Source organism: Pantoea sp. X-Soil-MYKO-1289 (assembly GCF_059730625.1).
Window position 1 is genome coordinate 3,215,309 of the sequence record NZ_AP036004.1, and the last position, 57,671, is coordinate 3,272,979.

Annotated in this window: 50 protein-coding genes, 1 pseudogene and 2 CRISPR repeat arrays (2 of these 53 running past the window's edge); of the genes and pseudogenes, 27 read left to right on the plus strand and 24 right to left on the minus strand. The window is 58.8% G+C overall.

The window, feature by feature from the left end; genetic code table 11:
• A protein-coding gene (gene degP, locus AC6I7Z_RS15410; protein WP_497814849.1) for a serine endoprotease DegP crosses the window boundary here: on the minus strand, positions 1-451 show its 5' end (the start). It extends 977 nt beyond the left edge of the window; the window shows 451 of its 1,428 coding nt (coding positions 1-451); the start codon lies at positions 449-451; the stop codon falls past the left edge of the window.
• Between the two features lie 135 nt (positions 452-586).
• Positions 587-2,077, minus strand: a complete 1,491-nt coding sequence (gene dgt / locus AC6I7Z_RS15415) for a dGTPase (RefSeq protein ID WP_497814850.1) — start codon at positions 2,075-2,077, stop codon at positions 587-589.
• Positions 2,078-2,168: 91 nt separating this feature from the next.
• Between dgt and mtnN the strand changes: the two genes are divergently transcribed.
• The 3 genes from mtnN to AC6I7Z_RS15430 all read left to right on the plus strand — a co-directional run bounded on the left by mtnN (position 2,169) and on the right by AC6I7Z_RS15430 (position 4,029).
• Positions 2,169-2,867, plus strand: coding sequence for a 5'-methylthioadenosine/S-adenosylhomocysteine nucleosidase (mtnN, locus tag AC6I7Z_RS15420; RefSeq protein WP_033749569.1), 699 nt, complete (start codon positions 2,169-2,171; stop codon positions 2,865-2,867).
• A complete protein-coding gene (btuF, locus tag AC6I7Z_RS15425; RefSeq protein WP_497814851.1) occupies positions 2,860-3,654 on the plus strand; it encodes a vitamin B12 ABC transporter substrate-binding protein BtuF in 795 nt (264 codons plus the stop codon). Before mtnN ends, btuF begins: the two co-directional genes overlap by 8 nt.
• Before the next feature lie 123 nt (positions 3,655-3,777).
• Positions 3,778-4,029 (plus strand): hypothetical protein, encoded by a 252-nt coding sequence (locus AC6I7Z_RS15430; RefSeq protein WP_497814852.1) that lies wholly within the window; start codon positions 3,778-3,780, stop codon positions 4,027-4,029.
• Between the two features lie 32 nt (positions 4,030-4,061).
• On the opposite strand, the gene erpA is transcribed toward AC6I7Z_RS15430, so the two are convergent.
• Positions 4,062-4,409, minus strand: coding sequence for an iron-sulfur cluster insertion protein ErpA (gene erpA / locus AC6I7Z_RS15435; protein WP_033749565.1), 348 nt, complete (start codon positions 4,407-4,409; stop codon positions 4,062-4,064).
• Positions 4,410-4,620: 211 nt separating this feature from the next.
• Between erpA and hemL the strand changes: the two genes are divergently transcribed.
• Positions 4,621-5,901 (plus strand): glutamate-1-semialdehyde 2,1-aminomutase, encoded by a 1,281-nt coding sequence (hemL, locus tag AC6I7Z_RS15440; RefSeq protein ID WP_497814853.1) that lies wholly within the window; start codon positions 4,621-4,623, stop codon positions 5,899-5,901.
• Positions 5,902-6,090: 189 nt separating this feature from the next.
• Here hemL and fhuB read toward each other — a convergent pair whose 3' ends face one another.
• The 6 genes from fhuB to hrpB form a co-directional block, all read right to left on the minus strand.
• Positions 6,091-8,070 carry a Fe(3+)-hydroxamate ABC transporter permease FhuB gene (gene fhuB / locus AC6I7Z_RS15445; RefSeq protein WP_497814854.1) on the minus strand — a complete coding sequence of 660 codons (1,980 nt, stop codon included), beginning with the start codon at positions 8,068-8,070 and terminating at the stop codon, positions 6,091-6,093.
• Positions 8,070-8,945, minus strand: coding sequence for a Fe(3+)-hydroxamate ABC transporter substrate-binding protein FhuD (gene fhuD, locus AC6I7Z_RS15450; protein WP_497814855.1), 876 nt, complete (start codon positions 8,943-8,945; stop codon positions 8,070-8,072). Before fhuD ends, fhuB begins: the two co-directional genes overlap by 1 nt.
• A 10-nt stretch (positions 8,946-8,955) precedes the next feature.
• Positions 8,956-9,753 (minus strand): Fe3+-hydroxamate ABC transporter ATP-binding protein FhuC, encoded by a 798-nt coding sequence (gene fhuC, locus AC6I7Z_RS15455; protein ID WP_497814856.1) that lies wholly within the window; start codon positions 9,751-9,753, stop codon positions 8,956-8,958.
• A gap of 35 nt (positions 9,754-9,788) precedes the next feature.
• Entirely contained in the window at positions 9,789-11,987 is a 2,199-nt protein-coding gene (gene fhuA, locus AC6I7Z_RS15460; protein ID WP_497814857.1) for a ferrichrome porin FhuA, read from the minus strand.
• Positions 11,988-12,180: 193 nt separating this feature from the next.
• Positions 12,181-14,730: a bifunctional glycosyl transferase/transpeptidase gene (gene mrcB / locus AC6I7Z_RS15465; RefSeq protein WP_497814858.1), complete on the minus strand. Its 2,550-nt coding sequence runs from the start codon at positions 14,728-14,730 to the stop codon at positions 12,181-12,183.
• 97 nt (positions 14,731-14,827) lie between these two features.
• On the minus strand, positions 14,828-17,311 hold the full coding sequence (hrpB, locus tag AC6I7Z_RS15470; protein WP_497814859.1) for an ATP-dependent helicase HrpB: 2,484 nt from the start codon (positions 17,309-17,311) through the stop codon (positions 14,828-14,830).
• Between the two features lie 36 nt (positions 17,312-17,347).
• On the opposite strand from hrpB, the gene thpR reads away from it, so the two are divergent.
• From thpR to panD, 9 genes are all read left to right on the plus strand, one after another.
• Positions 17,348-17,872: an RNA 2',3'-cyclic phosphodiesterase gene (gene thpR, locus AC6I7Z_RS15475; protein WP_497814860.1), complete on the plus strand. Its 525-nt coding sequence runs from the start codon at positions 17,348-17,350 to the stop codon at positions 17,870-17,872.
• Between the two features lie 12 nt (positions 17,873-17,884).
• On the plus strand, positions 17,885-18,589 hold the full coding sequence (gene sfsA, locus AC6I7Z_RS15480; protein WP_497814861.1) for a DNA/RNA nuclease SfsA: 705 nt from the start codon (positions 17,885-17,887) through the stop codon (positions 18,587-18,589).
• A 286-nt stretch (positions 18,590-18,875) separates the two neighbouring features.
• Entirely contained in the window at positions 18,876-19,331 is a 456-nt protein-coding gene (gene dksA, locus AC6I7Z_RS15485) for an RNA polymerase-binding protein DksA (protein WP_033749555.1), read from the plus strand.
• Between the two features lie 70 nt (positions 19,332-19,401).
• Positions 19,402-20,331 (plus strand): tRNA glutamyl-Q(34) synthetase GluQRS, encoded by a 930-nt coding sequence (gene gluQRS, locus AC6I7Z_RS15490; protein ID WP_497814862.1) that lies wholly within the window; start codon positions 19,402-19,404, stop codon positions 20,329-20,331.
• 39 nt (positions 20,332-20,370) lie between these two features.
• Entirely contained in the window at positions 20,371-21,792 is a 1,422-nt protein-coding gene (gene pcnB / locus AC6I7Z_RS15495; protein ID WP_497815459.1) for a polynucleotide adenylyltransferase PcnB, read from the plus strand.
• Complete coding sequence (folK, locus tag AC6I7Z_RS15500; protein WP_497814863.1) at positions 21,789-22,274, plus strand: 2-amino-4-hydroxy-6-hydroxymethyldihydropteridine diphosphokinase; 486 nt, start codon at positions 21,789-21,791, stop codon at positions 22,272-22,274. Before pcnB ends, folK begins: the two co-directional genes overlap by 4 nt.
• 88 nt (positions 22,275-22,362) lie before the next feature.
• Positions 22,363-23,157: a 3-methyl-2-oxobutanoate hydroxymethyltransferase gene (gene panB, locus AC6I7Z_RS15505; protein ID WP_497814864.1), complete on the plus strand. Its 795-nt coding sequence runs from the start codon at positions 22,363-22,365 to the stop codon at positions 23,155-23,157.
• A 15-nt stretch (positions 23,158-23,172) separates the two neighbouring features.
• The gene (panC, locus tag AC6I7Z_RS15510; RefSeq protein ID WP_497814865.1) at positions 23,173-24,027 is read left to right on the plus strand and encodes a pantoate--beta-alanine ligase; all 855 of its coding nucleotides are present in this window, start codon (positions 23,173-23,175) and stop codon (positions 24,025-24,027) included.
• Between the two features lie 40 nt (positions 24,028-24,067).
• Positions 24,068-24,448 (plus strand): aspartate 1-decarboxylase, encoded by a 381-nt coding sequence (panD, locus tag AC6I7Z_RS15515; RefSeq protein WP_033793535.1) that lies wholly within the window; start codon positions 24,068-24,070, stop codon positions 24,446-24,448.
• Positions 24,449-24,649: 201 nt separating this feature from the next.
• Here the strand turns inward: panD and AC6I7Z_RS15520 are convergent, their stop codons facing one another.
• The 3 genes from AC6I7Z_RS15520 to hpt form a co-directional block, all read right to left on the minus strand.
• On the minus strand, positions 24,650-25,420 hold the full coding sequence (locus tag AC6I7Z_RS15520; protein ID WP_033749545.1) for an ABC transporter permease: 771 nt from the start codon (positions 25,418-25,420) through the stop codon (positions 24,650-24,652).
• Positions 25,417-26,340, minus strand: a complete 924-nt coding sequence (locus AC6I7Z_RS15525) for an ABC transporter ATP-binding protein (protein WP_033749543.1) — start codon at positions 26,338-26,340, stop codon at positions 25,417-25,419. Before AC6I7Z_RS15525 ends, AC6I7Z_RS15520 begins: the two co-directional genes overlap by 4 nt.
• A 223-nt stretch (positions 26,341-26,563) precedes the next feature.
• Positions 26,564-27,100 carry a hypoxanthine phosphoribosyltransferase gene (gene hpt / locus AC6I7Z_RS15530; protein WP_316556159.1) on the minus strand — a complete coding sequence of 179 codons (537 nt, stop codon included), beginning with the start codon at positions 27,098-27,100 and terminating at the stop codon, positions 26,564-26,566.
• Positions 27,101-27,371: 271 nt separating this feature from the next.
• On the opposite strand from hpt, the gene AC6I7Z_RS15535 reads away from it, so the two are divergent.
• Positions 27,372-28,655, plus strand: coding sequence for a cystathionine gamma-synthase family protein (locus AC6I7Z_RS15535; protein ID WP_286871600.1), 1,284 nt, complete (start codon positions 27,372-27,374; stop codon positions 28,653-28,655).
• On the opposite strand, the gene cueO is transcribed toward AC6I7Z_RS15535, so the two are convergent.
• Entirely contained in the window at positions 28,656-30,239 is a 1,584-nt protein-coding gene (gene cueO / locus AC6I7Z_RS15540) for a multicopper oxidase CueO (RefSeq protein ID WP_497814866.1), read from the minus strand.
• A gap of 181 nt (positions 30,240-30,420) precedes the next feature.
• Here cueO and AC6I7Z_RS15545 point away from each other — a divergent pair, with 181 nt between their 5' ends.
• The 5 genes from AC6I7Z_RS15545 (at position 30,421) to AC6I7Z_RS15565 (ending at position 33,885) form a co-directional block, all read left to right on the plus strand.
• A complete protein-coding gene (locus tag AC6I7Z_RS15545; protein ID WP_033749537.1) occupies positions 30,421-30,768 on the plus strand; it encodes a YacC family pilotin-like protein in 348 nt (115 codons plus the stop codon).
• Between the two features lie 107 nt (positions 30,769-30,875).
• Entirely contained in the window at positions 30,876-31,757 is an 882-nt protein-coding gene (speE, locus tag AC6I7Z_RS15550; protein WP_033749535.1) for a polyamine aminopropyltransferase, read from the plus strand.
• Positions 31,744-32,553: an adenosylmethionine decarboxylase gene (gene speD / locus AC6I7Z_RS15555; protein WP_497814867.1), complete on the plus strand. Its 810-nt coding sequence runs from the start codon at positions 31,744-31,746 to the stop codon at positions 32,551-32,553. Before speE ends, speD begins: the two co-directional genes overlap by 14 nt.
• A 128-nt stretch (positions 32,554-32,681) precedes the next feature.
• A CRISPR array of direct repeats spans positions 32,682-33,009; the repeat unit is 28 nt; unit sequence TTTCTAAGCTGCCTGTACGGCAGTGAAC.
• A gap of 411 nt (positions 33,010-33,420) precedes the next feature.
• On the plus strand, positions 33,421-33,651 hold the full coding sequence (locus AC6I7Z_RS15560; protein ID WP_497815460.1) for a type II toxin-antitoxin system RelE/ParE family toxin: 231 nt from the start codon (positions 33,421-33,423) through the stop codon (positions 33,649-33,651).
• A 6-nt stretch (positions 33,652-33,657) separates the two neighbouring features.
• Positions 33,658-33,885 (plus strand): hypothetical protein, encoded by a 228-nt coding sequence (locus tag AC6I7Z_RS15565; protein ID WP_497814868.1) that lies wholly within the window; start codon positions 33,658-33,660, stop codon positions 33,883-33,885.
• Positions 33,886-34,100: 215 nt separating this feature from the next.
• Here the strand turns inward: AC6I7Z_RS15565 and cas6f are convergent, their stop codons facing one another.
• The 5 genes and pseudogenes from cas6f to AC6I7Z_RS15590 all read right to left on the minus strand — a co-directional run bounded on the left by cas6f (position 34,101) and on the right by AC6I7Z_RS15590 (position 38,592).
• A complete protein-coding gene (gene cas6f, locus AC6I7Z_RS15570; protein WP_497814869.1) occupies positions 34,101-34,655 on the minus strand; it encodes a type I-F CRISPR-associated endoribonuclease Cas6/Csy4 in 555 nt (184 codons plus the stop codon).
• A gap of 9 nt (positions 34,656-34,664) precedes the next feature.
• The gene (gene csy3, locus AC6I7Z_RS15575) at positions 34,665-35,669 is read right to left on the minus strand and encodes a type I-F CRISPR-associated protein Csy3 (RefSeq protein ID WP_497814870.1); all 1,005 of its coding nucleotides are present in this window, start codon (positions 35,667-35,669) and stop codon (positions 34,665-34,667) included.
• A gap of 18 nt (positions 35,670-35,687) precedes the next feature.
• Positions 35,688-36,644 carry a type I-F CRISPR-associated protein Csy2 gene (gene csy2, locus AC6I7Z_RS15580; protein WP_497814871.1) on the minus strand — a complete coding sequence of 319 codons (957 nt, stop codon included), beginning with the start codon at positions 36,642-36,644 and terminating at the stop codon, positions 35,688-35,690.
• Positions 36,635-38,018: pseudogene (gene csy1, locus AC6I7Z_RS15585) on the minus strand (type I-F CRISPR-associated protein Csy1). Before csy1 ends, csy2 begins: the two are co-directional and overlap by 10 nt.
• A 331-nt stretch (positions 38,019-38,349) precedes the next feature.
• The gene (locus tag AC6I7Z_RS15590) at positions 38,350-38,592 is read right to left on the minus strand and encodes a type II toxin-antitoxin system RelB/DinJ family antitoxin (protein ID WP_497815461.1); all 243 of its coding nucleotides are present in this window, start codon (positions 38,590-38,592) and stop codon (positions 38,350-38,352) included.
• A 211-nt stretch (positions 38,593-38,803) separates the two neighbouring features.
• Here AC6I7Z_RS15590 and cas1f point away from each other — a divergent pair, with 211 nt between their 5' ends.
• Together cas1f and cas3f are read left to right on the plus strand one after the other, a co-directional pair.
• Positions 38,804-39,781, plus strand: a complete 978-nt coding sequence (cas1f, locus tag AC6I7Z_RS15595; protein ID WP_497814872.1) for a type I-F CRISPR-associated endonuclease Cas1f — start codon at positions 38,804-38,806, stop codon at positions 39,779-39,781.
• Entirely contained in the window at positions 39,778-43,044 is a 3,267-nt protein-coding gene (cas3f, locus tag AC6I7Z_RS15600) for a type I-F CRISPR-associated helicase Cas3f (protein ID WP_497814873.1), read from the plus strand. The genes cas1f and cas3f overlap by 4 nt, the downstream gene beginning before the upstream one ends.
• Positions 43,045-43,093: 49 nt before the next feature.
• Positions 43,094-45,582: a CRISPR direct-repeat array (repeat unit 28 nt; unit sequence TTTCTAAGCTGCCTGTACGGCAGTGAAC).
• 317 nt (positions 45,583-45,899) lie between these two features.
• Here the strand turns inward: cas3f and AC6I7Z_RS15605 are convergent.
• From AC6I7Z_RS15605 to dtnK, 3 genes are read right to left on the minus strand one after another with little or no spacing between them, the layout of a single operon-like run.
• Complete coding sequence (locus tag AC6I7Z_RS15605) at positions 45,900-46,661, minus strand: DeoR/GlpR family DNA-binding transcription regulator (RefSeq protein WP_497814874.1); 762 nt, start codon at positions 46,659-46,661, stop codon at positions 45,900-45,902.
• A 6-nt stretch (positions 46,662-46,667) separates the two neighbouring features.
• On the minus strand, positions 46,668-47,648 hold the full coding sequence (locus AC6I7Z_RS15610) for a D-threonate 4-phosphate dehydrogenase (protein WP_497814875.1): 981 nt from the start codon (positions 47,646-47,648) through the stop codon (positions 46,668-46,670).
• A complete protein-coding gene (dtnK, locus tag AC6I7Z_RS15615) occupies positions 47,641-48,900 on the minus strand; it encodes a D-threonate kinase (RefSeq protein WP_497814876.1) in 1,260 nt (419 codons plus the stop codon). Before dtnK ends, AC6I7Z_RS15610 begins: the two co-directional genes overlap by 8 nt.
• A 189-nt stretch (positions 48,901-49,089) precedes the next feature.
• Here dtnK and AC6I7Z_RS15620 point away from each other — a divergent pair, with 189 nt between their 5' ends.
• The 4 genes from AC6I7Z_RS15620 to AC6I7Z_RS15635 are packed head-to-tail and all read left to right on the plus strand — an operon-like array spanning position 49,090 to position 53,508.
• On the plus strand, positions 49,090-50,238 hold the full coding sequence (locus tag AC6I7Z_RS15620) for an iron-containing alcohol dehydrogenase (RefSeq protein ID WP_497814877.1): 1,149 nt from the start codon (positions 49,090-49,092) through the stop codon (positions 50,236-50,238).
• Positions 50,239-50,248: 10 nt separating this feature from the next.
• A complete protein-coding gene (locus tag AC6I7Z_RS15625; protein WP_497814878.1) occupies positions 50,249-51,133 on the plus strand; it encodes a dihydrodipicolinate synthase family protein in 885 nt (294 codons plus the stop codon).
• 59 nt (positions 51,134-51,192) lie between these two features.
• On the plus strand, positions 51,193-52,146 hold the full coding sequence (locus AC6I7Z_RS15630; protein ID WP_497814879.1) for a phosphoglycerate dehydrogenase: 954 nt from the start codon (positions 51,193-51,195) through the stop codon (positions 52,144-52,146).
• A 42-nt stretch (positions 52,147-52,188) separates the two neighbouring features.
• On the plus strand, positions 52,189-53,508 hold the full coding sequence (locus AC6I7Z_RS15635; RefSeq protein ID WP_497815462.1) for an MFS transporter: 1,320 nt from the start codon (positions 52,189-52,191) through the stop codon (positions 53,506-53,508).
• Between the two features lie 47 nt (positions 53,509-53,555).
• Here the strand turns inward: AC6I7Z_RS15635 and bla are convergent, their stop codons facing one another.
• Positions 53,556-54,431, minus strand: a complete 876-nt coding sequence (bla, locus tag AC6I7Z_RS15640) for a class A beta-lactamase (protein ID WP_497815463.1) — start codon at positions 54,429-54,431, stop codon at positions 53,556-53,558.
• A gap of 179 nt (positions 54,432-54,610) precedes the next feature.
• Here bla and AC6I7Z_RS15645 point away from each other — a divergent pair, with 179 nt between their 5' ends.
• Both AC6I7Z_RS15645 and AC6I7Z_RS15650 read left to right on the plus strand, forming a co-directional pair.
• On the plus strand, positions 54,611-54,865 hold the full coding sequence (locus AC6I7Z_RS15645; protein WP_497814880.1) for a type II toxin-antitoxin system Phd/YefM family antitoxin: 255 nt from the start codon (positions 54,611-54,613) through the stop codon (positions 54,863-54,865).
• Positions 54,862-55,290: a type II toxin-antitoxin system VapC family toxin gene (locus AC6I7Z_RS15650; protein ID WP_497814881.1), complete on the plus strand. Its 429-nt coding sequence runs from the start codon at positions 54,862-54,864 to the stop codon at positions 55,288-55,290. Before AC6I7Z_RS15645 ends, AC6I7Z_RS15650 begins: the two co-directional genes overlap by 4 nt.
• A gap of 1 nt (position 55,291) precedes the next feature.
• Here AC6I7Z_RS15650 and yacL read toward each other — a convergent pair whose 3' ends face one another.
• Entirely contained in the window at positions 55,292-55,654 is a 363-nt protein-coding gene (gene yacL, locus AC6I7Z_RS15655; protein ID WP_033749520.1) for a protein YacL, read from the minus strand.
• 153 nt (positions 55,655-55,807) lie between these two features.
• Positions 55,808-57,671: the 3' portion of a bifunctional aconitate hydratase 2/2-methylisocitrate dehydratase gene (acnB, locus tag AC6I7Z_RS15660; protein ID WP_096073871.1), read on the minus strand. It continues 734 nt past the right edge of the window; the window shows 1,864 of its 2,598 coding nt (coding positions 735-2,598); its start codon lies off the right edge, out of view — the gene reads right to left on this strand; it ends in the stop codon at positions 55,808-55,810.

Genomic DNA, 57,671 nt, shown 5'->3' on the forward strand with positions numbered 1-57,671 from the left:
CGTCATAGCGGCGGCCATCGCTGAGCTGCACCTGAATTTTGGTCGCGTTGTCGACAACGTGGTTGTTGGTCACCACATAGCCTTTTTCGGCGTTGATCACGACGCCAGAGCCAAGCGCGCGGAATTTTTCCTGTTGAGTGTTGGGGCCAGCGCCGCCCGCGCCGCCCTGACACATCGGCGAGCTCTGGAAAGGCGAGCCCTCCTGGCAGAACGGCGAATTATCGCCAAAGAACTGCTGAAACTGCGGCGGCAGACGCGGCGTTTTTACCGTGGTGCTGCCTTCGACGCTGATGCTGACCACTGACGGCATCACTTTTTCCAGCATCGGCGCCAGGCTCGGCAGCTGCTGGCTGGTAGAAGAAGCCGATTCAGCGGCGAAAACGGCGGCAGGGCTTAACGCCAGGCCAAGACTGAGCGCCAGCGCGCTCAACGTTAGGGTGTTTTTTTTCATTCGTATTAGTCTCATCCAGTAATAAACGTCAGACCCTTGCTGTGGTCAGTTATGAGATTAATCTTTTAACGCGAAGTTCCAGCAAAAGTTTGCAGTAAAGGTAAAAATTTATGCACGCTCTTTACAAAAGCCCAGTTATTCCACCGCCATCAGCCGACGGTACTCATCCCAAGCATAAAGATCGGTCATGCCGCTAATATAATCCTGAATCAGGCGAAAGCGATAATATCTCTCCCATAGCAGCCGCTGATATTTATGTTCGACCACCAGCGTGCGCATTTTCTGCTGATAGGCCTTACGATGTTTTCCTGAAAGTTTATGAAACAGGCGCGTTTCAATCGGATGCTGGCGCAGAAAGTCCTCGTTAATCAGCGTAGTAAAGGCTTCAAAGGTGAGCGTCATCAAAGGTTGATATATTTCTAACAATCCCTTAATGACTCGATAACCTTGTAATTCCAGCTGTTCAACTTCGGCATGGTTAAATACGTGGCGACGCGCCACCGTTTTAAACATCTGCAATAACCTTCCCTCTTCACCGTCGTCCTCTAATAGCGCATGATTAAAATCGCCGTTGAAAATAGCGGGCAGATTATCGACGAAACGCTTTACCGCATGGCTGACCAGCACGCTCTGCACATTAACGCGCAAGGACATAAAGAACTGATCGCTTCTGCTGCGACGCTTTTTGTTACAGGCTTCGCGCCAGGCATCGCCAACCGTTCGACTAAAGGCGTCGTTATTTTTAATCGGCCCCCAGTTCTTACATAAATAGTCATAAAGCGCATCAATGTTAAATATATCTTTTTCGACCGCGTCGTCCAGATCGGCGATGCAGTAAGAGATATCATCCGCCGCTTCCATAATATAGGTCAGCGGAAAACGATGGTGCTCCTCCATATGGGTCGCTGCGCGCAGCTCGGCGATATAGTCGCGCTCGGAGAGGTAAAAGCCCGGCTTTTTCATCAGCGCGCTGAACTGCTCGGGCTTCTCGCCCTGCCACCAGGCGGGCGCGGTATATTTCAGGATGCAGGCGACCTGCGAGTAGCTGAGATTAAGCTGTAGAAGGGTATGCACCATGCGGATCGCCTGCGCGTTGCCTTCGAAGTGGCACAGATCCTGGCGGATCATGGCGTTGAGCTGGTTGAAATCGGCGCGCTGCTGCTCGCCTTCGACGCCAGCCACCAGCGGGTCCACCAGCTCCAGCGGAAGGTGCTCTTCAAACCAGTCGTTAATGGCCGCCTCGCCGAAATGGCCGAACGGCGGATTGCCGACGTCGTGCAGCAGGCAGGCCATCTCCACCAGACTTTCGAACGCGCCCTCCATCTCGTCCAGCCCGTACTGCGCCAGACCGCCCTGATTTTTCAGGGTTTGCAGGATCTCTTTGGCGATATAGCGTCCCGTCTGCTGCACTTCCAGCGAATGGGTCAGACGCGAGCGCACCGCCGCGTTGCGCTCCAGCGGAAAGACCTGGGTTTTTTGCTGCAGTCGGCGGATCGCCGCCGAGTTGATAATACGGCCACGATCGCTCTCAAAGTGGCGGGTAATATAGTATTCCCCTTCCGGATCTTTGCGCGTGTTATAAGGGCGGGTGAAACTGATCTTCTTCCTGAAATTAACCGTCGCCATCGTTACCCCTCTTGAATCAATCGCCTGCCAGCCATGCTAGACTATGCCCTAATTTTTACGACCACTTCCACCACATTAGCGAGACCTATTTATGAAAGCAGGCATTATTGGCGCGATGGAGCAGGAAGTGACCCTGCTGCGTGACAAAATCGAGAACCGCCAGACCCTGACGCTGGCCGGCTGCGAGATTTACACCGGCACGCTGAACGGCGTTGAGGTCGCACTGCTGAAATCGGGCATCGGTAAAACCTCGGCGGCGCTGGGCACCACCCTGCTGCTGGAGCTGTGCAAGCCGGACCTGGTGATCAACACCGGCTCGGCCGGCGGTCTGGCGCCGACGCTCTCAGTTGGCGATATCGTGGTCTCGGACGAAGTACGCTATCACGACGCCGACGTTACCGCCTTCGGCTACGAACCAGGCCAGATGGCGGGCTGCCCGGCGGCCTTTACCGCCGATGCGCAGCTGATTGCCGCCGCGGAAGCCTGCATTAGCGAGCTGAACCTGAACGCGGTGCGCGGCCTGGTGGTCAGCGGCGACGCCTTTATCAACGGCGCCGAACCGCTGGCGCGCATTCGCGCTACCTTCCCGCAGGCGATCGCCGTGGAGATGGAAGCCACCGCCATCGGCCATGTTTGCCATCAGTTCAAGGTGCCTTTCGTGGTGGTGCGCGCCATTTCCGACGTCGCCGACAAAGCGTCGCATCTGAGCTTTGAAGAGTTCCTCAGCGTTGCGGCGCAGCAGTCGTCGCTGATGGTGGAGAAGCTGCTGGCGCGCCTGGCGCGTGGCTAAATCGCTCTGGCCGATGGGGCTGCTGCTGTTTTGCGGCAGCCTGTTCGCCGCCGCGCCGCGCGTTATCTCGCTCGCCCCCCATCTCACCGAAATGGCGTTCGCCGCCGGCATTACGCCGGTCGCGGTCAGCGCCTGGTCCGACTATCCGCCCGCCGCCCAAAAGCTGGAGCAGGTGGCCAACTGGCAAGGCGTTAAGGTCGAGCGCATTCTGGCGCTAAAGCCGGATGTGGTGCTCGCCTGGCGCGGCGGCAATCCGCAGCGCCAGATCGATCAGCTGCAGCGGCTCGGCGTTAAGATCGAGTGGCTCGATCCCGGCTCGCTGGACGAGATGGCGGACGCCGTCGCGTCGCTGCAGCGCTGGAGCCCACATCCGCAGCAGGCGCTGGAGGCCGCGCAGCAGCTGAAGCAGCAGGAAAATTCCCTGCGCGCGCGCTACGCCGCCCTGCCCGCCGTGCCGCTTTTTCTGCAGTTCGGTCAGCAACCCCTGTTTACCGCCGCGCGCGACACCCTGCAAAACGACATCATCACGCTGTGCGCCGGAAAAAATATTTTCGCCGACAGCCGCGTCAGCTGGCCGCAGGTCAGCCGCGAGCAGGTGCTGATGCGCCATCCGCAGGCGATCGTGGTGGCTGGCGACGCCGCGCAGGCGCAGAGCGTGGCGCGCTTCTGGCAGCCTCAGCTCGCCGTGCCGGTCATCGCCATCGAGGATGACTGGATCAGCCGTCCCGGCCCGCGTATGCTGCTGGCGGCAAAACAGCTCTGCGCCGCCCTGCACCCGGAACAATAAATCAGCAGAAAGCGATTAAAGATCCCGCTAATTTTGCCGTTAATCAATAAACGAGACGCCGACGCCACGTAAGCTCAGCGTCCTTTTATGCGCTTCGCGCATTTTGCACACCAGGAATCAAACATGACCAGAGCCTTGCTGCTGGCCTTCGCGCTCGCGACCGTCGCGCCCATTGCGACGGCGTCAACCACGGGAACGATAGGCGTTCAGCTGATTATCTATTCGCGCTGTGAAGTTAACAGCCAGCCGCAACGGGCAATGCCGCAGATCGATTGCGGTCGCCGCATCAACGCGCAGCCGCGCGTGACGGAAAGCGTGCTAAAGAAGGATAGTATGCGTAAGGAAACGGCGAAGCTGGTAACCGTTGAATGGTAAGAAAAAGGCCGTCGCAAGACGGCCTTTTTGCATCAGATACTGAAAGAGGAGCCGCAGCCGCAGGTGGTTTTGGCGTTCGGGTTGGTAACGATAAAACGCGATCCCTCCAGACCTTCGGTGTAGTCCACCGAGCCGCCGACCAGATACTGCAGGCTCATCGGATCCACCACCAGCGCCACGCCCTGTTTCTCAATAGTCATGTCGCCGTCGTTCATTTTGTCGTCAAAGGTGAAACCATACTGAAAGCCGCTGCAACCGCCGCCGGTAATATAGACGCGCAGTTTCAGATCGGGGTTCTCTTCGTCGGCAATCAGGTTCTTTACCTTGCTGGCCGCCGCATCGGTAAACTGTAACGGCAGTGCTGCAACATCATCACTCATCTTATACTCCGGTAAAGGTCCAGGCCATAAAACGACCTCAATTGCCGTATTATCCGCCAGCGCGATAGCGCAATCAAGTTTTGCCCTTCGCACTCTGTGCCGCCAGCCTTCAGCTAAGGTAAGTATAGCGCGCCCTTTCTGGCCTTTCGTCCTGCCGTCGTCTTCCCGTAGAATGGCGCGAGATTTTTTATGAACCGCTGGAGCCGAATAAATGAGTAAGTCCGAAAACCTGTTTGCCGAAGCGCAACGCCTGATCCCCGGCGGCGTTAACTCGCCGGTGCGCGCGTTTAACGGCGTAGGCGGCACGCCGCTGTTCATCGAGCGCGCCGACGGCGCCTGGCTGTATGACGCCGACGGCAAAGCCTATATCGACTATGTCGGTTCATGGGGCCCGATGGTGCTGGGCCACAACAATGTCGAAATCCGCAATGCAGTGATTGAAGCGGCCACGCGCGGCCTGAGCTTCGGCGCGCCTACCGAGATGGAAGTGAAGATGGCGCAGCTGGTGTGCGAGCTGGTGCCGAGCATGGATATGGTGCGCATGGTGAATTCCGGCACCGAAGCGACCATGAGCGCCATTCGCCTGGCGCGCGGCTTTACCGGCCGCGACAAGATTGTGAAGTTCGAAGGCTGCTATCACGGCCATGCTGACTGCCTGCTGGTGAAAGCGGGTTCCGGCGCGCTGACGCTGGGCCAGCCGAACTCCCCTGGCGTGCCGGCCGATTTCGCCCGTCACACCCTGACCTGCACCTATAACGATCTCGACTCGGTACGCGCCGCGTTCGAGCAGTACCCGCAAGAGATCGCCTGTATTATCGTCGAGCCGGTGGCGGGCAACATGAACTGCATTCCGCCGCTGCCGGACTTTCTGCCTGGCCTGCGCGCGCTGTGCGACGAGTTCGGCGCGCTGCTGATTATCGACGAGGTGATGACCGGCTTCCGCGTGGCGCTGGGCGGCGCGCAGGCGTATTACAACGTGAAGCCGGACCTGACCTGTCTCGGCAAGATTATCGGCGGCGGCATGCCGGTGGGCGCCTTCGGCGGACGCCGCGAAGTGATGGACGCGCTGGCGCCGACCGGGCCGGTTTATCAGGCGGGCACCCTTTCCGGCAACCCGATTGCGATGGCGGCCGGTTACGCCTGCCTGACGCAGATCGCCCAGCCGGGCACTCATCAGACGCTGACCGAGCGCACCACGCAGCTGGCGCAGGGTCTGCTGGCGGCGGCTGAGGCGGAAAATATCCCGCTGGTGGTGAATCACGTCGGCGGCATGTTCGGCATTTTCTTCACCGACGCCGACAGCGTGACCTGCTACGCCGACGTGACGAAGTGCGACGTTGAGCGCTTTAAGCACTTCTTCCACCTGATGCTGGAAGAAGGCGTTTACCTTGCGCCTTCCGCCTTCGAAGCGGGCTTTATGTCGCTGGCGCACAGCGCCGAGGACATCGACCGCACCGTCGACGCCGCGCGTCGCTGTTTTGCAAAGCTGTAAACGCGCTATTCGCTCAGACGGCTAGCCTGTCAAAAAGCGGATGACAGGGGCTGAAGAGCAAAGCGTCCCGCGACAGGGATGTCGCGGGCCGAGCGAGCAGGGATGCCTTGAGCGACTTTGCGATCAGACCCTGTCATCCGCGTGAGCACGCAATCAACAACGTCAGACCGGCATATTGCCGGTCTTTTTTTATCGCGAGCGTCTTAGCAGCCAGATAAAGTAAGGCGCGCCGATAAAAGTCGCCATCAGTCCCGCCGGCAGCTGATCCGGAAACGCCAGCATGCGTCCGCACCAGTCGGCCAGCAGCATCAGCCCCGCGCCGAACAGCCCCGCCATCGCCATCTGCGGCAGCGCGCGGCGGAAACCGAGCATACGCGCGATATGCGGCGCCATCAGGCCGACAAAGCTCAGCGGCCCAATGGTCAGCGTCGCCGCGGCGGTCAGCGCGGCCGCCAGCAGCATCAGCGCCAGACGCGAGGCGTTGAGCGCCATGCCCGCCGAACGCGCCGTAGCGGAGCCAAGCGGCAGCAGCGTCAGCCAGCGGCTGGCGAGCGGCGCCAGCGCGGTCAAAACCAGCGCCAGCATCGCGCTCTGCATCGCCGCCTTTGCGCTGATAGTGTAGGTGGAACCGGAAATCCAGCTCAGCAAGCCGCCCATACGCGGATCGCCGCTCGCCAGCAGCAGCATCAGCAGCGTGACGAACGCGCTGTTCAGCGCCATCCCCGCCAGCAGCATACGCTCCGGCGAAAAGCCGCCGCGGCTCGCCACCAGCATAATAATCATCAGCGTTCCCGCCGCGCCCAGCGCGCCCGCCGGCAGCAGAAACGCCAGCGCGTCGCCCGGCACGAAAAACAGCATCACCACCACGCCGAACGCCGCGCCGGAGCTGATGCCCAGCACTTCCGGGCTGGCCATGGGATTGCCGGTCAGACGCTGAATCAAACAGCCCGCCACGCCGAGCATCAGCCCTACCGCCAGCGCCGCCAGCAGACGCGGCGCGCGCCACGGCAGCAGCTGATGGAACAGTTCGCCGCCTGACCATACCCAGCCGTGCGCGTCGCGGCCGAAGGCGAGCGCGATCCACACCAGCAACCCGAGCAGCGCCAGACCGACCAGCGACCAGCGCCGCACCGCGTGCCGTTCCGCCGGCACCCTGTCGCCCATATCGAGCGGCGGCGCCGCCGCGCCGGTGCGCAGGCGCGGCAGCAGCCAGAGCAGCAGCGGCACGCCCGTCAGCGCGGTCAGGGTGCCGGTAGAGACTTCACGCCAGTGGGCAGTGAGCCACAGCACGCAGGCGTCCGCCAGCCACAGCAGCAGCGCGCCGATCAGCGGCGCCAGCAGCATGCGGCTCAGCAGCCGACGCGCGCCCAATAGCTTCGCCAGCAGCGGCGCGAACAGGCCGATAAAACCGATAATGCCCGCCACGCTCACCAGCTGCGCGCTAAGCAGGATCGCCAGCGCCAGTGTGCCGACGCGCGCCAGCGCCAGCGCCAGGCCGAGATTTTTCGCCACGCCGTCATCCAGCCCCATCAGCGTGAGCGGACGCAGCAGCGCCAGCGCCAGCGCGAAGGCGAGCAGCAGACGCGGCCACAGCAGGCTGACGTTCTCCCAGCCCATCTGGTTGAGCGTGCCGGTGCTCCACAGAAACATCGTCTGCAGCTGGTCGTGATTGAAAATGGCGAAAATCTGATTCACCGCCCCGCTGTAGAGGCTCAGCACCAGCCCGGAGAGGATCAGCGTGACCGGCGACAGCCGTTTGCCCCAGGCGACGCCGAACACCACCGCCCCAACCGCCAGCGCGCCGATCAGCGCCGCCAGCTGCGTCGTGGCCGCGCCGCCCGGCAGCTGCCACAGCGTGGCGACGGTAATGCCGAGCTGCGCGCCGGAAGAGACGCCCAGCGTGGTCGGCTCCGCCAGCGGATTGCGCAGCGTCTGCTGGAACAGCAGGCCCGCCAGCCCGAGTCCGGCGCCGACCAGCAGCGCCAGCCCGAGCCGCGGCAGCAGGCTGTAGTGAAACAGCATCTGATCGATGTTGTTGCGATCCGGCGACAGCAGCGCCTGTGCCCACTGCGCCGACGGCAGCGCCGCGCGCAGGTTTGTGACGCTCAGCAGCAGCGCCAGCAGGAAAAGCAGGCTCAGCAGCGCGGCGGGGAAATAACGATGGCGCATCAGCGCGTCTCCAGCGCGCGTTCCAGCACGCGAACAAAGTGCAGCGCCGACAGGGTCGCGCCGTAGTACCACACCGCCGGGACCCGCTGAAAGCGTCCGGCACGAACAAAGGGCAGCGCCTGCCACAGCGGGCTGCGGCTGAGCTGCGCCATATCGGCGTCGTTAGCGTGATCGAAGCAGATCGCCTCGACGTCGCGCAGATGCGCCAGCCGCTCAATGCCGATCACCGCGCTGCCCCAGAAGTTGGTTTCTCCCTGCCAGGCGTTGGTCAGCCCCAGTTGCTCCATCACTTCCAGAAACAAGCTGTTTTTGCCGAACGCCAGCGCATGCCGGCTGTCCATCAGCGACATCAGCAGCACCGGACGCGCGGCGTAGGGCGCCAGACGCTGGCGGGCGGCGGCCAGCTCGCGATCCAGCAGCTGCAGATGCGCCTCCGCTTCGGCTTCGCGGCCGATACGCGTCGCCAGCGCGCGCAGCGAATCGCGCGCCGCGGAGAGCGGTTTGCCGTCGCCGCGGTTGAGGTCAAAGCCCATGATCGGCGCGATGCGCTTGAGTTTTTCCGGCGGCGGGCCATAGCCGTTCGAACAGAGGATCAGCGAGGGTTGCAGCTGGGTCATCAGCTCCAGATTGGGTTCGGTGCGCAGCCCGACATCTACGGTCTGCGGCGGCAGCGGCGGCTCGCCAACCCAGATGTTGTAGTTGCGCGTATCGGCGACCGCCAGCGGCGCGACGCCGAGCGCCAGCAGCAGTTCGGTCGGCAGCCACTCCAGCGCGATAATACGCTGCTGCTCAGGCAGGGCGGCCCGCAGCGGCAGCGCGCTTAGCCACGGCGTCAGCGCCAGCGCCGCCAGCAGGCGACGACGAGAGATCTCCATGCTCAGGCCCTCAGTAGACAAAGCTGACCGGCGCGCCGCCCTGCGGATGCGGCAGGATGCCCATAGGAATGCCGTAAATCGCGCCCAGCACCTCGGCCTGCATAATGATCTCCGGCGCGCCTTCGGCAATCATCTTGCCATTGCGCAGCGCCACCAGATGGTCGCAGTAGCGCGCCGCCATATTGATATCGTGCAGCACGGCGATCACCGTCAGGCCGCGTTCGCGGCTGAGCCGCTGGATCAGCGCCAGCACCTCAACCTGATGGGCGATATCCAGCGCCGAGGTCGGTTCGTCCAGCAGCAGGCAGCGGCTGTTCTGCGCCACCAGCATCGCCAGCCAAGCGCGCTGACGCTCGCCGCCGGAGAGGCTGTCCACCAGGCGCGCGGCCAGCGGTTTCAGCCCGACCTGCGCAATCGCCTCCTCGACCCGAACGCGATCTTCATGGCTGAAGCGGCCCAGCGCGCCGTGCCACGGGTAGCGGCCTATCGCCACCAGCTCGCGCACCGTCATGCCTTCGGCGGCGGGCAGCTGCTGCGGCAGATAGGCGACTTCGCGCGCGAAGGCTTTGCCGTTCCACGCCTCGACCGGCGTTGCGTTAAGCAGCACGCGCCCCTCGCTGGGGCTCTGGTGCCGTCCCAGCATTTTAAGCAAGGTGGATTTGCCGGAGCCGTTATGGCCGATAAGCGCGGTCACTTTGCCCGGCGGAAAAGTTAACGAGAGCGGATGCAGCAGCGTGCGGCCGGGCACGTGAAAGCTGACATTATCCAGCGTAAAAGTGGCTGCGTCGTGCGGAGGCTGCATGATCATCCCAGGTTAAACGGGCGCCGCGGCGCCCGGTTGCATCAGAAACGGAAAGTGGCGGTGCCGACGATTTGACGCTCTGCGCCCCAGTAGCAGGCGTAGTCGCGATAACAGCTGGCGACATAGTCGCGGTCAAACAGGTTTTTCACGTTGACGCCCACCGACGAGCCAGGCAGGCCGAAGCGGCCAAGGTCATATTTCAGCATCGCATCCACCGTGGTGTAACCGGCGACGTCGAAGTTCTGGTTGTTTTGCGTGCCGGTGCTGTAAAGCCCTTTGCTTTCGCCGACGTAACGCACGCCTGCGCCGACGGTAACGCCGGAGAGCGCGGTCTCATGGAAGCTGTAGTCCGCCCAGAGCGACGCCATATGTTTGGGCACCTGTACCGGCGTGCGCCCTTTCAGCAGCGTATCGTGGGTATATTCCGCGTCGGTGTAGGTGTAGGCGGCCGTCAGGTCGATATTGGCGTTGACCGCCGCTTTGGCCTCCAGCTCTACGCCGCGCGAACGGATTTCGCCGCTCTGCACGCTGGCGAACGTATTTACCGGATCCGCCGTCAGGTTTTTGGTTTTGGTTAGCTGATAGAGCGCGGCGGTTAACGTAATCGGACGATCCTTCGGCACATACTTCACGCCCGTCTCATACTGTTTCGCGCGCGACGGATCGAAGGCCTGCCCTTCATAAGTAGAACCGGAGTTGGGAATAAAGGCTTCGCTGTAGCTGAAGTAAGGCGCGATGCCGTTATCGAATACGTAGTTCAGTCCGCCGCGCCAGGTAAAGGCCTGATCGTTCTGGCGATCGGTGGTTCCTTTATAACGATCGTATACCGACGTCATGGCGTAATCGTAGCGGCCGCCCAGCGTCAGCACCCAACGATTCCACTCCATCTGATCCTGCGCATACAGGCCGGTCTGGCGCTGTTTATTAAGATGCTGATAGGGATCGAACGGAATACTGCTCTCATCGCCGTACTGCGGATTAACGGCGTTCAGGCTGCTGGCGGTGCCAAACTGCGCATCAATATCGTTGCGCGTGCGCTGATAATCCACGCCCAGCAGCAGGGTATGATCCAGCGCTCCGGTGGCGAATTTCGCCTGCGCCTGGGTATCGACGGCGAACTGATTCAGCCTCTCCTGCGATACCGCGGAACCGCGCGTAATCGACTGGGTGGCGGCGTCGAAGCCGTTGCCGTAAATGCTGCGGTAATCGGTACGCAGATCGGCGTAGCGCAGATTCTGGCGCACCGTCCAGGTGTCGTTGAAGCTGTGCTCGGCGTTGTAGCCCACCATTTTGGTGTTGCGCGAAATTTTATTGCTCTGCTCGCCTTCGTCGAAATTGGTCGGCAGTTTGTACTCGCTGCCGTCCGCGCGCGTAATCGGCACCACCGTGCCCTGACGCGGCAGCCAGCCGTAATAGCCGGTCTCCGGCTCGTTCTGGAAATAGGTCAGCAGGTCGAAACGGGTATTGGCGTCCGGGCGCCAGCTAAACGCGGGCGCGATGGTATAGCGCTTCTCTTTGTTACTCTCCTGCTGTGCATCGGCGCTGCGCGCAAGACCGGTCAGACGGTAGCTGTAGACGCCGTCGTCATCCAGCGCGCCGCCGAAATCAAATCCGGTCGAGAAGAGGTTGTCGCTGCCCATCTGAAACTGCACTTCGCGCAGCGTTTCCTGGGTCGGGCGCTTGCTCACCAGCGCCACCACGCCGCCAGGATTGCTCTTGCCGTAGAGCACTGAAACCGGGCCGCGCAGCAGCTCGGCGCGCTCAAGGAAGTAAGGATCGATGGCGAATTCGGAATAGTTGTCGCCCTGCAGCTTCAGGCCGTCAAGATACTGGTTGGTGTTGGTCTCGCTGAAGCCGCGAATCGACAGCGCGTCGATTACCTGCGAGCTGCCGCGGTTGCCGGTCAGTACGCCCGGCGTGTAGTTGAATGCCTCTTTTACCGTGGTTATCTGCCGCTTTTCCATCTCTTCGCGCGTGACCACCGAAACCGACTGCGGGTTTTTCTCGATCGGGGTATCGGTTTTGGTGCCGGTGGCGCTCTGTTTCGCGGCGATGGTCGGCGCCGGGCCCCACGCGCTCTCCTGCGCCGCGCCGGAGGCGGCGTCCGCCGAAACCACCAGCGTCTCCTCAGCCAGCGCGGAGGCGCTCGCTGAACCCAAAATCACGGCAATGCTCAAAGCCAGCGGGCGGCGGGAAAAAACGCCGCGCAGATAACAAGGAAAAGTCGTTCGCGCATTCATAGTAGTGTCTCTTGAATAAAGTAGTAGGCAGGCGAATGGAAACGAGAATGATTATTATGCCGAATGGATTCTAGGCGAAAGGCTTTGCTTTCTGCAAGGGATAATCCCGCGCGCAGCGCCGTCTGGCGGCCATTCGCGCAGTATTGATCGGGCACAAAAAAAGGGCGCCGTAGCGCCCTTTTTAATCGACGGTTTAGTTGCCGCCGAACATATCTTTGATCCAGCCGGCGACACCGTCGCTGTCTTTCTTCTCCGGCTGCTGCTGCGGTTGCTGCTGCATCTGCTGCTGATTTTGCTGCTGGTTCTGCTGCTCCTGCAACTGCTGCTGTTGCTGCTGGAACAGCTGTTGCTGCTGCTGGCAGAGCGCGTTGGGATCGAGCGACCATACCGGCAGCGAGCGCCAGGTGCTGCTGCCGTTGCCGCAGACGAAGTTGCCTGCGGAATCGACGTTCATCATCGAGACATCTTCCGGCGGCGTCAGCATCAGCGGCATCGGCGCCTGGTTGTCCAGATAGCGACGATAGATCTGCATCGCGCCGCTGGCGCCGTACAGCTTGCTCGGCTGGTTATTGTCGCGGCCCACCCAGGTAATGGCGACCTCTTTGCCGTCAACCCCGGCGAACCAGCTGTCGATCAGGTCGTTGGTGGTGCCGGTTTTGCCCGCCAGATGCGCTTTCGGATAACGCGCGCCCAGCGCGCGCGCCGTACCGTGATCGGCGACCTGCTGCATGGTGTAGAGCGTCAGATAGGCGGCCTGCGCCGGCTCGACGCGCTGCGCCTGCGGGAAGCTCTGATAGAGCACGGTGCCGTCTTCCGCGATCACCGAGCGTACCGCCGAGAGCGGCGCGCGGTTGCCGCCGCTGGCGATCGACTGGAACGCCTGCGCCACTTCGATCGGCGTCAGGTTAAGCGCGCCGAGCAGCATCGACGGCACCGGGTTGAGCTGATCTTTCGGCACCCCCAGTTTGGTCCAGGTATCCACAACCGCGTCCAGCCCCAGCGTCATGCCGAGGTTGACCGTCGGCACGTTCATGGAGTTGGTCAGCGCGTCCACCAGCATCACCTTGCCGCTAAAGCGACGATCGTCGTTCATCGGTTTCCAGACGGTGCCGTTCGGCTGTTTCAGCGCGATCGGCTCATCGGCGATCCAGCTGTTGAGACGATAGGTGTTCGGCTGGCTGAGCGCGGTCAGATAGGTCGCCGGTTTCGCCAGCGAGCCGATAGAGCGGCGCGCCTGCAGCGCGCGGTTGTAGCCGGCGAACTGCGGATCGGCGCCGCCGACCATGGCGCGCACTTCGCCGCTGAAGCGGTCGACCACCACCATCGCGGTTTCCAGATCTTTCAGGCCGCGCTGTTTTTTCAGCGCCGGAATGCCGTCGAGCACCGCTTTTTCCGCCGCATCCTGCGAGACCGGATCGAGCGTGGTGAAGATCTTCACGCCAGAGAGATCTTTGACCTTGTCGCCCAGCTTCGCCTGCAGCTCGTTACGCACCATCTGCATAAAGGCGGGCTGCGGCGTGATAACGCCGCCTTTCGGCTGTACGCCGAGCGGGCGCGCCGAGAGCATGTCGTAAAGCTCCTGGTCGATTACCTTCTGCTGCTGCAGCAGGCGCAGCACCAGATTGCGTCGCTCCAGCGCCAGCTTCGGATTGCGCCACGGGTTATAGAGCGAGGCGCCTTTCACCATGCCCACCAGCATCGCCTGCTGATCGAGGCTCAGCTCGTCGACCGGGCGGCCGAAGTAGTAGAGGCTCGCCAGCGGGAAGCCGCGGATCTGGTCGTTGCCCGCCTGACCGAGATAGACCTCGTTCAGGTAAAGCTCCAGAATGCGATCCTTGCTGTAGCGCGCGTCCATAATCACCGCCATATAGGCTTCGCGCGCTTTACGCCACAGTGAACGCTCGTTGGTCAGGAACAGGTTTTTCACCAGCTGCTGCGTCAGGGTACTGCCGCCCTGCACCGCTTTCCCGGCCGTGATATTGGCGAGGAAGGCGCGACCGATCGAGTAGGGGCTGATGCCGTCATGCTCGTAGAAATGACGGTCTTCGGTCGCGATTAGCGTATCGACCAGCAGATCCGGGAAGCCGGCGCGCGGCACGAACAGACGCTGCTCGCCGTTCGGCGACTGCAGCATGGTGATCAGGCGCGGATCGAGACGGAAGAAGCCGAAGTCGCGGCCGGAGTCGAGGTTTTTAATCTCGCCCAGCTCATCGCCGTCGAACACCATCTGCGCGTGCACCTGACCCTCTTTGCTGTCCGGGAAGTCGAACGGGCGGCGCAGCAGATCGATAGTGTTGCCTTTAACCGAGAACTCGCCGGGACGCGTGATGCGCGACACCTCGCGATACTGCGTGCCTTCCAGCAGCGCGATCATCTCTTTCTTGTTGTAGGCCATGCCCGGTTCCAGGCTGACCATACGGCCGTAGACGGTCGCGGGCAGCTGCCACACTTTGCCGTCGATGCGGGCGCGGATCTCCGAGTCGAGGTAGACGCCCCAGGCGGCCATAATCACCACAAACACGAGGAACAGCTTGATCAACCAGCCTAACCAGCGGCGCTTCCCGCGCGGCGGACGCTTTCCTTTACTTTTACGCGGCACAGGCGCTTTCTCCTCAACTTCGTCGGCAAAATCATCATTTTCAAAATCGTCTTCATCCCTGCGGCGACCCCGGCGCGTAGCGTTACGCGGCGGCTTGGGTTGTTTTCCTTTGCGCCCAATGGGTTCGCGATCGTTCCCAGACATTGGTTTCATTCTCCAGGCATTACGTTGGCTGCGCCGATACTCTAGCGGCTTTTACCTTTTCCGCATGGCGGAACCCTCTGAAATCGATCCAGCCGGCTCAACCTTGCGGGGAATATTTTTTGGTGCGCCTGGTGGGCAGCGCGCTGGCCGGATCGTCGGGCCAGGGATGGCGGGGATAGCGCCCTTTCATCTCTTTCTGCACCTCCGGATATGCGCCGCGCCAGAAGGCGGCCAGGTCGCGGGTAATCTGCAACGGCCGCTGCGCGGGCGACAGCAGCTCCAGCACCAGCGGCACGCGCCCTTCCGCCACGGCGGGATTGCTCGCCTCGCCGAACATCTCCTGAATGCGCACCGCCAGCGCGGGCGGCTTATCAGCATGGTAGCGAATAGGCAACCGGCTGCCGGTCGGCACAGTGTAATGAGTTGGCAGCGCACTATCCAGCCGCTGGCGTTGCGACCATGTGAGCAAATGTAATAGCGCGCTGACAAGGTTGACCGCCTGCAGCGATTTCAGATCGCGCACCGCGCCCATCTCCGGCAGCAGCCAGCGGTCGAGCGACGCCAGCAGCGATTCGTCGTCCACGGCGGGCCACGGCTCTTCCGGCAGCCACTGCGCCGCGCACTGCAGCCGCACGCGCAGCTGTTGCGCCGCCTCGCTCCAGCCCAGCACGCCCAGGCCTTTTTGCGCCACCCAGCGCAATATGGCGGCGTGCAGCACCTCGGGTTCCGGGCGCGCCATCGGCTGCGCCTTCAGCACCAGCGCGCCGATCTGCTCGCGGCGCAGCGCGCGCAGCGTGCCCTTCTCTTCGTCCCATTCGACTTCGGCGCGCACCTCGACCAGTTCCGGCCGCGCCTGGCGCAGCGCGTCGATGTCGATCGGCAACGCCAGCAGCATGCGCGCGTCCGGCGTGGCGCTACCCTGCAGCAAGGCGGGCGCGATCAGCCATTCATAGCGGTTTAGCCCCTCTTGCGCATCGAGCATCGCGCCCAGGCCATTGGCGAGCTGGTAGCGCCCGCCACTGTCGCGGCGCCGCGCCAGCCGGTCGCCGAAGCCCGCCGCCAGCAGCGCCGGAAAGCGATCTTCATCGACGCGGCCGCCGCTGACGCCGAGCCGCGTCTGCCACTGCTTCGCGCGACGCTGCCACTGCGGCTGCGGGCGATGCAGCGCGTCGCGCAGATCGGGCGAGCCGCTGCGCGGCGGATCCTCCAGAATCGCCACCAGCAGCGCGGCGCTGGCGACCGCATCGGCCTCCTGTCCTGCGGCGCAGAGCACGGCGCTGAGGCGCGGATCGCCGCCGAGCTGCGCCATGCGGCGTCCCGTCGCGCTCAGCTTGCCGCTTTCGTCCAGCGCGCCAAGCCGGGTAAGCAGCTCGCATGCCGCGCGCAGGTGTTTTTCCGGCGGCGCATCGAGCCAGGTCAACTGATCCGGCTGCTGGCAGCCCCACTGCAGCAACTCGATCCACAGCGCGGCGAGATCGCTGTGCATAATTTCCGCCTCGCTCTGCGCGGCGGCGCGCGACACCTGCTCTTCGGGGATCAGATGCAGGCAGATGCCGGGCATCAGACGTCCGGCGCGGCCGGCGCGCTGCGTCATCGACGCCTGGCTGACGCGCTGGGTCAGCAGCCGCGTCACGCCGCTGCGCGCGTCGAACTGCGCGACGCGCTCCAGCGCGCTGTCCACCACCAGGCGGATGCCTTCAATGGTCAGGCTGGTTTCGGCAATATTGGTGGCGAGCACCACTTTGCGGCGGCCGGGCGGCGCGGGCAGGATAGCGCGGCGCTGCGCCGCCAGCGGCAGCGCGCCATAGAGCGGCGTCAAATCGACGTCGTCCGCCACGCGCGACTCCAGCTCGCGCTTCACCCGCTCAATCTCCGCCACGCCGGGCAGAAACAGCAGCAGCGAGCCGCCTTCTTCGCGCAGCAGCTGCGCCGTTTCGCGCGCCACCGCCTCTTCAAAGCGCAGCGTGGCGCTGAGCGAGGCGAAGCGGCGCGTCACGGGATAGCTGCGCCCTTCAGAGACGATCAGCGGCGCGTCGGGCAGCAGCGCCGAGAGGCGCGCGTTGTCCAGCGTCGCCGACATCAGCAGGATTTTCAGATCGTCTCGCAGCCCTTGCTGCACGTCGAGCAGCAGCGCCAGCGCCAGATCCGCCTGCAGGCTGCGCTCGTGGAATTCGTCGAGGATCACCAGCGACACGCCGCTCAGCTCGGGATCGCGCTGCAGCATGCGCGTCAGGATGCCTTCCGTCACCACTTCCAGCCGGGTGGTCGGCCCGACGCAGTTCTCGCCGCGCATGCGGAAACCAACGGTGGCGCCGGGCTGCTCGCCGAGCTGCTCCGCCAGGCGCTGCGCCACGTTGCGCGCCGCCAGCCGACGCGGCTCCAGCATAATAATGCGGCCCGGCAGGTTCGCCTGCCGCAGCAGCTGCAGCGGCAGCCAGGTCGATTTGCCCGCGCCGGTCGGGGCCGCCAGCAGAATTTGCGGCGCGGCGTCGAGCGCCTGAAGCAGGTCGGGCAGCACGGCGCTGACCGGTAAATCACTCACGGCAAACTCCCGTTCAGCCTGTGTTAAGATGGCGCGCATTGTAGCACTCATCCGCGAGGATTGCCGGAGACCGCCATGGAGACGCAACGCCTGTTTTTTGGCATCGGGCTGCCTGACGCGCTGCAGCAGCAGCTGGTGCGCTGGCGCGCCGATAGCTTCGCCGACGACGCCGGCCGCCCCATCGTCGCGGCCAATCTGCACCTGACGCTCGCCTTTCTCGGCGAGGTGAAAAGCGAGACCGCGCAGAAGCTGCAACAGCTTGCGGCGCGCATTCAGCAGCCCGCCTTCGATATCGATCTCGACGACGCCGGCCACTGGCCGCGTCCCGGCGTGGTGTGGATCGGCTGCCGGCGGCCGCCGCGCGGCCTGCTGCAGCTCGCCGATCTGCTGCGCGCTCAGGCGGCGCGCCACGGCTGCGCCCAGAGCGCACAGCCGTTTCATCCGCACGTCACGCTGCTGCGCGACGCCGCAGCGCGCATCGCGCTGCCGCCGCGCGACTTTCACTGGCGCTTTCGCGTCGACCATTTCTCGCTGTTTTCCTCGCACTACGCGCGGGGCCGCACGCGCTATCAGGCGCTGGCGAGCTGGCCGCTGACCTGACTCTGGAGCGCTATGCTGTTTTCACCGCCGTTAAAGTCCGCCCGACTGATTGCCCGCTATAAACGTTTTCTCGCCGACGTGGTGACGCCGGAAGGCGACACCCTGACGATCCACTGCGCCAACACCGGCGCGATGACCGGCTGCGCCACGCCGGGCGACAGGGTGTGGTACTCCACCTCCGACAGCCTGACGCGCAAATATCCGCACAGCTGGGAGCTGACCGAAATACAGCAGGGCCACTGGATCTGCGTCAATACGCTGCGCGCGAATCAGCTGGTTAAAGAGGCGCTGCTCGCCGCCGCGATTCCGGAATTAGCGGGCTATGAGCGCTGCCAGGCTGAAGTCAGGTATGGCGAGGAAAAGAGCCGAATTGACTTTCTGCTTCAGGCAGGCGGCAGGCGCAACTGCTATATTGAAGTCAAGTCCGTGACCCTTTTACATCAAGGAAAAGGCTTTTTTCCGGATGCGGTGACGGTCCGAGGCCAGAAGCATCTGCGCGAGCTAAGCGCCGTCGCGGCTGCCGGCCATCGGGCTGTTTTGTTGTTTGCGGTTCTGCACTCGGGGATTGAGGACGTCTCCCCCGCGCGTCACATCGATGCGCGTTACGCAGACCAACTGGTCCAGGCGCAGCAGGACGGCGTAGAGATTTTGGCGTATCGCGCGGACTTATCACCGGCAGGCCTGTTTCTGAAAAAGCCGGTTGCCGTAACCTTGTAATATCTTTTGCAAATTGTTGTGGTATGAATGGTTAACGCGAGGCGCCAAATACGCTGTTCCTCACAGGCTTGTCAAGGTGCGATCATCAATAATTGCCAACCTTGACTGCTTCTGTTATTTATAGCGGCCTGTTTTTCCCCGTAGGGGGATCGATGTACCCATTTGCGGCAACGCGGCGAAACCCGCCAGGCAAAATGTAGCCCACTGACTACACTCATCCGCCTGACGCCTAATCGCTGGCGCTGAACCACAAAAGGTATAGTGCGTGTTATCCAGGAGAAACAACATGCAAGAAGGGCAAAACCGTAAAACATCGTCCCTGAGTATTCTCGCCATCGCTGGGGTGGAGCCATACCAGGAGAAGCCGGGCGAAGAGTATATGAACGAAGCCCAGCTGCAACATTTTCGCAAGATTCTGGAAGCCTGGCGCAATCAGCTGCGTGATGAAGTTGACCGTACCGTCTCGCATATGCAGGACGAAGCGGCGAACTTCCCCGACCCGGTTGACCGTGCCGCGCAGGAAGAGGAATTCAGCCTTGAACTGCGTAACCGCGACCGCGAGCGTAAGCTGATCAAGAAGATCGAGAAGACGCTGAAGAAAGTCGAAGATGACGACTTCGGCTACTGCGAGTCCTGCGGCGTGGAGATCGGCATTCGCCGTCTGGAAGCGCGTCCGACCGCCGATCTTTGCATCGACTGCAAGACGCTGGCAGAAATCCGCGAAAAACAGATGGCTGGCTAACGCCACGCCTGACTCACCGCACTGCGGAAAAGCACGTTGTTGTGCCGCTGTGCGGTGACTTTTAAAGCCAGTGTCTACGCATCCCTGCATCGGGCGTTTCGCCCCCTCGCCTTCCGGCGACATCCATTTTGGCTCGCTGATCGCCGCCCTTGGCAGCTATCTGAGCGCGCGCGCGCAAAACGGCCGCTGGCTGGTGCGTATCGAAGATATCGATCCGCCGCGCGAAGTTCCCGGCGCCGCCACGCGCATTCTGCATCAGCTGGAGCACTACGGCCTGCACTGGGACGGCGACGTCCTGTGGCAGTCGCAGCGTCATGACGCCTATCGCGAGGCGCTGGCCTGGCTGCAGGCGCATCGCCAGAGCTATTACTGCACCTGCACGCGTCGCCGCATCCAGCAGATCGGCGGGTTCTATGACGGCCACTGCCGCGATCGCCATCTGGGGCCGGAAAACGCCGCGCTGCGTCTACGCCAGCACGCGCCGGTTTTTAGCTTCGACGATCGGCTGCACGGCCATTTAGCGGTGGAGGCGCGCCTGGCGCAGGAGGATTTTATTATCCATCGCCGCGACGGCCTGTTCGCCTACAACCTTGCGGTGGTGGTTGACGACCATTTTCAGGGCGTGACGGAGATCGTGCGCGGCGCGGATTTAATTGAGCCCACTGTGCGGCAAATCGCCCTCTATCAGCAGTTCGGCTGGCCGCAGCCTGCATATCTGCATTTGCCGCTGGCGATCAATTCCGACGGCAATAAACTGTCGAAGCAGAATCATGCCCCCTCGCTGCCCGCCGGCGACCCGCGACCGCTGCTGGTGCAGGCGCTGCGCTTTCTGGGACAGCCTGTCGCGACAGGATGGAAAGACGAAACGCAGGAGAAACTGCTGGAAAGCGCCATCTCGCAGTGGAATATCGCTTTGATACCCCGGGAGAACGCCCTGAAACCGGCTGAGCCGACAACACCATTCCTAAATGATTCGCAACAGGCTATGATTAGCCGCTGATTTTATTTACACCACTTTACGTCGCTGTCGAGGTGTCCCATTTTTACCCGAGTTGCTAATTTTTGCCGGAAAGTCCTCATGCGTGATGAGGAGGCGCCTGTCGAGGTTGAAACTGAGCGTCATCAGATGACCATTATCCCTCGTGAGAGCCATAACATCTCGCGCAAAGACATTAGCGAAAATGCCCTCAAGGTACTCTATCGCCTGAACAAAGCAGGCTATGAATCCTATCTGGTGGGCGGTGGCGTTCGCGACCTGCTGCTGGGTAAAAAGCCCAAGGACTTCGATATCACCACCAACGCCACGCCAGAGCAGATGCGCAAGCTGTTCCGCAACTGCCGTCTGGTCGGGCGTCGCTTCCGTCTGGCGCACGTCATGTTCGGCCCTGAAGTGATCGAAGTCGCCACCTTCCGCGGCCATCATCAGGCTGAAGAAGATGTCGAAGAGGATCGCAATCAGTCGCAGCGCGCCCAGAGCGGCATGCTGCTGCGCGACAACATCTTCGGCAGCATCGAAGACGATGCGCAGCGCCGCGATCTGACGATCAACAGCCTCTACTACAATGTCGCCGACTTTACCGTACGCGACTACGTCGGCGGCCTGCAGGATCTGCAGCAGGGCATCATTCGCCTGATTGGCGATCCCGAGACGCGCTACCGCGAAGATCCGGTGCGTATGCTGCGCGTGGTGCGCTTCGCCGCTAAGCTCGATATGACCATCGCGGCGGAAACCGCCGAACCGATCCCGCGTCTCGCCACGCTGCTGCGCGATATCCCGCCGGCGCGCCTGTTTGAAGAGGCGCTGAAGCTGCTGCAGGCGGGCTACGGCTACAGCACCTATGTCAAGCTGCGCGAGTTCCAGCTGTTCCAGCCGCTGTTCCCTACCATTACGCGCAACTTCACCGAAGATGGCGACAGCTATATGGAGCGGATGGTGGCGCAGGTGCTGAAAAACACCGACAACCGCATCCACAACGATATGCGCGTCAATCCAGCCTTCCTGTTTGCAGCGATGTTCTGGTATCCGCAGCTCGAAGCGGCGCAGCGCATCGCGCAGGAGAGCGGCCTGACCTATTTCGACGCCTTCGCGATGGCGATGAACGATACGCTGGATGAAGCCTGCCGCGCGCTGGCGATCCCGAAACGCATCACCACGCTGATCCGCGATATCTGGCAGCTGCAGCTGCGCATGTCGCGCCGCCACGGCAAACGCGCCTGGAAGCTGATGGAGCATCCGAAGTTCCGCGCCGCCTACGATCTGCTGGCGCTGCGCGCCGAGGTTGAGAACAACCCGGAACTGATCCGCCTCAGCCACTGGTGGGGCGAATTCCAGGCCGCCGCGCCGACGCAGCAGAAAACCATGCTCAATACGCTGGGCGACGACCCGGCGCCGCGCCGCAAAACGCGTCGTCCGCGCCGCCGTCCCGCCGCCCCGCGCCGCGACAGCCAGAACGCGTCGTGACACGCGTCTACCTGGCGCTCGGCAGCAACCTTGCCGATCCGCTGCAACAGGTTGACGCGGCGCTGCGGGCGCTCGACGCGATGCCGGAGACGGCGCGCGTCGCCACCTCCTCGTTCTACCGCACGCCGCCTTACGGTCCGCCGGATCAGCCCGATTACCTGAACGCGGCGGTGGCGCTGGAGACCGCTCTCGCGCCGGAAACGCTGCTGGATCACACCCAGCGTATCGAGCTTGAGCACGGCCGCGTGCGCAAAGCGGAACGCTGGGGGCCGCGCACGCTCGATATCGATATCCTGCTCTTCGGCCAGCAAAGTCTTAACACCCCACGTCTGATCGTGCCGCACTACGATATGCACAACCGCGCGTTTATGCTGCTGCCGCTGCTGGAGATCGCGCCCGACGCGACGCTGCCGAACGGCCGCCCGCTGCGCGACCTGCTCACGCCCCTCGACGCCAGCGCCATTCGACCCTGGCACGGCTGACGCCGCACAGATTGATACGCGGGAGATTCCGCTCTCTCGCGCTATCCAGTACACTGCGCCCATCTGAAATACCTGAGTTGAGAGCGCCATGAAACCCACCACTATTTCTCATCTGCGTCAGTGGAAAGCGAGCGGACGCAAGTTCGCCACCCTGACCGCCTACGATTTCAGCTTTGCCCGCCTGTTCGCCGACGAAGGCATCCAGGTGATGTTGATCGGCGATTCACTCGGCATGACCGTTCAGGGCCATGAGTCGACGCTGCCGGTCACCGTCGCCGATATCGCCTATCACACCGCCGCCGTCCGCCGCGGCGCACCGCAGGCGCTGGTGATGGCCGATCTGCCCTTTATGAGCTACGCCACGCCGCAGCAAACCTTCGACAGCGCCGCGCAGCTGATGCGCGCCGGCGCCAATATGGTAAAGCTGGAGGGCGGCGAATGGCTGGCGGAGACGGTACGCATGCTGACCGAGCGCGCGGTGCCGGTGTGCGGCCATCTCGGCCTGACGCCGCAGTCGGTGAATATCTTCGGCGGCTATAAGGTGCAGGGCCGCGACGAGGCGGCCGCCGAGCGGCTGCTGGCCGACGCGCTGGCGCTGGAAGCCGCGGGCGCGCAGCTGATGGTGCTGGAGTGCGTGCCGGTTTCGCTGGCGCAGCGCATCACTCAGGCGCTGACGATCCCGGTTATCGGCATCGGCGCGGGCAACGTCACCGACGGCCAGATTCTGGTGATGCATGACGCCTTCGGCATTACCGGCGGCCATATCCCGAAATTCGCGAAGAACTTTCTCGCCGAGGCGGGCGACATCCGCGCCGCTATCCGTCACTATATCGCCGAAGTCGAAGCGGGAACCTATCCTGCGGCTGAACACAGTTTCCAGTAATTAGGGAGCCTTACCGTGCTGATCATTGAAACGCTGCCGATGCTGCGCCGTGAAATTCGTCGCTGGCGCCAGGCAGGAAAACGCATCGCGCTGGTGCCGACCATGGGCAATCTGCATGACGGCCATTTAACGCTGGTGGACGAGGCGCGCGAGCGCGGCGATATTGTCGTGGTGTCGATTTTCGTCAACCCGATGCAGTTCGATCGCGCCGACGATCTGGCGCGCTACCCGCGCACGCTGCAGGAGGACTGCGAGAAGCTGAATCGCCGCAGCGTCGATGTGGTATTCGCGCCCGCGCCTGCGGAGGTTTATCCGCACGGGCTGGCGAACCAGACCTTTGTCGAGGTGCCGGTGCTGTCGTCGCTGCTGGAAGGCGCAAGCCGTCCCGGCCACTTTCGCGGCGTCGCCACCATCGTCAGCAAGCTGTTTAATCTGGTGCAGCCCGATATCGCCTGTTTCGGCGAAAAAGATTTTCAGCAGCTGGCGATTATTCGCAAGATGGTGGCCGATATGGGCTTCGATATCGAGATTGTCGGCGTGCCGACGGTGCGCGCCAAAGATGGCCTGGCGCTCAGTTCACGCAACGGCTATCTCACCGACGACGAGCGTCAGCTCGCGCCCGCGCTGGCGCAGGTGATGAACGGCATGGCGGCGCGCCTCGCCAACGGCGAACGCCATATTGAAGAGATTATCGAAAGCGCCGAGGCGGAGCTTAGCGAGAAAGGATTGCGTCCTGACGGACTGGCGATTTGCGACGCCGATACGCTGGAGCCGCTGACGGTCGAGAGCCGTCGCGCGGTGATCCTGATGGCGGCATGGCTGGGCAAAGCGCGTCTTATTGATAATCAACAGGTCGACCTCACGCAGTAGGCGGGGTCGTTTTCAGGCAGAACAACAAGGTCTTCTGGTTATGATACGTACCGTTTTACAAGGCAAGCTGCACCGCGTGAAGGTGACTCAGGCGGATTTGCACTATGAAGGTTCCTGCGCCATCGATCAGGATTTCCTCGACGCCTCCGGCATTCTGCAATATGAAGCCATTGATATCTATAACGTCACTAACGGCCAGCGCTTTTCCACCTACGCTATCGCCGCCGAACGCGGGTCGAAGATTATTTCGGTGAACGGCGCGGCGGCCCGCTGCGCCTGCGAAGGGGATATCCTGATTATCTGCTCTTACGTGCAGGTCGAGGATGCAGAAGCGCGCCAGTGGCAGCCGAAGGTCGCCTATTTCGAAGGCGACAACGAGATGAAGCGTCTGGCGAAGGCGCTGCCGGTGCAGGTCGCCTGAGGCTGATGTGCGTACGTGGGCGACGGCAGTCGGCTCTGATGCTAAAGCGCGGGTAACAGGGACCGGAGAGCAAAGCGTCCCGCGCCAGGGATGGCGCGGGCCGAGCGAGCAGGGATGCCTTGAGCGACTTTGCGATCGGGCCCTGTTACCTGCGCCAGCTCTCAGTTCTCATCTTAAGCAGCCATTCGGCTGCTTTTTTTATCAGGTGCGCAGGCCGCGTCCGCGCTGGATCAGCGTGTAGACCAGAATATAAAACACCAGGATAAAGGCGATCAGCACCGACAGCGTAAACACCAGCGGCACATCGTTGATGCCGAGGAAGCCGAAGCGGAAGCCGCTGATCATATAGACAATCGGATTCAGCTTCGACACCGCCTGCCAGAATGGCGGCAGCAGCGTCAGCGAATAGAACACCCCGCCCAGATAGGTCAGCGGCGTCAGCACGAAGGTCGGGATCAGGCTGATATCGTCAAAGGTGCGCGCAAACACCGCGTTCAGCAGGCCAGCCAGCGAAAAGAGGATCGCCGTCAGCAGCAGCGTCACTGCCACCATCGACCAGGAGTGGACGTGGAACGGCACGAAAAACAGCGAAATCGCCGTGACCAGCACCCCGACGCAGAGACCGCGCGCCACGCCGCCGCCGACATAGCCGGCGATAATAATATGCGTCGGCACCGGCGCCACCAGCAGCTCTTCAATATTGCGCTGAAACTTGGCGCTGAAGAACGACGAGGCGACGTTGGCGTAGGCGTTGGTGATCACCGCCATCATAATCAGGCCCGGCACGATAAACTGCATGTAGCTAAACCCGTGCATATCGCCGATGCGCGAGCCGATCAGGTTGCCGAAAATAATAAAATAGAGCGTCATGGTGATTACCGGCGGCACCAGCGTCTGGATCCAGATGCGCGCGAAACGGTTAATCTCCTTGGCCCAGATACTCTTCAGCGCTACCCAGTACAAATGTGTCATGCTTTCGCTCCTTTGCCCTGCACCAGGCTGACAAACAGCTCTTCCAGGCGGTTCGCTTTGTTACGCATGCTCAGTACCTGCACGCCCTGCGCGCTAAGCTGGCCGAACACGCTATTCAGCCCTTGCTCGCGCATTACTTCGACCTCCAGCGTCGAGGCGTCCACCAGACGATACTGGAATCCTTCCAGCGTCGGCAGCGCGCTGCCCGGCGCAAGATCGAGAATAAAGGTTTCCGACTGCAGCTTGGCCAGCAGCCCCTTCATAGAGGTGTTCTCCACCAGCTCGCCGCTCTGGATAATGCCGATATTGCGGCACAGCATCTCCGCCTCTTCCAGATAGTGCGTGGTCAAAATAATGGTGGTGCCTTTTTCGTTCAGCTCTTTCAGGAAGGTCCACATCGAGCGACGCAGCTCAATATCCACCCCCGCCGTCGGTTCATCGAGAATCAGTAGCTTCGGCTCATGCATCAGCGCGCGGGCAATCATCAGACGACGCTTCATGCCGCCGGAAAGCATCCGCGCGCGCTCGTTGCGCTTGCCCCAGAGATCGAGCTGCGTCAGATACTTCTCTGCGCGCTGCTGCGCCTCGCGGCGCTCAACGCCGTAATAGCCCGCCTGATTCACCACGATCTGCAGCACGGTCTCGAACGGGTTGAAGTTGAACTCCTGCGGCACCAGGCCGAGCTGGCGTTTGGCGTTGACCACCTCTTTCTCCAGGTCGTAGCCGAACACGCGCACGCTGCCGCCAGATTTGTTCACCAGCGAACTGATAATCCCGATGGTGGTCGATTTGCCCGCGCCGTTTGGTCCCAGCAGCGCGTAAAAATCGCCGGCTTCGACGTTAAGATCTATCCCTTTCAGCGCCTGCACGCCGCCGGAATAGGTCTTGGTCAGCCGGGAAAGTTCCAGTGCATAAGTCATTCCGAATCCATATCCTGTTTTAATGTCGGTGTGTCGCGAAGGACATAGCGAGCCGCTGGCTGACGCGATGTCGCCGCAACGTTGCTACTTATGATGAGCCACCCTGAGCGTAAAATCTTCCTGGATGGGCATTTTTTTGCGGAGGTAGAGGCTGAACTCCTGAATCGGAGCACAGCCTACACCAGGCTGACGCGGTCAGCCTTGGAAGATTGTGCGGTCAGGCTCAGGATTCGAGCGGCACCACTTTGCCGATATAGGGCAGATGACGATAGCGCTGGGCGTAGTCGATGCCGAAGCCGACCACGAACTCGTCAGGAATGGCGAAGCCGACATATTCCACCGTCACCTCTACTTCGCGACGCTCGGGCTTATCCAGCAGCGTGCAGATGGCGAGGGACTTCGGCTCGCGCAGGCGCAGGATCTCGCGCACCTTGCTCAGCGTGTTGCCGGAATCGATGATATCTTCGACAATCAGCACATCTTTGCCGCGAATATCTTCGTCGAGATCTTTGAGGATTTTCACGTCGCGCGAGCTGGACATGCCGCTGCCGTAGCTGGAGGCGGTCATAAAGTCGACTTCGTGGGGCACCTCGACGGCGCGGCAGAGATCGGCCATAAACATAAAGGAGCCGCGCAGCAGCCCGACCAGCACCATCTCGCTGCCGCTGTCGCGATAGCGCTCGGAAATCTCTTTACCCAGTTCGGCAATGCGCGTTGCGATCGCCTCTTCGGAAATCATCACTTCAACAGTATGTTTCAAAACCTGTACTTCTCGTTGATTTTAAAGGGATCGTCCATCCTCAGCAGCGGATGAACAGAGAGAACCCACTCAGACCTGAGCGGGTAGCGATTCGCAGGAGAGTATCACAGCTTGCCAGACGCGGCGAGATGCAGCGCTAAGGCGCCGCCAGCCTCATCGTGCCTGGATGATATAAACTTAGAACTTACCGGCCTTTACCAGAACATTCCGCTGCGTGTTAGCGTATGTCCAACATATCGTTACCTTACATCTGCCCTGAGCAGGAGATCCCATGTCCCACAACTCCAGTAAAAAAACCCATATTGGCGATCGTAAGCTGCATCCTGAAACCCAGATGCTCAACTACGGCTACGATCCGCGCCTGTCGGAAGGCGCGGTCAAACCGCCGGTGTTTCTGACCTCAACCTTTGTTTTCAACAGCGCCGAAGAGGGGCGAGATTTCTTCGATTACGTGTCGGGGCGGCGCCAGCCGCCGGAAGGCAAAAGCGGCGGCCTGGTCTATTCGCGCTTTAACCATCCCAACAGCGAAATCGTTGAAGACCGCCTGGCGATCTATGAAGAAGCGGAGAGCTGCGCCCTGTTTTCGTCGGGCATGTCGGCCATCTCCACCACGCTGCTGACCTTTGCGCGCCCGGGCGATGTGATCCTGCATTCGCAGCCGCTCTACGGCGGCACCGAGACGCTGCTGAGCAAAACGCTGCACAACCTGAATATCGAGCCGGTCGGCTTCAGCGACGGCACCGATGAGGAGAAGGTGCGCGCCGCCGCGCAGAAGGCGCTGAGCCTGGGGCGCGTCGCGCTGATTCTGATCGAGACGCCCGCTAACCCCACCAACAGCCTGGTGGACATCGCGCTGATCGCGCGCATCGCCGACGAGATCGGCCAGCAGCAGGGATCGCGTCCGGTTGTGGCCTGCGACAATACGCTGCTCGGCCCGCTGTTTCAGCGTCCGCTGAACTTCGGCGCCGATATCTCGCTCTACTCGCTCACCAAATATGTCGGCGGCCATTCCGATCTGATCGCCGGCGCGGCGATGGGCAGCAAAGCGCTGATTACGCAGATACGTTCGCTGCGCAGCGCCATCGGCACCCAGCTCGATCCGCACTCCAGCTGGATGATTGGCCGTTCGCTGGAAACGCTGTCGCTGCGTATGGAGAAAGCCTGGCAGAACGCCGAGGCGGTGGCCGCCTTTTTGCGCGACCATGAGAAGGTGGCGAAGCTGCAGTGGCTGCCCTACCTCGACGAGAACAGCGCCGAAGGCCGCACTTTCCGCCAGCAGTGCAGCGGCGCCGGTTCGACCTTTTCGTTCGATATCGTCGGCGGGCAGCCCGCCGCGTTCCGCTTCCTTAACGCGCTGGCGCTATTTAAGCAGGCGGTGAGCCTGGGCGGCACCGAGTCGCTTGCCAGCCATCCCGGCAGCACCACCCATTCCGGCGTGCCGGAGGCGGTCAGGCAGCGCATCGGCATCAGCGACGCCACTATCCGTCTCTCGATAGGCATCGAGAACGCCGGCGATCTGGTGGAAGATATTCGCCTGGCGCTCGAGAAAGCCTGATTAGCCGACGCTGAAGCCCAGCATCATGCCGGTATCTTCATGCTCCAGCAGATGGCAGTGCGCCATATAGGCGTGTTCGGCGGCGGCGCGGTGGTTAAATCGCACCAGCACTTCGCTGCGCCAGCCGTCGACATTGACCATATCTTTCCAGCCCTGACGGTGCGGCGCAGGCGGCTTGCCGTTTTCTGAGAGAATGCGGAACTGCGTGCCGTGAATATGGAAAGGATGCAGCATCTTGTCGCCTTCGCCGGAGATGGTCCATTTTTCCAGCTGGCCGGGCGTGACGTTGAACATCGGCTTCGTCATGTTAAAGGCCTGGCCGTTGATCTTGTTGCCGCTGTGGAAGTCGTAGCCTGCGCCGTGCGCGCTGTGCATCCCCGCCATATCGTGGCTTTCCATCTTCATCGCGTCGCCGCCGTCTGACGGCATGGCGTGATCGCCGTGCGACGCACCCATCGCTTTATCGCCGTAGCGCTGCATCAGCGCCGCCATGCCTTGCTGGTCGAGCTGCGGATCCATCATCAGCTGCAGCCAGCGCGCGTTAGCGCCTTCCGCCGAGGGCACCGGCGGCAGCTGCACCAGGCTATCCGGCAGCGTGGCGCTCGCCATTACGCGCAGCGGCAGGATCTGCACCAGCGGCAGCGGCTGATCGAACGGCGCCAGCGTCATGCCCATCTGCTCAACCGGCAGCGTGACGATATCAAAGCTTTTGCCGTCGGAGGTATCGACCATCACCTCGAAGCGCTCGCCCGGCAGCAGCGGCAGCGATGCCACCTTCACCGGCTCAGCCAGCAGGCCGCCGTCGCTGCCGATAACATAGAGCGGTCGGTTGTCGCTGGCGGCGATATGCAGCGAGCGCGCATTGCAGCCGTTCAGCAGGCGCAGGCGCAGCCAGCCGCGCGGCACCGCCTGCTGCGGATACTGGACGCCGTTGGTCAGCATCATATCGCCGAACCAGCCTACCGCAGCGCTCATGATGTCGAGCTGGTAGTCGATGCGGCTGCCGTCCTGGGTGAGCCGCTTGTCCTGAAAAATCAGCGGCACATCGTCCGAGCCCCACTGCGACGGCAGACGCAGTTTGTCGGTCTCCTCGTCCTGCAGCAGGATCAGGCCCGCCAGCCCTTGCGCCACCTGATGGCCGGTTTTGCCATGCAGGTGCGGATGGAACCAGCAGGTGGCGGCAGGCTGATCCGGCGTAAAGCTGACCTGCCGCGCCGCGCCAGGTTCGATGCGCGCCATCGGTCCGCCGTCGACGTCGCCAGGGATCGCCAGCCCGTGCCAGTGCAGCGTGGTCGCTTCCGGCAGCCGGTTAAGGATATTGACCGTAGTCGGTTTACCGCGGCGCAGCACGATGGCCGGCCCCAGCAGCGCGCCGTTGTAGCCCCACGTCGGCACATCCTTGCCCTGCCACCGGCTGGTGCCGGTCATGGCGGTGATCTGGATCTGGCCGCGCGGATCCGGCTCCAGTCGTGAAGGAACCGGCAGCAGCGGACGACTGGCCGCCATCAGGGATCGACTCCAGAGCGGCAGCGCCCCGGCTGCGCTCAGCGCGGCGGTCAGCTTAAGAAAGTGGCGACGATGCATAGCTTATTCATCCGTGTGATAAGGGAACCACAGCCTAAACCCTTCCCCTGCGGGAGGGTCAAGCTCTTGATAGGGGAAACGCCTGAAAAAAGTGCTCAAGCCGGCGTCCAGCGGCAAAATAATCGGAATCCTGCCAGGCACTGTGCTATCGTCACATGATGATTAATGAATGAGAACCACTATGAAGAAAAGCATCAAGATCCTGTTACTGTCAGGACTCCTTGGCTTCTCCTCCACCAGTTTCGCTCTGAGCGAATCCGAAGCAGAAGATCTGGCCGATCTCACCGCGGTATTCGTTTATCTGAAAAATGATTGCGGCTATCAGGATCTGCCTGATGCGCAAATCCGCAAAGCTCTGGTGTTTTTCGCCCAGCAGAACCGCTGGGATTTGAGTAATTACGCTGCCTACAATATGAAGGCGCTTGGCGAAGCGAGCTACAAAGATCTGAGCGGCATCGCCATTACCAACGACAAGAAGTGTAAGTCGCTGGCGCGCGATTCCCTCAGCCTGCTCGCCTACGTTAAATAAGCCGCAAACCCGCCTCTTCGCCGATCATTCGACCGTGCATGCACGGTCACTCCTGGTTATGATGTGTCGCTCTTTTTCATGGCGAAGTCATCAGAGAGGAGCCCACCATGGCGCAAAAAGAAATGTGGTATGAAACCCTTCATGCCGGTTTCGGACAATATTTCACGGTCGACAAAGAGCTGTACCGGGAAAAGACCGCGCATCAGGATTTGATCATCTTCGAAAACGCGCAGATGGGCCGCGTAATGGCGCTGGACGGCGTGGTGCAGACCACCGAGCGCGACGAATTCATCTATCACGAAATGATGACGCACGTGCCGCTGCTGGCGCACGGCGCGGCGAAGCGCGTGCTGATTATCGGCGGCGGCGACGGCGCAATGCTGCGCGAAGTGGCGCGTCATCAGCAGCTGGAAAGCATCACGATGGTGGAGATTGACGCTGGCGTCGTAACCTTCTGCCAGCAATATCTTCCTAATCACAGCCAGGGCGCTTATCAGGATCCGCGTCTCAATCTGGTGATCGACGACGGCGTAAACTTCGTCAACCAGACGCAGGAAAAATTCGACGTGATCATCTCCGACTGCACCGATCCTGTCGGTCCGGGCGAGAGCCTGTTCACCTCGGAATTTTACGCGGGCTGCAAAAACGCCCTCAATCCCGGCGGGATTTTCGTGGCGCAGAATGGCGTCTGCTTTCTGCAGCAGGAAGAGGCGATCAACAGCCATCGCAAACTGAGCCACTATTTCGCCGACGTCAGTTTTTATCAGGCGGCGATACCGACCTACTACGGCGGCATTATGACCTTCGCCTGGGCGAGCGACAACCCGGCGCTGCGGCAGCTCGATCTCGCCACATTGCAGGCGCGTTTCGCCGAGGCTGGCCTGCCGTGCCGCTACTATAATCCAGCGATCCATGTCGGTAGTTTCGCGCTGCCGCAGTACCTGCTGAACGCCCTTTATAAGGAGGTGAACCAAATTGCAAAAGCTTAAACTGCATGGCTTCAACAACCTGACCAAAAGCCTGAGTTTTTGTATTTACGATATCTGTTATGCGAATACTGAAGCCGAACGCGATGGCTATATCGCCTATATCGATGAGCAGTACAATGCCACTCGTCTGACCGAGATCCTGACGGAAACCTGCTCGATCATCGGCGCCAACGTGCTGAATATCGCGCGCCAGGACTATGAACCACAGGGCGCCAGCGTCACCATTCTGGTGAGCGAAGAGCCGATCGATCCAAAGGACATCGACAATTCGGAACATCCCGGCCCGCTGCCTAACTCTGTGGTGGCGCACCTGGATAAGAGCCATATCTGCGTGCACACCTATCCGGAAAGCCATCCGGAGGGCGGTCTTTGCACCTTCCGCGCGGATATTGAAGTTTCAACATGCGGCGTGATTTCTCCGCTGAAGGCGCTGAACTATCTGATCCACCAGCTGGAGTCCGATATCGTTACCGTCGACTACCGCGTGCGCGGCTTTACCCGCGACGTCAACGGCGTGAAACACTTTATCGACCATGAGATCAACTCCATCCAGAACTTTATGTCGGAAGATATGAAGGCGATGTATGACATGGTGGATGTGAATGTTTATCAGGAAAATATCTTTCACACCAAGATGTTGCTGAAAGAGTTCGACCTGAAGCACTACCTGTTCAATACCCGCCCTGAAGATCTCAGCACGGTGGAACATAAGCGCATTACCGACCTGCTGTGGAAGGAGATGCGCGAAATTTACTACGGCCGCAATATTCCGGCGGTAGGGTTGAAGACGTTTTAATGACTGGGCGCGCGGCCTGGCAATGATGGCAGGCGCGCGCTTTTTTGGGGTTTTAGAGGCTGCCGGAAGAGTTGAGGCTGGCGAACGGCGGTGCACCCGTTTTTCGCTGATGACCTGATACTTCTCTATTTTTAAGCTGCCTGTACGGCAGGGCACGAGCAAAATAACGGTAAAACCGCGCTCGCCGGTTTCTAAGCTGCCTGTACGGCAGTGAACGTAAACCTAATGATGCACCATCAGGGGTAAATTTTCTAAGCTGCCTGTACGGCAGTGAACGCGCCATGCCTGCAGCAGCGCCGCCGGCGATCTTTCTAAGCTGCCTGTACGGCAGTGAACGATAGCGCAGCGCCAGCTGCTCTCGATCTGCATTTCTAAGCTGCCTGTACGGCAGTGAACAATCGATATCCAGTTAATCGGATCGGCATTCATTTCTAAGCTGCCTGTACGGCAGTGAACTGTTACTCTATCAAACTAACTCCCTGACCTGCCAATCAAAACTCATAAAATTGACGCTAAACCCTTTTCATTCCCCCTTTCATTTATGCCAGTTATTTCAATAAGTTATTTAGCGCGTCAAAAAAAGGGCTTTAAGGCGTAGCGATAGCTATCAATAAGCTGGCGCAAAAAAATAGCCTCGAGACAATTTAAGCTGAAAGCAGGATCCCCTGTTGCTATTGCCATCATAATAATCATTATTACGTTCACGGAAAAACAGTAGTCAGGGATTTGACTATTTACGTACACAAGCGATTCGATAAAAGCGTCAAGAAAATGGCTCTGACCGATCAGATATTACTGGAAGCGGCAGAACAGGTCATATGAGGTGAGTTCGAAGCGAATCCTGGCGGTGGTGTAATCAAAAAAAGAATATCGCTACAGGAAGGCAAAAGAGGCGGAGCAAGGACAATTATCTTCTTCAAATTCAATCATCAACTCTTCTTTTATGCCGGCCGGGCTAAAAGCCGGCTTAGCGACAAAAGGGCGAGGGAAATAGAAGATGACGAACTGGAGTCCTGTAAAAGACTCGCCAAAGCGCTTCTCAAAGCCGATCAAGAGCAGTTAAATGTTTTATGTAAAGCGGACTTCTTCGGAAGATAAAGAGTAATGAAAACTAAATCCGCTCAGCTCGGTGACATGCTGGAAGATGCAAAAGAGCTGCATGCGATGGGGTTAATGCCCGCTGAAGATGTCGCATTTATTGCTGAACGTATGTCAGCCCGTGAATATCGCCAGCGCGTTGCCGCTGTGCGAGTCATGTCCGGTGAAGAGATTAAACAGGTACGTGTTAAGTGCGGTTTGTCTCAGGCGTCTCTGGCGCATACCCGTGGATGACGGGAGATAGCGTTTCAAAATGGGAGCGCGAAGAAGTCACGCCCGGCGGGCCGGCGTTGCGAATTCTTAATATTCTTGCAGTCAAGGGCACTGAAGTTTTTATGATTTGAATGCCGTGACAATTTTCAGTCATGACGAAAAAAGCCTCATATCCGAGGCTTTTTATATAGCGATTTTTTGAGCTTGCATCATTGCCCGGTTAATCACATCAGCATTCAAAACCAGGGTATCGTCGCTTCAGCGCTCAAACCATAGCTACTGAAATAGCCTTCTGTCGGCGTTTTCCTTAGCGGGCCATGCTCAATAAAAAATAGCCATGTGTGACCATTAGAATGGCTTTTCACTGCTAAAAAAGGGAGTTTGCCTCGCTTTTCATTGAGCACGCTGATTTGCTGCTCCGCCTGCTCCTGCGTAAGCCACCCTTTTTTCACCGAACGCCGCCTTAGCCTCTCAGCACTGCTTTTATACTGCACGCGGCGCACGGTGCGATACTGGCAACCTTCAGGCACGGGGCACACTGCTTTGCAAAAAATATAATCCTTCATTTTGCTATGCCAGCCGATAGCGTCAAGCTTCGTTAGATCGTCGTATGTGCCGTGCAGGCGCAATCGAGAACCCAGCGTCACGCCTACTTCTGGAAAACTGAGCCCTATTCTCCCCTCTCCCGCCTGCGCTAATTTTAGATGCAGCTGGGTAAACAGAGTCGCCATTAGCACCGAATCTGCAATCTCTGGATTGGGCAAAATAACGATGTCCTGATAATGGTTCATACCGTCGCCTTATTCACCCTTTTCACCAAATACGCCGCCACGAATCAGCGTGGCGATGACATAGTGCTGCTGCTCTACAGGCGGCACTTCTCCTTTGGTTACCCAGTTATCCAGCAGCGTATAGAAATCCATTTTCTGCTTTGGCTGACGATAAGCCTGACCACGGCTGGTTACAGAGCCATAAGGTTCAACCGCAATCGGTCCCATATCTGGCTCATCGCCCTGCGGATACCAGGTATCAATGGTGCGCAACGCGTTGCCAATTTTTTGCGAGTGCATAGCGGCAGTTCCATCGACCTGATACAACACTTTGCTTTTTTTGCTGTTGCTATCCAGCACCAGCTCCTGGGAAGGAAATACCTCCTGGCCATTTCCCAGCCGAACATAAGCCTCTACGTTGAGCAACGCGTATGATTTGCCTGCCAGTCCAGCAGCAATGACCTCGGCCAGTTGCGCCAGATCGCCCTTCGGCTGAGTGAAGCTAAGCAGATTGAAATCGTGCGCATTAAACTCCCAGCTTTGCTTGCCGCTGCTCACGCGCACGGTTATTTGCTCTGCACCGACCCGGTTGCGCCACAAGAATCGGCCGCTGGCGATATTTTCTGCGTAGCGCGCGGCCAGTTCGCTAAACCCATAACGCTCTACATAGCCATTAATGACATTCGTCAGTTCTGCCTGATAAGCCTGATCGTTACAGACTGATGGCTTAGCTAAATCGCCCAGAATGCGCAGCGTAAAAACGACTTTTAACGTATCAGCTTCAGCAGGCAGCGCAGCGACATCCACGCGCTGAAGGTTAGCCTTTTGAATCTCGGCATCCAGCTTCAACGGATCGCTGGCGATGGCGTTTTTCAGACGGTTAGAGATGGTGCCGCGCACCGCTTTTTCCTTGATTTCGATAGGCTGCCAGCCGTCTTTTTGCTGCCATTTTCCCGCGAACATAATGCCGTCTGAATTGGCTAATTTGCGTTCGAAAGCCAGTACGGACGCGGTTTTAATTGTTGCTTTTGCCATTTTCAATTTCCTTATCAATTACTCATCGTTGAAGAGATCATTTGAATCGTCGTAAACCTGAGAGCTGGCAACGTGATTCTTACTCACACAGAGGTAATGCTCGTTCCTGTATTCTGTTTGCCAAATCAGCTCATTGAGCTGCGTAATGCGATGAAGGCTGCGCCACTCGCCTACGCCATACACGGCCTCAGCAAAGCAAAATGGCGTTTCCGCATCTCTGGCGTTGACGACCGTTCCTGCTGCCAGCAAAGGAGAAATGGCCCGGTAGCCGGTCATTAACGGCACTAAGAATCCGCTTTCTGGCTTGGGTTGATAGTGCCAGCAGGCCTTGTCACCGGGCTTCGGATCCTCGTTATCTGTTACCGCCTGCATTTTCAGGCTGGCGAAATCGAGCCAGGCATCCAGCATCTCTGCTTCAGGATTGTTTTGCTGTAGCTGACTGAAATGCTCACTTAATAGCGACGAGCGATCCAATAGCGCAAAGCCCGGCAGCAGGCGGCGCAGCAGGCGATGAGTTGCCTGCTCTTCTTGCGGCCAGCCGATAACCTGCACGCGCTCAAGCTGCTTAATGGTGCCGCCTGCCAGACGCTGCATATGGCAAAGGTTAAACAGATGCTGTTCAAGCGCGGCTGCACCCTGTTCACCGCCAGCAATCTCACCTTCGCACTGCAACAGCAGCGAGACGGTCATATGCATACGGCCTTCCTCATTAAACGAAGCCGTTTTGGCCTCTTTCGTCAGCGGATTGCGCGTTAGCGCAAACTGATAGTCGCGACCCGATGTATACGCATGGATTTGCTGGTGATGGCAAATCACACCGCAGCCGGTCAGGCTTAGCGGGTAGCTTTGCTCAACCCTGCGCGACAGAGCATGGGTAAAGCCGAGAAAGTGGGTAACAGCGGGAAAACCCCATGTCAGTCCGGCAATGGCATTGGCATTTTCTACGCGCAGACGACGCAAAATAATCAGATGCATAGCAAATCCTCTTTCACAGCCTGTTCCATTTCACGCAGGCGTTTTTTAAATAACGCAGCGGTAGAGAAATAGCGTCGCTCCGTGTCTGCTATCGCCAGCCTGGGTGAGCGGTGCTTTTGGCCGGAAGAATCTGATGAGCTGAGCTGCTGGCTAAGCCAGTGACCAAAGTCGCGCGCAATCTCTTTTTTCCAGTCGCCACCTTCGCGCTCAAAGCCAAATGCGTCGTCGGTTTTACTGCGGAGGGGATCGAGCCATAGCTGCTGGGAGCGCTTTAATTCACACTCGTTTGCTGCACTCCAGCCTGGATTCTCAAACTGATGCACACCCGCGACGTAGTTAAACAAGATATCGATAATTTCATCGACATAACTTTCTCTCTGCTGGCGTATCTCAAAGGTTGACTCCATGTCGTAAACACTCAGAAGATAATGTTTCAACCTGTCTACGCTCGTATAAGCCATACGAGAAAATTCGCTGCCATAATGGAAAATCGATTTATGTTTTGACGGTGGCTTGCTGATATTTTGCCAGACCGGCGCCGCACAGGAGAGAAGCCGGACTTTGCCTCCGCGCACGCTATTCAGGTAGGAGATATTTTGTGGTTTAGTGCCGCCAAAGGTTTGGACGGCAGTATTCAGATAAGAGACTCTGGATTGGCTGTGCCAGGTTTCATTTTTGAAGGCCGTGTAAACCTCTTTTGCCTCTTCACTAAAGCGTGCCGCCATAATACTTTCATGCAGCGCCTGGACTAATGACGTCGAGAATAGCGGGCTGAGCAGATGGTACTGATTCTCGCCTACAGGAAAATAGATCTGTTTTGCCAGCTTGTGCGAGACGGGTTTCCAGGCTCGATAACACCTGTTTAAACCCTTCTACCCACTCCGTTAGCTGTTGCTCATTGTCTGCCAGTGCGGCAAGCGCTGAAGTGTCATTGCGGATAAGAGAGGCAAGCAGTGAGTCGCCTTGATATTCGGTTTGCAGCAGTTTAACAATATCTAGCGATGCTGCATTTCCCACTGCGTCCAGCACCGGCGTTTTTAAGCTAGCGGAGGAAAGGTAATTAACTTCTTCATCAGCAGAGGGTTTATAAATGCTGCTGCCTTTAGCATCGCCATGCGTAAATTTCAGCGCGTGAGTAACCAGACTAATTTGCCCGGCGCGCCTGGCGGCATCGCTCAGCCAGTTACGCACTTCGTATTTTTGATCGAGCTCAGCATACCGCGACGCGAAATCATTTTTTATCACGGCCTGCTCGACGGATGAAGCAAGGCCAGCCAGCGCTTTAGCCTCTTCTTTCTCCAGTGCTTCACGCTTTGGCTGTTTTCGCTCGGAAATATAGTTCAGTATGAATGATGAAAGTCCTTCTTTTGGCATCCTTTGCCTCCTTTTCTTGAGAACCTGTTACTCAAATAACGAAAACATCGATCAAACGCTCCTGAAACAAACCAAACCTCTTAATAATAAACGCTAAAATACCCAAGAACACACAGATAAATCACGCATGACCTGAAAAGCCACCTGGATTAAATGTCACAAAATGAATTGCACGACGATCTAAAACCTAAGTCTTATGTTCTTTTAATAAATTCGACTATTATGCAGCACTAATAGAGCATAACTTTTCTGGATGAAAGTAAAAATCGACTTTTTATTGAGCTGAATCGTGTCCATTAACGTAGCGAGTCACAATCAACTGACGAAAGCCTTACTGTATTCTAATCCACAGGCACCTTTTAATTTCCATACAGGCAGTGTAGAAAGGGAACATTTTGCATTCTTTTAAGACGCACGCCTGGCCGTTTGATTTCGACTGGTAGCCCTGCTGCTCAACAACCTGGCCGCGAAACAGGTGGAACGCTGCGCTGATGGTGAGTCCGCAATCACGCAGTACAGCTGTTACTTCGTGTTTCAGCTCTTTATTAATAAGAGCGCGTACATAAGTTTCTATGAGTTACTCCTGTGAGTCATCATCGTATAACGATAATGTTGTCAAATGATGGTCACAGATTGAAAGTTATTCCACGCTGTTCTGAGTTGTCCCAATTATTTGCTGTAAAAAAACCACTTCACTTGATGCCCGGCCGGTTGTTTAATAACCTGCTCCACAGGGAACTCATCTGAGTGACTAACGTTCTTAAACGTCAACGCAAGGAATGCGTATGGAACAACTTAAACCTTCCGATCTCAAAACTATTCTTCATTCAAAACGTAGCAACATCTACTACCTGCAATATTGCCGCGTGCTGGTTAATGGCGGACGCGTGGAATATGTCACGGATGAAGGAAAACGTTCGCTTTACTGGAATATCCCTGTCGCGAATACCACCGTTATTATGCTGGGAACGGGTACTTCCGTCACTCAGGCAGCAATGCGGGAATTTGCGCGCGCTGGCGTACTGGTCGGTTTTTGCGGCGGTAACGGCACGCCGCTTTATGCGGTTAATGAGGTCGAGGTTTCGGTTTCATGGCTGACCTCACAAAGCGAATATCGGCCAACGGAATATCTGCAAAAGTGGGTTAGCTTCTGGTTTGACGACGATAAACGACTCGCCGCCGCAATTGCTTTTCAGCGCATACGCATCGCGCAAATCAGGAAGCACTGGCTGAATGAGCGCCTGCAAAAACAGGATAAATTTATTATTCCCTCAGCGACGCTGGACGTTTTGCTGAAACGCTATGAAAGCCAGTTGGCGCTTTCCACTCACTCCCAGCATTTGCTCACTCAGGAAGCCGTACTCACCAAAGCGCTCTACAAACTGGCCGCAAATGCCACGCAATATGGCGACTTTACCCGAGCAAAACGCGGCGGTGGCACCGACATTGCAAATCGCTATTTAGATCATGGCAACTATCTGGCTTACGGGCTGGCTGCTACCGCCTGTTGGGTCACGGGCCTGCCGCATGGCCTGGCGGTACTGCATGGCAAAACGCGACGCGGCGGCCTGGTATTTGATGTGGCAGATATCATTAAGGATGCGATGATCCTGCCGCAGGCCTTTATCTCCGCGATGGCGGGCGAAGATGAACAAGAATTTCGTCAGCGCTGTATTGCCGGACTTCAAAAGAGCGATGCGTTAGATCTGATGATCGAAACCCTGCAATCCACTGCTGAGCAATTAGGGCAGGCGGCAAAATGAATATTCTGCTTATCTCCCAGTGCAACAAACGTGCGCTCATTGAAACACGCCGTATTATCGATCAGTTTGCCGAACGCAAAGGTGAGCGAACCTGGCAAACGGCAATTACCCTTGAAGGGCTGAATACGTTACGCAAGCTTTTGCGCAAAACGGCCAGAAGAAATACTTCGGTGGCCTGCCACTGGATTAAAAGTTCAGGCCAGACCGAATTACTCTGGATTGTCGGCAATCTGCGCTGTTTTAATCGCGATGGCAGCGTACCGACTCATTCCACTGAAAGAGATATCCTAAAAAGTCAGGATGAGAATTACTGGCAATGCGCGCAGGCGATAGCACTTACCGCGGCCATTGCAGGGCTGTTTCACGACTTTGGCAAAGCCTCTCAGCTGTTTCAGCAAAACCTTTTTGGTAGAGGCCGAGGATTTCAGCCATATCGTCACGAATGGGTTTCGCTGCGTTTGTTCTGCGCCTGGGTTGGTGAGCGTAGCGATGAACAATGGCTGCAAGCCTTATCCGTCATTAGTGCCGAGGCAGAGAGCGAGATGCTGGCTCATCTGTATCCAGATCCCACCGCCAAAAATCCCTTTGACTCATTGCCGCCGGTTGCTCGTGTCGTCGCCTGGCTGATCTTGTCGCACCATCGCATACCGGTTTACCCTAAAGATCGTCACAATCCACCGCTGCTTGCAGATGCTGAAAGCTGGCTAACGCGCCAGCTCGAACCTGTATGGAATGCGCCCAACCATCTGAAACATGACTGGCAGACAGAGGAACAACAGGCGCAGTGGTCGTTTGCTCAGGGAACGCCCTTCAAAAGTCAGACATGGCGCGCTAAAGCGCAAAAAATTGCCCGACGTGCGCTGGCTCAGCCGTCGCTACTGCGTTTTGCCAGAATGGAGCAGGAATTTACCTGCCATATGGCGCGACTGGTACTGATGCTTGCCGATCACCACTACTCTTCCTTGCCCGCGACACCTGGCTGGCAGGATAAGGCCTTCCAGGTTTTCGCGAACAGCGATAAGACGCGCCGTGCTGTAAAGCAGCAACTGGATGAGCATAATATCGGCGTTGCGCAAAACGCCTTACTGCTTGGCGCCAGCCTGCCGCATCTGCGTAAAACGCTGCCCGCCATCACCCGACATAAAGCCTTTAGCCAACGAGCGACGGCAAAACGCTTTTACTGGCAAAACCGTGCTTACGATTTAGCTGCCTCGCTGCGTGAGCATACGTTCAGTCAGGGATTTTTCGGCATCAATATGGCTTCAACGGGCTGCGGCAAAACGCTGGGCAATGCACGTATTATGTATGCGCTGGCCGATGAAAAGCAGGGCTGCCGTTTTTCCATTGCGCTTGGGCTGCGGACGCTGACATTGCAGACCGGCAACGCGTTACGTAACAGATTAACGCTGGCGGATGACGATCTGGCGGTAATGATTGGATCGCAGGCGGTAAAGGATCTCTACCAGCACTACAGTAGCGAGGAAGAAGAGCAGCAGGATAGCGGCAGCCAGTCGGCAGAGACGCTTTTTCATGCACATCAGTATGTTCGCTATGACGGAAGCCTGGATGACGGACGCCTTAGCCGCTGGTTGCAGGATAAGCCGATGCTGAACAAGTTGTTAAGCGCTCCCGTTCTGGTCAGCACCATCGACTATCTTATTCCGGCAACAGAAGCATTGCGCGGCGGTAAGCAAATTGCGCCTGCGCTGCGGCTGTTAACCGCCGATCTGGTGCTGGATGAGCCAGATGATTTTGATGTGAATGATCTGTCCGCGCTATGCCGACTGGTTAACTGGGCCGGTATGCTTGGCTCGCGCGTCTTGCTCTCCTCTGCAACTTTGCCGCCGTCGCTGGTGCTGGCCTTATTTAACGCTTACCGACATGGCCGGACTGAATGGTATAAGAATGCCGGGCTAACTGAAAATGCGCCGGAGGTTATCTGTGCCTGGTTTGACGAGCATGAAACTGCGCATCAACCAATCGGTTCTGGAAAGGTGTTTCGCCAGCAGCATGAGAGTTTTGTTGCGCAAAGGGTCGCTCGACTGGAACAGGCCGCTGCGTTAAGAAAAGCTGAGCTGGTAGAGGTTATGCCTGCCAGCCGGAAAGAGGACGCGGTTCTGGATGCGTTAGCCACTACCTTTTACCACTCTATGCAGCAGCTTCATGCTGCCCATCATCAGCGCCATAAGGTAAGCGGAAAATGCGTTTCGCTGGGCGTTATTCGCATGGCGAATATTGATCCGCTGGTCGCTGTAGCGCAGCGCTTGCTGGCTACGCCCGCGCCTGATAATACCCAGATTCACTACTGCATTTACCATAGCCAGCATCCACTGGCGATGCGTTCATATATTGAAAACCGTCTGGAAGTGGCGCTTACACGCCATGATGAGCAGGCGCTCTGGCAGGTAGCGGAAATTAAACGTGCGTTAGAGAACAGCGAGGCACAGCATCATATTTTCGTGGTGCTGGCGACCTCAGTGGTTGAGGTTGGACGAGATTTCGACTTTGACTGGGCAATTGCCGAGCCCAGCTCAATGCGTGCTTTAGTTCAGCTGGCTGGACGCGTGCAGCGCCATCGCCAACAAGTGCCCACGGCGGCAAATATTCATCTGTTGCGGAAAAACTATCGCGCACTGCGCTTTCCAGATAATCCTGCCTATTGTCAGCCGGGTTTCGAGAGTAAGGCCTTCCCGCTCGCGAGTCACGATCTGAGTACGTTGCTGGATGAGAGGGATTACAAAGTAATTACCGCCCGACCTCGCGTTCAGCAACCGGAAAAAATGCAAACCCGTGGCCCCTTTAGTCGTTTTGTCGATCTGGAGCACGTACGACTCAATACCGAACTGCTTGGCAAAAAAGAGGACTCAGGCAGCTACAGTGCATCGCTCTGGTGGCGAAAACCGGTTAGCTGGTGCGGCGAATTGCAAAAGCTACGGCCTTTCAGGCCTTCACCACCAGATGAACTCCATTTTTGGTTAATAGAGGAAGAGGACGACGAAGGCCAGTTTTGTACGCCAGATGAAGGTGCGGCAGGCTATAAGAAAAGCGCGATCGATCTTGCCGTGGAGCCGAAACTGGCTCAAGGCATTAGCGCATGGATAGTGCCTGATTATCAGCAGGTTTATACCAGCCTGGCTGACGAGCTGGGAATGGAGCTGGTGGAAGTAAGCCAGAAGTTCGGCGAGATGAGGCTAAGGAAAAAAGAGAATGGCGAAGGATGGCAATTTCATCCGCTGCTGGGGGTGTTGGGCGCACTCGAGTGAGTGCGCCGCTGCCTGTACGGCAGGAGAAATGCTAAGAGCGTAATACTTATTTCTAAGCTGCCTGTACGGCAGTGAACCCCGTAACCACTTCGGCAGGAATACCCAGTAATTTCTAAGCTGCCTGTACGGCAGTGAACTGGCATTTTACGCTCAAAGAAGCGAATCGTTGTTTCTAAGCTGCCTGTACGGCAGTGAACTACAGTGTGCTTTCGTCTTCGTATCGCCTGACTTTCTAAGCTGCCTGTACGGCAGTGAACGAAGAGTTCCTGAAGCCGATGGGCATCACCCATTTCTAAGCTGCCTGTACGGCAGTGAACGAGAGTGGCGCCTACGTTCTCACCATCACCGATTTCTAAGCTGCCTATACGGCAGTGAACGTCGTAAACCTGTTGCGACATCGGCACTACGTTTTCTAAGCTGCCTGTACGGCAGTGAATTCCGCCCAGTTGATCAGTTGCGCGATCATGACTTTCTAAGCTGCCTGTACGGCAGTGAACACTTAGGTTACTTACAGAGGTGAGAGTGGTCATTTCTAAGCTGCCTGTACGGCAGTGAACGATTTGACCGTCATTCTGTCGCCACCGAGTGCTTTCTAAGCTGCCTGTACGGCAGTGAACAGCGTGCCGTCACCCTGCCGCCAGCCCTGAACTTTCTAAGCTGCCTGTACGGCAGTGAACTGGGTCTGGTGCCGGACTCGATTAGTGCGGCCTTTCTAAGCTGCCTGTACGGCAGTGAACATTGAAATTGACCTGCTCAATTTCATTTACAATTTCTAAGCTGCCTGTACGGCAGTGAACTTCGTGGTCAAGGACGGTTTTGCCCGTGTGCCTTTCTAAGCTGCCTGTACGGCAGTGAACTAGCCCGCGCCAAAGTGCTCGCGCCAGTTGATTTTCTAAGCTGCCTGTACGGCAGTGAACCGTTTAGAAACGCAATAAAGATTGATCAACGTTTTCTAAGCTGCCTGTACGGCAGTGAACACGCTTTCTGAAACATGTTTATTTATCCTCTTTTTCTAAGCTGCCTGTACGGCAGTGAACGATCTGATGGTAGTGGGATCACTGACTATAACTTTCTAAGCTGCCTGTACGGCAGTGAACCTCAGGAGCCACAGAGAGCGCCAGCGATACTCTTTCTAAGCTGCCTGTACGGCAGTGAACGTTCTCCTGCTGACGGGCTAACCATTCATCATTTTCTAAGCTGCCTGTACGGCAGTGAACTGCCAGAGATGGTAGAGACCGTTAAGGCCAGATTTCTAAGCTGCCTGTACGGCAGTGAACGGTTTGTTTCAGCTATAACGCCCGATGCCCGATTTCTAAGCTGCCTGTACGGCAGTGAACGCATTATGCAGACGAACTATCTAACACGTAGTTTTCTAAGCTGCCTGTACGGCAGTGAACAAAAAGCCGACTACAGATTTGGCATCAGTGCCTTTCTAAGCTGCCTGTACGGCAGTGAACATCAAAAAGCAGTTCACAAAGCCTGCGCGCGCTTTCTAAGCTGCCTGTACGGCAGTGAACTGGGCGCGCGCAGCATTCAGGGCTGCGGTAGTTTTCTAAGCTGCCTGTACGGCAGTGAACTATCAATCTGTACCTGATATTTCAGTGCTGACTTTCTAAGCTGCCTGTACGGCAGTGAACATCAGCTCGCAACCATCATCGCAAAGGCTGTATTTCTAAGCTGCCTGTACGGCAGTGAACACGATCGGCCTTCTCTGCCGTCATCAGCGTGATTTCTAAGCTGCCTGTACGGCAGTGAACTTGATGCCGGGAACCGTCTCCTGCTGCTTTAATTTCTAAGCTGCCTGTACGGCAGTGAACTTGCAGGTCTAACGTGTGGATCACCATATGAATTTCTAAGCTGCCTGTACGGCAGTGAACGGTAATCCTGTCGCAAGGTCAGGTGCCGTGATTTTCTAAGCTGCCTGTACGGCAGTGAACGTCCCCAGCCTTGCATCATTACCTTGAGTAACTTTCTAAGCTGCCTGTACGGCAGTGAACAATTTGAATAGCGAATACAGATCGGACATGCATTTCTAAGCTGCCTGTACGGCAGTGAACGTCGGCCGACGATCTGAACTCAAAAATCTGTGTTTCTAAGCTGCCTGTACGGCAGTGAACTGGCAGCATACCCAAAAGGCGTTGAGAACCACTTTCTAAGCTGCCTGTACGGCAGTGAACTGCTTAGCCGTGGCCTTTTGCTGGCCGGATAATTTCTAAGCTGCCTGTACGGCAGTGAACAGCACGCAGGGGCGCTGGTCTTCTGAGCTTAGTTTCTAAGCTGCCTGTACGGCAGTGAACGTACGCATTACTGACGAGTCAGGCAATCTCACTTTCTAAGCTGCCTGTACGGCAGTGAACGGCTATCAACGAGCTTCAGCGCATATGACGGATTTCTAAGCTGCCTGTACGGCAGTGAACAATGAAGCCCAGCCATCCGTTGGCAGGTTATATTTCTAAGCTGCCTGTACGGCAGTGAACAATGAGTACGTCATTATCCAGGCCATTAAAGAGTTTCTAAGCTGCCTGTACGGCAGTGAACTGTTACCTTACCAAACTAACCTACTCATATCACAGCAAAAAAACGCATTCGCGCGGCTTTAACCCTTTTATTTAGCATAGGTAAACGAACCTTATTTTTCAATAAGTTATAAAATCCCGCAAAAAAAGAGGTAGAGAAGCCCCAAAAATTAAGCCTGAGGTAAAAATGCTCATTACCCTCGCAACAAACAGCAGCATCGCATCTGCCAGCTAAAGCGCTTCACGCCACACATGACCAATAAACACGCGACACTCCTGCGCTTCGCTCCTGTTTAAATGGAAATAAGCAGACGCTGGGCGTGCCAGCGAAGTATCAGCTTAACCGGTCAGCGCCAGCGCAATGCCGCGCTCGCGCAGCGTGCGGCAGACGTCGTCGTCTAACCGACTGTCGGTCACTACATCGGTCAGCTCATCCACCGGCGCGGCGCAGAACAGCGACCAGGAGCCATATTTGCTGCTGTCCGCCAGCAAGATGCGGCGACGCGCATTCGCCAGCAGATCGCGCTTCAGCCCGGCCTTCTCTTCCGTTGGCGTGGTGATGCCGCGCTCAAGACTCCAGGAGTTGCAGCTGACGAAAGCGATATCGGGATTGATACTGCGCAGCAGACGGCGTCCGTGCTCGCCGACGCACGACTGGCTGGAGTCGTCGATGCGGCCGCCGATAATGGTCACTTCAATCTGTTTGAATTCGGAAAGAAACAGCGCGATATGCAGATCGGCGGTGATCACGCGCAGCGGCAGATGGGTCAGCTGACGCGCCAGCTCTAGCATGGTGGTGCCAGCGTCCAGCACTACCGCATCGCCCGACTGTACGAAGGTGGCGGCGTGGTGGGCGATAGCCTGCTTCTCCGCCAGGTTACGCTGCATCTTCTCCAGCGTGGTGGGCTGTGCCGGAATAAAACGGTTCAGCGTGACGCCGCCGTGGCTGCGGCTAATCACCCCTTCTTTATCCAGCTTAATCAAATCACGTCGAATGGTTGCTGGCGAGGCGGAAATGGCGCTCACCAGCTGATCAACAGTCACCAGATTATGGCTTTTCAGATAGTCCATAATCTGGTCAAGGCGACTTTGTCCCTTCATATTTCCCTATGCTAGCTGCATCGCGAGTTTAATGGAGATCGCCATGCTCTCAGACTTCGCTTTTCCTGTCCATGCGATATCAAAAGCGGTGCCGTGGTCCGCAGAGGTGCGGATAAACGGCAAACCGGCAGTGATATTGACGCCATCGTAAAAGCCAAGCAGTTTCAGCGGGATATGCCCCTGATCGTGATACATCGCCACCACGATGTCATACTGCCCTTCCTGACACTGCAGGAACACGGTATCCGGCGGACAAGGGCCGAAAACCTCAATGCCCTGCGCCTGCATCGCCTTCACCGCCGGCGCGACAGTGGTGATCTCCTCGTCGCCGAACAGGCCGTTTTCGCCAGCATGCGGATTGACGCCCGCGACCGCAATTCGCGGCTTCTCAAAGCCGACGCGGCGCAGGAAGGTGTCCGCCATGCCAATCACCGTCTCAATGCGCGAGCGGTTCAGCGTGTCGAGGAACTTGCGCAGCGCGATATGCGTCGTGACATGAATCACCTTCAGCTTATCGGTGTAGAGCACCATCGCGTAATCTTTGGTGTCGGTCAGGTGCGCCAGCAGCTCGGTATGGCCCGGATAGAGATGGCCCGCCGAGTGCAGCGCCTCTTTGTTCAGCGGCGCGGTGGCGATGGCCTGAACGTCGCCCGCCAGCGCCAGTTCGGTGGCGCGCTTCACGCAGCGCCAGGCGAGATCGCCCGCCTGCTGCTGCACCACGCCTGGCTTTAGCGCTTCCGGATCGGCCAGCGGCTCGTCGATAACGTTGATGATACCTGGCGCGAAGTGCGCCTCTTTTACGCTATCCAGCACGCGCAGCTCGACCTGCGGCGTAATATTCAGGGCAAGGATGCGGCGCAGCGTCGCGGCGCATCCCACCACCACCGCCGGCGCGCCGTTAAGGTCGCCTTCCGCCAGCGCCTTGATGATGATCTCCGGGCTGATGCCCGCCGGATCGCCCATGGTCACCGCAATAATTTTACTCACTCGACTTCTCCTCAATAAAACGAATGGCTGCTACCAGGGTGTTTTCGTCGCCAAAACCGCCCGCTTTGGTCATCACCGGCAGGGTAAATTCACTGTTAAGCAGGACGCCGTGCGGCACGCAGCCCGCCACGATGCCCTGAATCTGAAAACCGCTGGCGCCCAGCGCCTGCGCTACCGCAATCGCCACGTCGCCGCCGGAGAGATAGAGTCCGGCCGGGCGCTGCGCGCGGCAGAGCGTCAGGGTCAGTTCGCCCAGAAACTGGCAAATCGCCTCGCCAAGCTGCTGGCGTGTGATCTGCTGCTGCTGACAGAGCGCGTCGATCTCATGGCGCTGATCGGCACGCTGGCAGGTGCGGATCACCGTATGACGGCCGCTGCACAGCGCGGCGAGCGCCTGCTCCGTCCACTGCGCGCTATTCGGCCAGCAAGGGCGTTCAAACAGCTGGCGGATATCGATATCTACCAGCGCGATATCTCGCTGCGCCGCCAGCCGCGCGATCTGCTGCTGGGCGCTGGCGCTCATTGAGCCGATAACGGCCAGCACCGGCGCAGGCGCGCGTGCCGCCAGCTGCGCGCCCAGCGCGTCGCTCAGTCCGGCCGCGCCGACCAGCAGCGGCGTTTCGTCAAGCTGCGCCGCGGCAGCCAGGATGAGCGCGAGGTCGCTTTCGCTTTCCGCATCGATCACCACCGCGCCCTGCTGCTCCGCCAGCAGCGCGGCAAAACGATCGCTGCGCAGCGCGGCGAGATCGATCTCGCTGCCCGCGATCCCGAGCTGCGTTAATACCCGCGCGCTGATGACCGGCGTTTTTGGATCGCTGGCGTATTCGGTCTCGGTCAGCGATACGCCGTTCACCAGCACCTCGCCTCGCCGCGTGACGCGTCCCAGCCGAGGGACGGCAGGCACGATCAGCGCCCGCTTCTTGCCGCTGGCGGCCAGCGCGGCGCGCACTTCGGCGCCGATATTGCCGCGCAGCGTGGAGTCGATCTTTTTAAACAGCCAGCCCTGAGCGATAAAAGCCTGATGTTGACGCACCACCGCTTCAGTACGCGCCTCCGCCTCTGCGGCGCTGACGGCGCGGCTGTCGGTGCTGATCACCCAGACGTCGGCGGCGGCGCTATCCAGCGGCGTCTCGCTGCTGAACAGCACATGCACGCGAGCGCCCGCCTGCGCCAGTCCACTGCCTGCGTCGTTCGCGCCGGTAAAGTCATCGGCGATCACCAGCACTGGCGTTTTCCAGGACTTCTGCGTCATCTTCTCTCCTGATTCGGCGATATGCCGTTGTGAATGATTATATTCAATCATGATTGATTATATGTGAGCAAGATCAAATTAATCGAAATCGATATGTCCTATAAATTGACCCATAGCAAGTGACATATAACGCACTGAAATGAGCAAACCTAATCATTGGCTCTAGTTTCGTAGTAATAAGGGTATGAGATGAATATCAACAGCACGGTAATTAGCGGCTTCCAGGCGCTGAACGACATTAGCTATCTGCTGAAAGGAAAAGCCAGCGCGCTGCTGGTGACGGACAAAAATATTGAAACCATCCCGGCGGTGCAGGCGCTTATCAGCCAGCTGAAACAGCATATCGCCAGCGTCAGCGTGATTAACAACGTGCCGCCGGAGCCAAGCCAGCACGACGTCGCCGCGGTGCTGGCGGCGCTGCCTGCGCGCGACGTGGATCTGGTGATCGGCGTCGGCGGCGGCAGCGTGCTGGACGTCGCCAAGCTGCTCTCGGTGCTGTGCGTCGAAAACGCTCCGTCGCTGGAGGCGCTGCTGGCGGGCGAAAAGCCGACCGCGCGCACCACCTCGCTGCTGATCCCGACCACCGCAGGCACCGGCTCGGAAGCGACGCCGAACGCCATTCTGGCGATCCCGGAGCGTGAAACCAAAGTCGGCATTATCTCGCCGGTGATGCTGCCCGATTTTGTAGCGCTGGTGCCGGAGCTGACCACCAGCATGCCGCCGCATATCGCCTCTTCGACCGGTATCGATGCGCTTTGTCATCTGATTGAATGCTTCACCGCCACGGTGTCGAACCCGGTAAGCGACAACTACGCGCTGATCGGCATGAAAAAACTGTTCGCCAGCCTCGAAACCGCCGTTGCCGAGCCACACAACCTGCAGGCGCGGCTGGATATGCTGTGGGCCTCATATTATGGCGGCGCGGCGATCGCCCATGCGGGCACGCATCTGGTGCACGCCATGTCCTATCCGCTGGGCGGCAAATATCATCTGCCGCACGGCGTCGCCAACGCCATTTTGCTGGCGCCCTGCATGGCCTTTGTGCGGCCGGCCGCGGTGAACAAATTCGCTCAGGCCTACGATCTGCTGCCGGATGCGGATACCTCACTGGACAACGAGAGCAAATCGCACGCGCTGGTGGCTTATTTCACCGCGCTGGTTAAACGTTTGCAGCTGCCCGCCAGCCTTGAAGAGCTTGGCATCGGCCCGGATCACCTGCCCTATTTAGTGGAAGCGGCGCTCGACGTGCAGCGTCTGATGAAGAACGTGCCCGCTGCCGTCAGCGCGCATGACGTTCGCGACGTCTACCTGACGCTGTTCCCTTCACATCAGGAATAAAGAGGATTGTATGAGCCAGAAAATTACCGGCGTATTGACCGCTATCGTCACCTGTTTTGATCGGGAAGGCGCCTATAACCCTGAAGCGCAGCGCGAACAGGTAAAACGCCAGCTGGATGCGGGCAACGGCATCTTCTGCGGCGGCACCAACGGCGAGTTCTTTGTGCTCAACGAGCGGGAGAAGATCGCCGTTACCGAAACCTGCGTCGATGAGGTGAACGGCCGCGCGCCGGTTGTCGCCCATATTGGCGAGATTTCAACACGCGAAACTATCCGCCTCGGCAGGCAGGTTGCGCAGCTCGGGGTAGATGCGGTGTCGGTGATCACGCCCTACTTCGTGCCGCTCAAGCAGGACGAGCTGATCTATCACTACCAGACGGTGGCTGACGCGCTCGAGGTGCCGCTGTTTCTCTACAATATTCCGGCGCGCACCGGCAACACGCTGCAGCCGGAAACCGTGCGTACCCTGGCGTCTCATCCCAACATTATCGGCATCAAAGACTCGGCGGGCAGCTATGAAAGCCTGAGTGGCTTTATTAAAGCGGCGGAAGGCATTGATAACTTCGACGTGCTTAACGGGCCGGACTCGCTGATCCATCAGGGCTTCGTCGACGGCTGCTCCGCCTGCATCTCCGGCCTGGCCAACGCCGCGCCAAAAGAGATCAACGCCATCTGGTCGCGCTTCAACGCAGGCGATATCGAGGGGTCGCGCGCGGCGCAGGAGAACGTCACCGGCCTGCGCACCGATCTCTACAGCATCGGCTTCTCCCCGGCGGCGGTGAAGAAAGCGGTTTCGCTGCTGGGCTACGACGTCGGCGACAGCCGTTATGCGGTGCAATTCAGCGCCGATGAAGAGCAAAAAATCCGTCAGGTCGTCAATCAGTACCTGAAGTAATGGCCGTCAGGGCAGCCATTGCTGCCCTTGCCTGTTCGATTTACACACCGGGAAACGCGATGAAAGTAATCTGCACCTCGCCGTCGTTCGCTAAATATGAGACGACGCCGATCGATACCCTAAAACAGCACGGCTTCGAGCTGGTGATGCTGCCCGCCGACGCGACGCCTGAAGCGCTGGCGCCGCATCTGTCGGAGACCGTGGCGATGATCGTCGCCTTTACTGACGTAAACGACGCGCTGCTGGCGCAGGCGCCGCAGCTGAAGATCGTCTGCAAGCACGGCGTCGGCGTCGATAATATCGATCTCGACGCCACGCGCGCGCGCGGCATTTACGTCACCAACGTACCGGACGCCAACAAGCACGCCGTCGCCGACTTCGCCTTCGCGCTGATCCTCAACGGCGCGCGTCAGCTGACGCAGGCGGTCACGGAAACGCGCGCGGGCGGCTGGCCGCGTATCTTCGCCACCGACGTCTACGGCAAAACGCTGGGCATTGTCGGCCTGGGCAATATCGGCAAGCAGGTGGCGCTGCGCGCGAAAGGCTTCAACATGCGCGTTATCGCCTTTGATTTCTATCCTGACGAGGCCTTTGCCGCCGAGCACGGCATCACCTTTGTCAGCCTTGACCAGCTCACCGAAGAGAGCGATTTCATCACGCTGCACACGCCGCTGACCGACGAGACACGCAACCTGTTCGACGGCGCGCGCCTGCGCCGCATGAAGAAGCGCGCCTTCCTGATCAACGTCTCGCGCGGCGGCGTCGTGAATGAAGAGGATCTCTTCCATGCGCTACAGGACAACGTGATTGCCGGCGCGGCGGCCGACGTATTTGTTCAGGAACCGCTGACCTCGCATCCGCTGTTTGGCCTGCCGAATTTTATCCCGACGTCGCATATCGCCGGCTACACCGACGGCGCCATCAGCGCCATCGGCGAACGCTGCGTGGCGCAGATAGTGCAGTGCGTCCGTCAGGACGAGCGGCCGGTCAACGTCATGAACGGGCTGGCATAAGCGCCGCCCTCGCCTGCAACCAGTTTCGAGTGGAAAATAATGATGAACCCTACGCTGCGCTCGACCAAAATTCGCTGGTGGATCGCTGGCCTGATGTGGCTGGCCGTCGCCATTAACTATATTGACCGGACGGTGCTCTCCGCCGCCGCGCCGCATCTGATCACCGAGCTGGAGATCAACCCGGAGATGATGGGCCTGATTATGGCCGCCTTCTTCTGGTCCTATGCGCTGCTGCAAATCCCGGCGGGCTGGTTCGCCGATCGCTTCGGCCAGAAAAAAGGGCTCGGCATCGCGGTCGGCTGGTGGTCGATCGCCACCATGGCGATGGGACTGGCGACCGGCTTTAAATCGCTGCTGGCGCTGCGCCTGGCGCTGGGCGTCGGCGAAGCGGCCGCCTATCCCAGCAACGCGGGCATTGCCGCGCGCTGGTTCCCGGATCGCGAGCGCGCCACCGTATCGGGGCTGTTCGACAGCGCCTCGAAGTTCGGCGGCGCAGTGGCGATGCCGCTGATCGTCTGGATGATCGCCATGGTGGACTGGCGCATTACTTTTCTGGTTATCGGCGCCATCGGCCTGTTCTGGGTGATCGCCTGGTATTTTATCTACGCCGAGAACCCGGAAGATCATAAAAAGATCGATCGGAACGAAGTGCGACTGATCCGCGACGGCCAGGCGCAGAAGCACGGCGAGAAAGGCGTGCGGCCGATGAAGTGGTACAGGCTGCTGCGCTACCGCAATATCTGGGCGATGTGTATCGGCTTTTTCACCATCAACTACACCTCCTACTTTTTCATTACCTGGCTGCCGACCTACCTGGTGAAAGATAAGGGCATGGACTTTCTCAAGATGGGCTTCGTCGCCGCGCTGCCGCTGATCTGCGGCATGGTGATCGAGGTGCTGGCGGGCTGGGCGTCGGATCGCATGGTGCATAAAAAGGTGCTGTCGCTGACCGCCACGCGCAAGCTCTTCCTGACCATTGGCCTGTTGATGGCGCTCTGTATCGGCTTCGCGCCCTTTACCGAATCGGTGTTTATGACCGTGCTGCTGCTCTGTATCGCCAAGTCGGGCACCACCGTCGCCGCCTCGCAGGTCTGGGCGCTGCCGGGCGACGTCGCGCCGAAGAACAGCGTCTCTATCGTCGCCGGGCTACAGAACACGGTGTCGAATATGGGCGGCGCGGTCGGCCCGATTATTACCGGCGCCATTGTCGGCGCCACCGGCAACTTTACCTGGGCGCTGGTCTTCTCCGCCGTACTGGTGGTGATCGGCATCCTCAACTATCTGTTCCTGATGGGCAAGGTTGAGCCGATTGTCGATGAGGAGAAGGCGCAGGAGCCGCAGGCGGTCGCCAGCGGCATCTGACAGGCGCGTGAAAAAAGGCTCTGATCGCGATCGGAGCCTTTTTGTATTTAACGCGGCACGCGCACCGTCGCGAAAATCGCCTTGCCGATGCGGGCGATCGCCGCGTTACTCTGCGCAAGCGTCGCCTCTGTTTGCGTAATATAGATAGCGATAATCAGCGGCTTGCCGTTTTCCGGCCATACCACGCTGATAATCGACCGCGAGCCATACTCTCCAGCGCCGGTTTTGTCGGCGATGCTCCAGCCTGTCGGCAAAACAGAACGCAGCAGCGCATCTGCAACTTTGTCGTCGCGCATCCATTGCAGCAGCTGCGCCCGGGAAGCGGGCGTCAGCGCCGTTCCCAGCGTCAGCTTTTGCAGCGTCTCGCTGACCGCCAGCGGCGTGGTGGTATCGCGCATATCGCCCGGTACGGCGCTGTTCAGCTCAGGCTCGAAGCGGTCGAGCCGCGTGACCTTGTCGCCCAGATCGGCGAAAAAACGCGTCACCGCAATTGGGCCGCCGAGCTTTTTCGCCAGCAGATTCGCCGCGGTGTTATCGCTGTAGGCGATAGCCGCATGACAGAGCTGCTCCCAGCTCATCTCGGCGGGCGCGACAAACTTTTCGGTAACCGGCGAATAGGTGACCAGCGCGGCGCGATCAAACTGCGTGCGCTCCGTAAGCCGCAGTTTGCCTTTATCCTGCGCGCTGAGCAGCGCGCCGCACAGCAGCGCCTTATGCGTGCTGTTAAGCGGAAAGCGCTCGTTGCCGCGATAGCTGGCGACGCTTTCCGCGCCGCTGTCGATGACGGCGATGCCGATACGCGCCTTAAGCGCCTGCTCTTCCTGCTGCGCAATGGCCGCCACTGCCTCATCGTTTATCGAAGCCTGAGCGAGCGCGACGCTGAACAGCAGCGAAGCGGCAAGAAGTTTTGTCAGAGAAAACATCATGATTGTCCTTAATGTGGGGTTCGCACAGAGCTTGCCCTTTTGCGTACCGCTACGCAAACCCTAAACCGCAAGGTCGTTAACTCAGCCTGTCAAAGGTATAGTCGCTCGGCTGGTAGTTGAAAAAATGCTCACTCCGGTTAAAATGTAGCAACGTCACTACAAACAGGAGGCGCGCGATGAAAATCTTCACGCTGTCGAGCAGAGAATTTAACCAGCAGGTGTCGAACGCGAAAAAAGCGGCAGAGGAAGGCCCGGTCTACATTACCGATCGCGGCAAACCCGCGCACGTTTTACTCACTTTCGAAGCGTATAAAAAACTGACCGGCACACGTCGCAATATTCAGGACGCGCTGGCGATGCCCGATGTGGCGGCGATCGACTTTGCGCCGGAACGCGGCGATATCGGCTTCAGGGACGTCGATTTTTCATGAGATATTTGCTGGATACCAACGTGATTTCCGAGCTGCGCAAGGCGCGCACGCGCGCTATCGATCCTGCCGTGTCTGCATGGACCGATAGCGTCGATGCAGGCGATCTGTTTCTCTCGGCGATCACCATTATGGAGATTGAGAAAGGCATCGCTCAGGTGGCGCGTCGCGATCTTGCTCAGGCAGGCCGACTGCGGGAGTGGTTTGAAACGGCGGTGCTGACAGAATTCAGCGATCGCATTCTGCCTTTTGAAACAGAAGCGGCGCGCTATTGCGCCCGGCTGCACGTGCCGGATAAGCGCGCCGCGAACGACGCCATTATTGCCGCCATCGCCTGGCAGCACGATATGGTGCTGGTCACGCGCAACGTGAAGGACTTTACCGGCATGGGCGCGCAGCTGCTTAATCCCTGGGAATGGTCGAGCTGACTCAGCGTCCCTGTAAAAACTGACGGTAGGCGTTCATCACGGCAAGAAAATCCTCCACGCCGCAGAACGACAGGCTCTCTTCGTCGTAGTAGTTCATGCCCTCTTCCAGCCCGTCATCCTCTAAGGCGAGATGGTTGGCGCGGATCATGATCTCTTCATCGTCCATCCACAGCGTGTATTCGTGGCCGATGCGCTGCCACTGACGCTCGCTGCCCTTGATGCCGCGCATCGCGGCTTCGACCTCGTCCAGCAGCGCCAAGTTTTCTTTTACTTCCTCGTTGAACCAGTGGCCCACCGCTTCATGATCCATCGACATGCGTACTTTCACCTGCCCGGTGAGATCGCGTAAAAATTCGTATTCCATGGGCTAACCCTTTGGTTAATGACGCGAGTGAATCCGCACCAAAATAGTGTGTGCGCATCATCAACGCTAAAGTGAGATCGGGGCGACATTATTGCGGGGAAAAGGCAAAAGAAAAAGGGGCGATTATCGCCCCTTTGGTTTTTAGTCAGTCACTCAGACCGCAGTCTGGAAAATCACATTGTCCGCTTTGTCGGTGTACTGATCCAGCTGGTCAAAGTTGAGGTAGCGGTAGGTGTCGCTGGCGGTTTTATCCACCTGCGCCATGAACTGCTGGTACTCGTCCGGCGTCGGCAGTTTGCCGAGCAGCGAAGAGACCGCGGCTAGTTCAGCCGATGCCAGGTAGACGTTGGCGCCGGTGCCGAGACGGTTCGGGAAGTTACGCGTCGAGGTAGAGACCACCGTCGCGCCGTCCTGCACGCGCGCCTGGTTACCCATGCAGAGCGAGCAGCCCGGGATCTCGATACGCGCGCCGCTCTTGCCGAAGACGCTGTAGTAGCCCTCTTCGGTCAGCTGAGCCGCATCCATCTTGGTCGGCGGCGCCACCCACAGACGGGTCGGCAGCTGGCCTTTATGGCTGTCGAGCAGTTTACCTGCCGCGCGGAAGTGGCCGATGTTGGTCATGCACGAGCCGATAAACACTTCGTCGATCTTCTCGCCCTGCACGTCAGAGAGCAGACGCGCGTCGTCCGGATCGTTCGGCGCGCACAGAATCGGCTCTTTGATATCGGCCAGATCGATCTCGATCACCGCCGCGTATTCGGCGTCGGCGTCCGCTTCCAGCAGCTGCGGATCCGCCAGCCATTTTTCCATGCCCTGGATACGGCGCTCCAGCGTACGGCGATCGCCGTAGCCTTCCGCGATCATCCACTTCAGCAGCACGATGTTGGAGCTGAGGTATTCGATGATCGGCGCTTTATCCAGCTTGATGGTACAGCCCGCCGCTGAACGCTCGGCCGAGGCGTCGGTCAGTTCGAACGCCTGCTCGACTTTCAGATCCGGCAGACCTTCGATCTCCAGGATACGGCCAGAGAAGATGTTCTTTTTGCCTTTCTTCTCAACGGTCAGCAGACCCTGTTTGATGGCGTACAGCGGAATAGCGTGCACCAGATCGCGCAGGGTGATGCCCGGCTGCATTTTGCCTTTAAAGCGCACCAGCACGGATTCAGGCATATCGAGCGGCATTACGCCGGTCGCGGCGGCAAAGGCCACCAGGCCTGAACCGGCCGGGAAGGAGATGCCGATCGGGAAGCGAGTATGCGAGTCGCCGCCGGTGCCGACGGTGTCCGGCAGCAGCATGCGGTTCAGCCATGAGTGGATCACGCCGTCGCCCGGACGCAGCGAGACGCCGCCGCGGTTCATAATGAAGTCCGGCAGCGTGTGGTGCGTATTGACGTCGACCGGCTTCGGATAGGCGGCGGTGTGGCAGAACGACTGCATGACCAGGTCGGCAGAGAAGCCGAGGCACGCCAGATCTTTCAGCTCGTCGCGCGTCATCGGGCCGGTGGTGTCCTGAGAGCCTACCGAGGTCATCTTCGGTTCGCAGTAAGCGCCGGGACGAACGCCATCGACGCCGCAGGCGCGGCCGACCATTTTCTGCGCCAGCGAGTAGCCGCGCGTACTTTCCGCTACGTCTTTCGCCTGACGGAAGACGTCGCTGTGCGGCAGACCCAGCGATTCGCGCGCTTTGCTGGTGAGACCGCGGCCGATAATCAGCGGAATACGGCCGCCAGCACGGACTTCGTCGATCAGCACGTCGGTTTTCAGGGTAAAGCTGGCAAGCAGCTCGCCGGTTTCGTGGTTGCGCACTTCGCCTTTATACGGGTAGACGTCAATTACGTCGCCCATGTTCAGCTCGCCGACGTCAACTTCGATCGGCAGCGCGCCCGCATCTTCCATGGTGTTGAAGAAGATTGGCGCAATTTTGCTGCCCAGCACCAGACCGCCGCCTTTTTTATTCGGGACGTTCGGGATATCGTCGCCCATGAACCAGAGTACGGAGTTGGTCGCGGATTTACGG

Bases quoted from the DNA above. Each gene is read 5' to 3' on its own strand.
- AC6I7Z_RS15635 (WP_497815462.1), top strand. From the start codon at position 52,189: ATGAACCCTACGCTGCGCTCGACCAAAATTCGCTGGTGGATCGCTGGC.
- cas6f (WP_497814869.1), bottom strand. From the start codon at position 34,655: ATGAACCATTATCAGGACATCGTTATTTTGCCCAATCCAGAGATTGCA.
- AC6I7Z_RS15605 (WP_497814874.1), bottom strand. From the start codon at position 46,661: ATGAAGGGACAAAGTCGCCTTGACCAGATTATGGACTATCTGAAAAGC.
- fhuB (WP_497814854.1), bottom strand. From the start codon at position 8,070: ATGCGCCATCGTTATTTCCCCGCCGCGCTGCTGAGCCTGCTTTTCCTG.
- sfsA (WP_497814861.1), top strand. From the start codon at position 17,885: ATGCTGTTTTCACCGCCGTTAAAGTCCGCCCGACTGATTGCCCGCTAT.
- csy3 (WP_497814870.1), bottom strand. From the start codon at position 35,669: ATGGCAAAAGCAACAATTAAAACCGCGTCCGTACTGGCTTTCGAACGC.
- dksA (WP_033749555.1), top strand. From the start codon at position 18,876: ATGCAAGAAGGGCAAAACCGTAAAACATCGTCCCTGAGTATTCTCGCC.
- dtnK (WP_497814876.1), bottom strand. From the start codon at position 48,900: ATGACGCAGAAGTCCTGGAAAACGCCAGTGCTGGTGATCGCCGATGAC.
- dgt (WP_497814850.1), bottom strand. From the start codon at position 2,077: ATGGCGACGGTTAATTTCAGGAAGAAGATCAGTTTCACCCGCCCTTAT.
- cas3f (WP_497814873.1), top strand. From the start codon at position 39,778: ATGAATATTCTGCTTATCTCCCAGTGCAACAAACGTGCGCTCATTGAA.
- AC6I7Z_RS15520 (WP_033749545.1), bottom strand. From the start codon at position 25,420: ATGACACATTTGTACTGGGTAGCGCTGAAGAGTATCTGGGCCAAGGAG.
- AC6I7Z_RS15430 (WP_497814852.1), top strand. From the start codon at position 3,778: ATGACCAGAGCCTTGCTGCTGGCCTTCGCGCTCGCGACCGTCGCGCCC.
- csy2 (WP_497814871.1), bottom strand. From the start codon at position 36,644: ATGCATCTGATTATTTTGCGTCGTCTGCGCGTAGAAAATGCCAATGCC.
- AC6I7Z_RS15525 (WP_033749543.1), bottom strand. From the start codon at position 26,340: ATGACTTATGCACTGGAACTTTCCCGGCTGACCAAGACCTATTCCGGC.
- speE (WP_033749535.1), top strand. From the start codon at position 30,876: ATGGCGCAAAAAGAAATGTGGTATGAAACCCTTCATGCCGGTTTCGGA.
- hemL (WP_497814853.1), top strand. From the start codon at position 4,621: ATGAGTAAGTCCGAAAACCTGTTTGCCGAAGCGCAACGCCTGATCCCC.
- AC6I7Z_RS15625 (WP_497814878.1), top strand. From the start codon at position 50,249: ATGAGCCAGAAAATTACCGGCGTATTGACCGCTATCGTCACCTGTTTT.
- erpA (WP_033749565.1), bottom strand. From the start codon at position 4,409: ATGAGTGATGATGTTGCAGCACTGCCGTTACAGTTTACCGATGCGGCG.
- AC6I7Z_RS15535 (WP_286871600.1), top strand. From the start codon at position 27,372: ATGTCCCACAACTCCAGTAAAAAAACCCATATTGGCGATCGTAAGCTG.
- yacL (WP_033749520.1), bottom strand. From the start codon at position 55,654: ATGGAATACGAATTTTTACGCGATCTCACCGGGCAGGTGAAAGTACGC.
- thpR (WP_497814860.1), top strand. From the start codon at position 17,348: ATGGAGACGCAACGCCTGTTTTTTGGCATCGGGCTGCCTGACGCGCTG.
- fhuD (WP_497814855.1), bottom strand. From the start codon at position 8,945: ATGGAGATCTCTCGTCGTCGCCTGCTGGCGGCGCTGGCGCTGACGCCG.
- AC6I7Z_RS15650 (WP_497814881.1), top strand. From the start codon at position 54,862: ATGAGATATTTGCTGGATACCAACGTGATTTCCGAGCTGCGCAAGGCG.
- fhuC (WP_497814856.1), bottom strand. From the start codon at position 9,753: ATGATCATGCAGCCTCCGCACGACGCAGCCACTTTTACGCTGGATAAT.
- AC6I7Z_RS15630 (WP_497814879.1), top strand. From the start codon at position 51,193: ATGAAAGTAATCTGCACCTCGCCGTCGTTCGCTAAATATGAGACGACG.
- cas1f (WP_497814872.1), top strand. From the start codon at position 38,804: ATGGAACAACTTAAACCTTCCGATCTCAAAACTATTCTTCATTCAAAA.
- mrcB (WP_497814858.1), bottom strand. From the start codon at position 14,730: ATGTCTGGGAACGATCGCGAACCCATTGGGCGCAAAGGAAAACAACCC.
- fhuA (WP_497814857.1), bottom strand. From the start codon at position 11,987: ATGAATGCGCGAACGACTTTTCCTTGTTATCTGCGCGGCGTTTTTTCC.
- AC6I7Z_RS15565 (WP_497814868.1), top strand. From the start codon at position 33,658: ATGAAAACTAAATCCGCTCAGCTCGGTGACATGCTGGAAGATGCAAAA.
- AC6I7Z_RS15620 (WP_497814877.1), top strand. From the start codon at position 49,090: ATGAATATCAACAGCACGGTAATTAGCGGCTTCCAGGCGCTGAACGAC.
- mtnN (WP_033749569.1), top strand. From the start codon at position 2,169: ATGAAAGCAGGCATTATTGGCGCGATGGAGCAGGAAGTGACCCTGCTG.
- AC6I7Z_RS15545 (WP_033749537.1), top strand. From the start codon at position 30,421: ATGAAGAAAAGCATCAAGATCCTGTTACTGTCAGGACTCCTTGGCTTC.
- bla (WP_497815463.1), bottom strand. From the start codon at position 54,431: ATGTTTTCTCTGACAAAACTTCTTGCCGCTTCGCTGCTGTTCAGCGTC.
- panD (WP_033793535.1), top strand. From the start codon at position 24,068: ATGATACGTACCGTTTTACAAGGCAAGCTGCACCGCGTGAAGGTGACT.
- panB (WP_497814864.1), top strand. From the start codon at position 22,363: ATGAAACCCACCACTATTTCTCATCTGCGTCAGTGGAAAGCGAGCGGA.
- AC6I7Z_RS15645 (WP_497814880.1), top strand. From the start codon at position 54,611: ATGAAAATCTTCACGCTGTCGAGCAGAGAATTTAACCAGCAGGTGTCG.
- hrpB (WP_497814859.1), bottom strand. From the start codon at position 17,311: ATGCGCGCCATCTTAACACAGGCTGAACGGGAGTTTGCCGTGAGTGAT.
- cueO (WP_497814866.1), bottom strand. From the start codon at position 30,239: ATGCATCGTCGCCACTTTCTTAAGCTGACCGCCGCGCTGAGCGCAGCC.